This is a genomic window from Pseudoalteromonas luteoviolacea NCIMB 1942 (assembly GCF_001625595.1).
GTDB classification, from domain to species: domain Bacteria; phylum Pseudomonadota; class Gammaproteobacteria; order Enterobacterales; family Alteromonadaceae; genus Pseudoalteromonas; species Pseudoalteromonas luteoviolacea_A.
Genome location: NZ_AUXT01000112.1, coordinates 1 through 57671, shown reverse-complemented (window position 1 = coordinate 57671; position 57671 = coordinate 1). Strand labels below are relative to the sequence as shown.

Here is a 57671-nt window from a genome sequence, read left to right as displayed (position 1 = left end):
GACTGTTGCTCTTTGTAAACTTGTACCACGCTACGACGATTAATCATTACCGATATCGTCATACCATCAATTGGCAATTCAATTCTTATCATCACACTCACTACTTAGTGAAATTTTTGCCATTATCCTAAATTAAGGGTTTCGATTGAAGAGACAATGAGTGAATTATTACCAACTTGTACTACGCTTAGATTGTCTTACAAGCTTGAAGTCTTAAGACCACTTTGACACATAAGCATGATGTTAAAGTGGCATGTCGACAATTACGCATGTAAGCAGCCAAATTTCTCTTTTACTGTGCAATTAGCCCTAGGGACAGGAAACTATGAAAGATCGTAGCCGACGTATACTGGTCGTAGATGATTCACAAGCAATTTTAATCGTCATGCAGGCGATTTTATCTGAACTGGACATAGAGCATGTCACAGTTGCCAATAGCGCGGTAAAGGCATTGGAAAAAATACGTCAATCTCCCCACCAATTTGATGCTATTTTTACCGACCTCAACATGCCCGAAATGGACGGTATGGAATTTATTCGCCACCTAGGCGAGCTTCATTACCCTGGCGGGGTTGTCATTATTTCTGAAATGGAAAATCGAATTATAGATTTAGCTGCTAACTTAGCGAGACAGCATAACACGCATTTGATTGGCAACATTGCGAAACCTGTACAACTCATTGATGTAGAAAGAACTTTAAAAAAACTAGACAGTTTTGTCGGCGTCGAGGAGACCTACGAGCAGCCCATTACTGAAGACTGCTTACTTGAAGCGATCAGTCATCATGAAATCACCCCTTTTTATCAACCTAAGGTGCACAGAGGTACCAAGCAAATAAAAAGCATTGAAGTACTTGCACGTATAGTCTCAAAAGATGAAGGACAGGTGATGCTGCCAAAGCGCTTTATTGGCGTTGCAGAAGACTTAGACCTAGTCAATCTACTGACATTTCAGTTATTTGAAAAAGCGGCCAATGAGTTTCAGCAAATTAGAAACGAGCTAAATTACCCGTTTAAGTTGGCCTTTAATCTATCTCCCATTCAACTTAATGATACTAGCTGCCCAGATAAATTAGCGTTGATTTTAGAGCTCAACCGCCTAAAGCCTCAAGAAGTCATAGTCGAAATTACCGAAAACCAACCTATCATTTCTAACGTTCAACTAGAGACAATTAATCGCTTACGATTGCGGGGGTTTGATCTTGCACTCGATGACTTTGGTACAGGGTTTACTAATTTACAGCAACTTAAAACATTGCCATTCACTGAGATTAAAATTGACCGCTCTTTAATTACCTACATTGAGTCAGACCGCTTTTCACAGGTGTTGGTAGATAGCTTAATTGATATTGCCCAAAATGAGCAGTTGGATATCGTTGCCGAAGGGATAGAACGCATTGAAGAGCTTCAGTATTTGGAGCGCTACAAGTTTAGTCTCTTAATGCAGGGATATTTAATTAGCAGGCCAAAAGCGTTGAATGAATTCATTCGCTGGATCCACTCTTGGCAGAGAATGATCAACTCTAATCCATAAATTGGGCCCTGTTAGGGCCCAATTTATGCCTTTAGCCGTTAGTTTTTGTCGTTCGCTTTGCCTTCAACGACATCTTCATTTTCTGATTCGTTTTCAGTCACAATTAAGTGGCTGTGGTTATCGACACGCTGCTGCCACTTTTGCTTAGCGGCCGCCTGCATGTCGCTGGTTTGCTCACGCTCATCGACGATATCCATTCCCATTAACGATTCTAGTAAGTCTTCTAGCGTGACAATACCTTGAATATCACCATACTCATCAATCACCAATGCAATATGAATGCGTTTTTCAAGTAAGGTTTGAAACAGTGTCGGTGCAGCCAAAGTTTCGGGGACCGTATACAAGGGCTTCATCAACTTGCTAATTTTGTAGTCTTCGCCCAAGCGGTGATAAGCCAGCATGATGTCATTTTTATGCACAAAACCAACAATATCATCACTATTTTTGTCAAAAACTAATACGCGTGAGAATGACACAGAACCATGTTCCGCCAAATAGTCATGTACTGACATATCTTTGTGTACTTTAAATAGCACGGTACGAGGCGTCATTAAGTTCTCTAGTTTAGCATGTCTAAATTGCAGCAAACTGCGAATAGTGGCCGACTCTTCCTCTTTTAATGCACCCGCTTGCGATCCCATTTCTGCCATTGCTTCAATTTCTTGACGAATATAAATAGACTCGTCGCCCTTTTTGCCGATTAATTTTGTCAGTTGATCAGACATCCAAACAAATGGTTTTAGCAATCTAACTAACCAGACTAAGGCAAAACTGACACTCGGTGTTAAAGCGCGCCAATACGTCGCCCCCAAAGTCTTAGGAATAATCTCTGACAAAACTAATACCAATAGCGTCATCACAGCAGAAGCAAGGCCAACAGCTGCATCGCCAAACACCACTGCGGCTTGGGCACCAACTCCCGCGGCGCCAGCAGTATGCGCTACCGTATTTAATGTCAAAATCGCCGCAAGCGGTTTATCGATATTGTCTTTTAATTTTTGTACGCGCGACGCCAAAGTGGGATTTTGCTGTTTCATCATCCCAACATGGCTGGGGGTAATACTGAGCAGTACGGCCTCCATCACAGAACATATAAAAGAAATCGCAATAGCTAATAACATGTAGCTAATTAACAAAAACAAGGTCTACTCCTCACGTAATAACCGTTTACTTATATCTTAGCTGTACAGCACTTAATCGCACAGCACCTATTAATTTTGATTAATATGTTATATTAACGCATATTTTACCTACAATAGGCGCATACTATGAAATTAAAATCAGCGGTAACTTTACTATTTTCCGCAATAGCTACGCAACTCAGCGCAGCGCCGATCGACCCAGAGAACATCCAGTTTATAGGCCCAATTGGTCAAAATATCCAAACTAAGCCTCACCATACGGGCCACCAGTCGGCCATTGTGGGTAATCTAGTCAATAAGCTCAGCAAAGATGCAAAGTCGTTGGACGTCTTTGGACAGCGTATCGATTGGCAGCCGCTAAAAGACGTAAATGCACTAACTATGGGTGGTTTGCAGGCGCTTAAACTCAACTTTTCTACAGCTCGCTTTGTTCAAGGGACACTTAAGTTAACCGGCATAGAAAAGGGACATGTTTTCTTAAATGGCCAGCTTCTTGATGGAAAAGCAGAGTATACGCTTAATGCGGTCACAGGTGACCACCAATTACTTATCATTGCCGAGCAAGTGAGCGATTGGAAAAAAGTAGCAGTAGAGTTCAACGGTAAAGAAGCACACGACACACTAGTTTTCAGAGACAAAAAAACGAAAGCATTGTCTGCAAAACAACTCTTTGATGCACCAACAATTAGTGCGATTTCGGTTTCTCCTGATGCAAATTATTATGTTGCCACACAACAGCACTACCAAGACAATCAAGGTAACAAAGCGCTCAGAGATACCACCATACATAGTGAAGATGGTGATGTAATTTACCGCCTAACCGGTGTGAATGCAGGTGCGATTAGCTGGCGTGCAGATTCAAAAGAATTGGTATTCGTTCAAAATAAACAGCTCAAAACCCTGAACATCAAAAACCTACAAGAAACTGTCATCGCCGAAGGCCTAGCAGGTGCCAGTGGCTTTAAGTATTTCAGTGACGATAGCCTGATCTTTACTTGGACTAAACGCGCCCCTGAAGGTGATAAAATTGTCAAACACCTCAAAGGCCTAGAAGATCGTTGGTCGTATGCACGCAATAAAAGCCAAGTATACTTAATTGACGTCAGTACCGGACTTATTCAAGCTATTACAGAACACGCTCTAAGCCACAGCCTAGAAGACTTCAATAGCAAGACAGGACGTATTCTTACCACACGCCACCCTCAAAACTACAGCGCTCCACATCACGGTGTGACTGAGCTTGTTGAGTTTGATATCAAGAACAACAGCCATAAAGTCATCGGCCAATACGGTACTTTTGGTGATGCAAGATATGGTAATGATGGGATTTATATCTCAGCTGGTGCTGGATTTAATAGCGGTGCAGGTAGAGTTGTTGCGAAAGATGTGTTGGTAAACAATTACGATACGCAACTTTACTGGATGAACGATGATGGAGCTGAAGTTAAGCCCTTGAGTAAACAGTTCGATCCATCAATCGATTCTTTTAGCGTACTTAATAATGGTGACTTGGTACTTAAAGTCACAGATGAAGATCGCAAGAAGCTTTACTTCTATGACGAAAGTAAAGGTAAGTTTAAGTCTCTCAACACCAAGCTTGATGTGGTCGATAAATTCAGCGTCGCCGACAAACGTAGCCCTGTCGTTTTTGCAACTGGTACAACGGCTTCGACACCACAAAAGCTCATCCAATTAAGTGTAAAAAATAATCGCGCTAAAACACTTTGGGACTCACAGCCTATCGCATACAAAAATGCAGAAATAGCGAAGTTAGAAGAATTCAACTTTACTAGCTCTGCAGGTACTGAGATTAAGGGTCGTGTTTACATTCCACATGGCCTAGATAAATCTAAGCAACACCCAGCGCTAATTTACTATTATGGCGGTACTTCACCCGTTTCACGCGGCTTTACAGGGCGTTATCCATTTAACTTTTGGGCAACGAATGGCTATGTGGTTTATGTATTGCAACCATCTGGCGCAACGGGGTTTGGTCAAGAGTTTTCAGCCAAACACGTAAACGACTGGGGTAACCGTGCCGCTGACGACATCATTGAAGGCACCAAAGCCTTTTTAGATTCTTACCAGTTTGTTGATAAAAACCGCTTAGGTAACTTGGGCGCGTCATACGGTGGTTTTATGACGATGACGCTTGCTACTAAAACCGACATATTCAGTGCTTCAATCTCTCATGCAGGGATCTCAAACTTAACTTCATACTGGGGCCACGGATGGTGGGGATATCTATACTCATCCGAAGCATCTAAGAACAGCTACCCTTGGAACAACATGAAGCTTTACAGTGAACAAAGCCCTGTATTTAATGCCGACAAAGTCAAAACGCCGCTTTTACTGATCCATGGAGATGCTGACACCAACGTGCCAGTTGGGGAAAGTCATATTATGTACACCGCATTAAAGTTATTAAACCAAGACGTTGAAATGATCGAGTACAAAGGCGCAGATCACCAAATTTTTGCGCGTGACCGACGTTTCCAGTGGTGGAACACTATGCTGGCCTACTTTGACAAACACCTAAAAGAAGAGCCACAGTGGTGGCAACATATGTACGGTAAATAAAAACTTGTAGCAGCACTTTAGTGCTGCTATTTTTTTATGTACAAATAATAAATAGCTAAAACTATTTCATTATTTTTAATAAGTGGTTATTAAGCACACAGTTTACTGACAATTTTCATTAGAGTTTTTATATAAAAATAGATAACTTATGGTTCTCAGCCGAGAATTCTCGGTGCTAAGATATAGATTAATTATTGAGAAAGTTTCGAAACCATGAGCATAAACGTATTATTAGTCGAGGACGACGAGTTACTGGCTAAACGAGTCGAAAGCCATTTTGCACAAACGGAGTTTCAAATCACTGTAGATAATACCGGTGCTCGTACGCTTGAACAGGTACAGGAGCAAGCACAGACCGGTAATCCATTTATGATGGCCATCATAGACATTGTGTTGCCTGCAACTGACGGCTTGCAGCTTGCCAAAGAGCTCAATACATTGACCGACTTAGGCGTAATAATGCTTTCAAGTCGTGATTCACAAGCTGATAGAATCGCAGGTTTGGCACAAGGTGCGGATGACTACGTTTGTAAACCTGTTGACCTGTTAGAGCTTGAGCTACGCATGCGTGCTCTATATAAACGACTTGCCGGCTCTAAAGGTGAAGATGAATCGGAAGAGTTTATTGAATACGCTGACTTTAAACTACATCCCGATAATCGAACATTGATCAACCCCAATGGTGATGAAGCTCGTTTAACAGAAGCCGAGCACAAAGTGCTTATCTGTTTAATTGCCAATGCTGGTAAAGCCACTTCTCGCGCCAAGATTTCTGAGGATATTGGTCAACCCGATTGGAGCCCGAGTGACCGAACTGTTGATGTACTTATAGGCCGACTTCGCAAAAAGCTCGGTGATGAAAAAGACCAAAAGCGCATAGTAACTGTACGTGGTAAAGGCTACATGCTTTCAACCTAACGGATCAGCTGAGCGAGCAGGCGTTCAAATGCCCGATAGCTCAGCGCCTCTTTCAAATGCGCCAATGTAATGTCTTCTTGGCCCGCTAAATCCGCGATTGTTCTCGATACCTTAATTACGCGATGGTATGAGCGTGGAGACAAGTGCAGCTTTTCAGTCGCTTTAGCTAGATATGCCATCACTGCCCCCGACAATTGACAGTATTTATCAATTTCTTTACTAGAAAGCAACGCGTTGACTTTGCCTTGTCTTTGCAGCGCAAAAGCGCGAGCTTGTTCAACCCGAAGGCGTATCGCCTCACTCCCTTCCTCGACGAATGTAGATTGCAGCTCCACCGTACTAAGCCTAGGTAACTCAATTTGCAAATCTATACGATCAATGAAAGGGCCGGATACTTTACTCAAGTACTTTAGTACTTGCTCTGGAGTAGCGCGTTTATCGGTATGGCAGCCCGTAGGACTCGGGTTCAATGCGGCTATTAGCTGAAAGTTAGCCGGAAAATCAACCTGTTGTGCAGCACGTGAAATGCTGACCATACCGGTCTCCATAGGCTCACGTAAAGAGTCAAGTACCTTACGTTCATATTCCGGTAACTCATCTAAAAACAATACTCCATTATGGGCAAGCGATATCTCACCGGGTTTAGGGGTCGAAGAGCCTCCAACAAGGGCAACCGCCGAACAGGTATGATGCGGTGCTCTAAACGGCCTTTGCCTCCAACTCGTCGGGTTTATTTCTTTGCCTATGATTGAATACACAGACGCAGTTTCAAGCGCTTGCTGTAATTCCATTGCAGGCATAATTGTGGGCATTCGCTGTGCAAGCATCGATTTTCCTGTCCCAGGAGGACCTAAAAATAGTACGTTGTGCGCGCCTGCCGCCGCAATTTCTAATACTCGCTTTGCCGCTCCCTGTCCCTTTACTTCATTCATATCAATGCCAAAGTCGACCATTTTCTCAGGCTCACACGGGCTTTGTTCGTCCCAAGCAAGTGTATGCTGTCCGCTTAAATCAGCCCAAACGTCTCTTAAACTCATCACACTTTTGCGTAAGCTCTGGGATACCAACCTTGCCATGACCTCATTGGTCTTTGGGATAAAGCAATAATGCTGTGCATGTGTGGCTGACATAAGCGCAGGCACTAAAGCGGTAATTTCTCTGATCTCACCATTTAATGCGAGCTCGCCATAAAACTCGAAAGACTGAATATTCGGATTTTGAATTTGACCAGATGCAACTAGGATCCCTATCGCAATTGCCAAGTCATAGCGTCCACCTTGTTTTGGTAAATCCGCAGGCGCCAAATTAACTGTGATACGTTGTTCAGGAAAAGTAAAATGACTGTTAGTGAGCGCGCAGCGTACCCGCTCTTTTGACTCTTTTACAGATGTCTCAGGCAAGCCAACGATATTAAAAGCAGGTAACCCGTTACTGAGATGCACCTCAACTGTAACCAATGGTGCATCAATACCTACCTGAGCGCGTGTATAAGTTTTTGCTAGCGACATTCCTTGTCTCATCTTGTGAGTGATTATGAGCTTTGGGGCAGAAAAAGTAAGAACTTTCAGCGATATCATGTGCACAAAGCGCCTACTCATCTCACTGCGACTGTCCCTACTATCTCAACCTTCTTTTCTGTCTTTGAGATTAACGACCCAGTTGATTCAATCCCTATATTTAAAAACATGTAAAACAAGTTGCCACCGAATCGCGGCCAAACGTAGCAAGAGAATGGAAACCATAGCTGCCAACATCGTCAGCTCGAGAGATACTCCTAAGTGCACAAGCTGCGTATACACAATGCCGCCTAAAATACAGGTAATCGCATACAATTCACCTTTCAGTAGCATGGGGATTTCATCAGCCAATACATCTCTTATCACACCACCAAAACATCCAGTTAAAACGCCCATAATGATGACTGTGGTATCTGGCATACCTATGCTCATCGCTTTTTGCATTCCCATAACGGCAAAAAAAGCCAAACCAAATGCGTCTGCACTTAAAAGTAGTTGCATAGGTACAGATTTTTGCCGGTTTAGCCACCAAATACTTGCGGCAACCGCGGAAAAAATTGCGAAAAAATAGCTACTGTCATGCAGCCAGAATACAGGGGCATCCAAAATAACATCTCGTATGGTTCCACCTCCTATGCCTGTTACCGTAGCAAGTACCACAACTCCAAATCCGTCCATATGCTTGCGGTGGGCAAGCAATGTACCAGAAATAGCAAAGACCATTACGCCAAGTAGATCAAACCAGTGGTATAGTTCAGTCATAAAATAAACTCAACACAAATAAAAATTAGATGTTAGCTGACTTCTATAACTCCCTCCAAACTTAATTAATTGTTTTACAGGTAGCTATACTAGTTTGGCTACTTTGCAGGCAAGGGTTTACGTCCAATATTGCAGCAACCAATAAGTCACTACCATCACGCTTTAGAGACATACTTTTTTCATCTTGTCTTATTTATACTGCAAAGCAACACCAGCTATGTGGCTTCCATGCGTATCGCCCTTATCTCAGCAATCCATTGCCTCAACCGAATATAAAATGGGTTACCCATATACGGACAGTTTGGCCACCCTCCCGTTCCCATAAAATTCGCCCTAAAACTGGTCAACTAAATAAAAAATAGGGAAGAGCGATACTGTTAGCTACATAAAAAATATGAGTGGCTTGAAACTGGTTTATCACCTGTTACGACTCACCCATCCGCAAGAACATGTATTTGCTAACTGACGCCAAAAGTAGCAAGTTGTTGGGGAAGGATTCTTACCATTTAAAATCAATAAAAACCATAAAAATAATTAAATTAATAAGTTAGCTTAATTTTCACGCCAATAGGGAGCACCATGAATTAATTAATTTTGCACTTTTTTGAGGTTAGTATGACGCGCTAATCATTTAGGTATAATTAGCACGCTATAACAGTGAACGGATGCTTAACTTTCTTCTTTTCCTTTATGAAATAGCATCGAGGGTTCTGAGTAGTTGGGCACATCATCATAGCTAAAAACTGCATAGTACTTATTCAGGTTAGGATTGCCGAAGTTGTCCAAAGTATACTCATCTTTACCGCCATATAATTTAACCCCATCGAACGGTGAACGTGGAGGGTGAAAACGATTGCGAACGACAAAGCAACCAACAAAATCTTCATCGGTGGGATTTTGCCACGTGAGTTTAACAACCCCAGATTCGACCTGCGCAGCTAACTCCTGCGGTGGCTGCAAAGCGTGTTTACGACGATTGATATAGCCAATTTTCAATTCTGCTGGATGTTGGTCTTGGCAAGCTGTCCAATTAACCAAAGCACTAGTCGCTTGTGATTCTGACGTAGCACGAATAATAAAGTAAAACGGCGTATGCGCTTGGTGTAGACGCTCTAGCGCTTGCAAGCTGAAGCTATCGAAAATGAAATGATGCTCTCCCCGCTCTTTAAGCTGTTCATTGCTCACTTCATAACCTATGTACTCAATTTTTTGTCTTTGTTTTACAGCTTGAAAGTCAACATCCTGCAACTCAACTAATTCAATTGTAAAGCGCACATCTTTCGCACTGGCAATACTATTACAACTGCGCAGAGTAAGGCATGCATGCGTAAATACTGTTTTTTCAACAGGTAAATCCACATTCAGTTCGAACGCCATTTGACCATAAACTATCTCACCCGCGTCATCGAAACCAGATGCGAGCCTATCCGGTACGACTCGCTCTTTAAAGATGGTGTTGCACCTGGTAGGACTTAGCGTCAGTAACTGTTCGGATACTTGATAAACCAACTCTAAATTAGGTCGATAATGCAAACCACTGCCAAATGACCCATAGCCGATATCGAATTGCATGACCTGTGAATCATTACCAAGCGGTAACGTTTTTGGTCCCTGCAGGCGTAATAACAGCGAGTTTTTTGTGATTAATTCTGTTAGAAGTTCCCGCTCTACTCCGTTAAACGACCACTTCATCCAGATCCCTTGCGTCATTTTGTCTGACTCAAATGTCTGCCCTAACGTATGTAAAGGCTTCGCCTCACTCACCTCCTTAAAGTCATATATATCAGAGATGCTTTCCGCATCTAAAATCGCAACTGACCATTCACCATACTTCTCTATCTTGGCCGCTACGCGATTCATTGGGTACAAGAAGAATTCAGCACGCTCGATATGAGAGCCACTCGGCAAGATACTCAAATCAAACTGCACAACCCCCAAGCTAATACCACGTTTTTTATCAACGCCAATAAACATTGAGTTATAACCAAAGTGCTCTTTATTTTTACTCAAATAGTTTTCAGATAAGTAACCTACCAGCTCTTTTGATGGGAAAAGTGTGCGCGCACTTTGATGTCGTGCTAAATGCGTCTTCAATCTAAGCTCTGGACTAAATGGTGATTTAATTTTAGTTACTTTGTCCACCGCGCGAATATTGTAGAAGTAGCTCTGCCCACTGGTTAATTGGGAATCCCTAAAAGATAATGACTTTGTTATTGCAATCAGGCTTTCTTCACCACATGGGCTTTTATTGTTTTCACTGCGATACAGCTCAAAGTAAATATCATCCCTATCCGCATATTGCCACTCTAGTTCAACGCCATCGTGATCCACCGATTTAATCGTGAACTCAGATACTCTAGGCGGCGCAAGCGGTGAGTAGTTAATAGCTTCACTGAGCGCATGTAATACTGCAGGTATATTTTCAGCGACACTCTCAGACATATTCTTCATATAATCTGGAATATTGCGCGTCCCCACTTCAACCACGGTTGCAATAATACCTTTACGATAGTAATACTCTCGTCCACTGCCATGGATCAGTTGCGCTGGCGGTTTACCGCGATGGATCCCATATTGCCTGCCCGTGACTTTTTTAATTTCATAATTCATATTCGCACATAAAATATTTAAGTCTGTGCCCTCGATCTCAACTTCATGATTAAACTTATGGGCTGGAAAAAATACATTTCCTTGCGAGTGGTAATCTAGTGCAATACGAATATTTTCGTGAGCTTCTACAAAATCTCTAATCGCACAAGTTTCAGGCTCAGAAAATGCGTGTGGACCGCCATATGTATTAGAGCCCGGATTTTGATTACGCATAAATTTAGCGTCAAAATTACGGTTCAAGTCGACGCCAAACGTGCCGTCTCCGTTATTGCGACGGTTCTTGCGCCAAAAAGAAAAATGATTTCGCGAGTATTCAAACCCATCAGGATTTAAGCAAGGTACCATATACAGCGTATTTCTTGTTAAAGCCGTTTGTAACTTAGGATTAAAACGATAGTTATCAATTACATACTGAATAAACTTAAGCGCAAGTTCATTGCCAATCCACTCTCTCGCATGGATTGAACCCGTGTACAAGAGTGCAGGTTTGTCATCCGCGTAAGTGACATCTAGTGAAACCGTTACCAACATGATCGGTCGCCCTTCCCAAGTTTCTCCAATGCTTTGCAAACGAATTAAATGCGGATGTTCATTCATAGCGCATTGCAGCGCATCAATTGTATCTTGGTATGAAGCGTATTGAATTTTCATGCTGGTTAACTCTCAGTTTTGTCTTGGCGACAACTGTCAAGCTGTCGCCCAATTGGATTGACAGGTATTTAGGGGACTAACGGATATGCGCAATGTGCGCTTTGCCAGTGTTCGACTATTTTCTCAAGCTTTTTATCTTTAAGGTTTTTCACAGCACAGAGCTTTTGAGGATCTGTATTGAGTGCTTCTACAACACCATGGGCACCAAAAGTTGACATAATATCGTCGAGCATTTTTTCCCCAATACCGCGTACTCCACTCAAAATCATACGGATCTGCGCTTCATCAAATACAGGAGCTTGATAGCTATTTAAGTCGACACCTTGCTCATCTCCTGCTGGGATGAGTTGTAATGCTTTAGCAGGCATGGTCTTGGCATTGAGCACAAAATTGTCTTGTAAATTCCAAACTTCACTTGGCCACTCTTCACCAGATTTGAGCGCGGTATCAAGGATAGGGAAACTCTGCTCATCAAGCTGACTGAATAGCTCACCGGCATCTTGGCTTGGTGTATAACTTGAAAATCCAATGTGGCGCATTGTACGCAGCATACGAGAGTCAATTTTGCCAAGCTCTTCCCAATTATAAAGTGGAATATTGGGCTTTTTGAAATAGCCATCTGACAATAGCCACATAAGGTATTGACCTATCCAATCGCGGATATAAGGAAATGCAGCAAATGCAGTAGCACACTCAAGGATGCGTAATTTTCCATCTTTACCCAACGCAATATCACATGCCCAGTATTCAGCATTGGCCACTTTTGACGCTGCTGTCGCAAGCTGTAACACTGACTTAGGCACAGCCTGATAATCCATGCTACCACCTTGGCTGGTGTTCGTTAGCCACTCACCTTCGGGAGGGCGTCGCCAAAATGCACAGACCGGCTTATGACCAATGAGCATTACACGAATATCTGCCTCCATAGGCACAAAGTCTTGCACATAGACTGGGTAGTATTTTTTCTCTCCAAGTAAACTAGTGGCCTCTTCAAAACTATCCACTTTATGCACAAAATAACCGCCATAATTTGACGGGCCATATGAACGCTTAATGATTTTCGGATATTGCGCCTTGGCTAAATACTGCCGTGCTTTTTCTGGAATATAAAAAATTTCTGTGTGAGGAGCGGGCAATTTGTATTTGCGACAGAAGTGGGTCACGTTCTCTTTAGACTTATTTGAAAACTGACTATCTAAAGAAGGCAAAAAGCGTACATTGGGCAATGCACGTGCTATTTCTCTAAATGTTTCATATGCTGTCGCAGGGATGTTCCCTATCAGCACTTCTATTTTTTTTCTTTTCACCTCAGCAATAAAGCGCGCCTTATCATTACCCCAGTGATAAACCACAGTTTCAATTTTATCAGGCCAACCTTTAAAATTAGATTTATCAAAAAAACGCAGTACATAATCGAGATACAATAACCCTATTTTGGGTAGTTTGGTTTGAGTTGTCATAGACCTAAGCCACCTTGGCTGATTGAAATGAAGTTTTCTTTGCGACGGTTTTTTCGATCAAACTCACCATCGCTTGGATCTTTTTGTGATTGAACATGATCCCCAATTGTTCTTGCTCTGGCGTTACAAAAGCAGGAATTGTATTCACTTCTAGCACGACGTATTGCTCACGCTCGCGATCGTAGATCAGATCAACGCCCGCTATTTCTAGCCCTAACGTTTTCGTTGCACGCAATGCTAGCTCTACCACTTCGTCATTTGCTTCACGAACAAAAACGGTCCCACCGCTTGTCACATTGGTTTTCCAGTCATCCTTTGGCGCCTTTCTGCCATAGCATCCTACAAATTCGCCGTCGACCACATCTACACGAAAGTCAGTGTTGTCGTAATTGATAAAGCGTTCAACGTAAAAGTAGCGCAGATCCGTGCGACTCAAAAATGGCATAATCATATCTAACGCTTGCTCGCCTTCAATTTTTACAATGCCAACGCCACCCCAACCATCCGTTGGTTTGTAAACAAGCTTGCCTCCAAAATCTTGAAGTGCGGCTCTCAACCCTGCCATATCATTTTTGTGACACAAGCGATAATCGGGCGTGCAGATCCCATGACTATTGAGTAAATGGGCAGTACGAAACTTATCTTCCGCCAATGCAAATGCACGGTAGTTATTTAGAGTTGGAATGGTTTCATTCAAGGTTTCGTATAGGTACAACTGGTACTGGGTTTGCTGACCGGCGTTATAGCTCAAAAAAGCGTCTAGCCGCTCCATCGCTACCCCATTACATTCGATCCCACCGTCGCGGGCTCTGGCATCACGTAAGTTTAGGCCTGTACTGGCTAAGATCCCGCGCTCAGCAAGCGCGTGCACCATTTGTTGTTCAATTTCTTTTCCTCCGCCATTTTCGTACATCCAAATACCAACATGAGGCGCCTGCGATACGGCTGTCATAGAATTCTCCTTGGTTCTAAATTAGGTGCTTGATTTTTGAACTGCCACAACAGTTAAGAACATCTGTGTGACAGTATTTTGATCCTTTGAACGATCTCAAAACTGTTCATAAAAGCTTCACTGAACTGCAACCGAAAAACGCCACGATGTGGCCAAACCTTAGCAGGGAGAAGATTGGAATGAATCTGGACTATGCAGAATTAGCAGACTTAATACGCTGTAACTCGCACAGTAAGAACAAAGAAGGGGTGGATCAACATGGCGAACAAATGATCGCATTAATTGAGCCACTAGGATACTCACTCACACGATATCAGCGCGAGCATATTGGCGATCACCTTTTGTTTCGGTCAGCGCGCACAGGCGGCAAGCGGATCCTTCTACTGGGGCACTTAGATACGGTTTTCCCCAAAGGCACATTTACAGAATTTCATGAAGATGAATCTTATGTTTACGGGCCTGGTGTATGTGACATGAAGGGAGGAAATTGGGTTGTACTTAACGTGTTGAGAAATCTGAAAAAGCAGTTTGGTCAGTTGGCTAATGTCGATTGGTTGCTCGTTAGCGACGAGGAGATCGGCAGTGACGATAGTCAATCGTTAACTCAGAAAATTGCCAAACAATACGATGCCTGCTTTGTATTTGAGGCAGCCGGAAAAGACCATCAACTCGTCGTAGCCAGAAAAGGGATCGCCACTTACCACATTACAGTATCCGGTAAGCCTGCACACGCAGGTAATCACTACAGAGATGGCATTGATGCCAATTTTGCCATGGCCAATATGCTACTTGAAATAACATCATTGACCGACTTTAAAAGGGGCAGCACGGTAAACGTGGGTAAAGTACAAGGAGGTATAGGTGCCAATACGATTTCAGGTAAAGCAACCATGCAAGTTGAAGCGCGTTTTACCAATCAAGCAGAGCAACAGCGGTTGCTAGAAGGGATTGAAAATATCTGCATGGCAATAGAAATTACCGGGGTTAACGTGAATATTCAAGGGGGCTTGCAACGCACAGTTATGGCGCCCAGTGATGCACAACAAAACCTACTCAATACCATTAATCAGATCCTTGGCAAAGAGCAACCAATCGAACATCGTGGTGGTGTTTCTGATGCAAACACCGCAGCTTCAACAGGCACGCCTACGCTTGATGGGTTTGGTCCATATGGTGATGGTGATCACACGGCCAACGAACGTGCACTTAAATCGAGTTTTGAGTTACGCATTGAGCAAATGACTGACATCTTGTCGCAGCTTTGTTATCGCTCACAACAAGTTAAACAGCCCATCAGTCAAGCCTAATTGGCCAAAGGTCAACGCTGGCACTTTGTGCAAAATATGGTACTGCGTTGGCCTAAGCGTATTTCTTGAAGTTGAGTACCACATTGGACACAGGGCTCACCTTTACGCCCATAAACCATAAGCTCTTGAGCAAAATATCCCGGCTTACCGTCGCTTTGAGCAAAGTCTTTAAGTGTCGTACCACCTTGTAAAATTGCAGCCGCTAAAGTGTCCTTTATAATTGGAGTGAGCTTTTGGTAGCGTGCCAAAGAAATTTTACCCGCCTCGCGTTTTGGGTGAATACCCGCTTTGAACAAGGATTCATTTGCGTATATATTGCCGACACCGACCACGACATGGTTGTCCATAATAAATTGCTTAACCGCAACTTTTTTTCCTCGGCTATGGTCATAGAGATGCTTAGCATCAAACTCATCTGTCAAAGGTTCTGGGCCAAGTTTGGCAAAAACAGCATGCTGTTCATCGGGTGCTTGCCACAAGAAAGCCCCAAATCGGCGTGGGTCATTCAACCGCAATGCGAGTCCGTTATCGAAGATAATCTCTACGTGATCATGCTTTTTTAAAGGTTCTGACTTTTCAACCACGCGCAGATTTCCCGACATACCCAAATGTAGAATAGCGGATCCAACTTTGCTCTCTAATAAAAGATACTTCGCTCTTCGATGCACCGCATCAATCTTTTTACCAGATAAGAGTTGCACATCATCAGGCACAGGCCAACGTAAACTGCCATTATGTATACGTACTTCAGTAACCACTTTTTGCTTAATGTGGGGCTCAATCCCCTGTCGACTTACTTCGACTTCTGGTAATTCAGGCATAATTACACTTCTATCGGATTAAATAATTGCCGAGCTTGCTGCGGAGTTAATTGCAACCAGCGATGACTGCGCTTGGCAAATAAAACATATTCGCCATTTACTTGGTACAGCTGATAACTGAGCGGCAGCTCTTCCGCTGCTAACCAAAATGTCGCAACTGAAACTGCTTGCTCAGCATTCACCTGAGGAGGGCTTATCATCTTTAATTCACTATTTTGCCAAAGCCTAACAATTGAAACTAGCTCTTGCTCGGTATAGATCTTCCGGCTATCACTTGGCAACTCTGACTCTATACGCCACGATGTGCCAATACGCTCAATTTTAACGCCAGGATATGCTAGCGCCAGCACAAAACTTTGCTCTGGAAGCACCAGTACACTGCCCAGCTCCTCCTCTGGAGGATTCAGTTTGTGATGTAGTCCATTCAAGAAAAAGATCATAATGAGCATGGAAAATATCACCACATTATTCCATGCTTTTCTGCTCAACCCCATACAGGCTCCAATGATACTGACTTTTTTGCATTTTAGATCACCCTACTATACCTTACTCAGGGCACGACCACAGCTTCAAGCTACAAAAACCCTACGTTTTATAGCAGTATCCAAACTTATAAGACTATTTGTTAAGATCCAAAATACCGCTTTGTTACTGTATTAATGTGCTTAATTTTTGCTAAACTAGGCGGCAAAATTTTGAGGAGTCCGTCAATGGCAATGTATGTAGTGGGTCATAAAATCCCAGATTCAGATTCAATTTGTGGTGCAATTGCACTTTCTTATCTTAAAAACCAAATCGGCGAAGAGGCAATCCCAACCCGTCTAGGTAATATATCACCTGAAACACAATTTATTCTGGATCGTTTTGGCTTTGAAGCGCCAGAGCTAAAAATGAGCTATGCAGGCGAAGACGTATATATTGTTGACCATACTGAAAAAACTCAAGCACCAGATGACATTGATGAAGCTACTGTTGTTGGTGTTGTAGACCACCACAAATTGGGTGACTTAACGACTTCTACACCACTTGAGTGTTGGATCCGCCCAGTAGGCTGTAGTAATACTATTATCAAGATGATGTACGATTTCTACAGTGTTGAGATCCCTAAAGATATCGCTGGATTAATGCTAGGTGCGATTCTGTCTGATACTGTGATCTTCAAGTCTCCAACTTGTACGACAGCAGATATTAAATGCGTTGAAGTACTGGCTGAAATTGCTGGTATTAAAGACTACAAAGCATTTGGTATGGAAATGTTTAAAGTAAAATCTGCTGTTGAAGGTACACCAGCACGTGATCTCGTAATGCGTGACTTCAAAGACTTCAATATGAACGGCAACCTAGTTGGTATCGGTCAGTTGGAAGTTATCGACCTATCAGTATTCGATGAAATTAAAGCCGACCTTGAAGCTGACATTGCAAAGCTGAAAGAAGAAGGTGGCCGCCATTCAGTATTATTGCTTCTTACAGATATTATGAAAGAAGGTTCACAAATGCTGATCGCTTCTGACGATGAAGGCATCATCGAAAAAGCTTATGGTGAAGCTCCTGAGCAAAGCCGTGTATGGCTTGACGGTGTACTAAGTCGTAAAAAACAAGTAGTACCGCCGCTACAAGACGCATTCGCTTAAGCGTAAATTGAAAAGCTGGGAAGTATCCCGGCTTTATTGTTTATGTATATTCATCCTGGTATTTTCGCCGCATACACACGTATCATCGATACCAAGTCACATCAGCATCATCAAATCCAACTCACCTTACCAAATGGTAATTGTACCCTCTTGTACAAAGACGATTTGTTGACGGGGCCACACATTATCCCGAGTAATTTTTCACATAAACTCACCATGGATGAAGGCTGGATAATACTCATAGAGCCATTCTCTGATATCGGTCAACAACTTCAGAATAGTTACCAAGCATGCCACCCACAAGCTCTAGAAGAGGCTCCAAAATTAGAAAGAGATACTCCATTAGAAACGCTTATCTCGTCCCTGAAGCTGAATTACCCTGCGAACAATGCGAACCTAGACCCACGTATATCAGCGTTATTAGAGCTGCTTGATAATAACTTTAAGAATGGGATAAATATGGAAGCTTCTCACTGGCGAGCAAATAAGGTGGCCAGTCAACTGCACCTTTCGGAAAGTCGATTTCTTCACTTATTTCGAGCACAAATAGGGATAGCTTGGCGGCCTTATTTGATATGGAAGCGAATTATTTGCGCGGTTGAATATTTACAACAACAAAAAAGTATTACTGAGGCCGCTGTAAACGCAGGTTTTTCTGACTCAGCACATTTTAGTCGCAGTTTTAAAAGGCAATTTGGTATTAACCCAAAAAGCGCCTTGAAATTGATTTAAAGGGAAACTTGATGTGAATCTAAAAGAAACTAAGCAATAAAAAACCCAGCACTAAGCTGGGTTTTTTCAATCCGAAAAGCGAAATTATTTGATTTTCGCTTCTTTGAAGATCACGTGCTTACGTACTTTAGGATCGTACTTTTTGATCTCCATTTTTTCAGGCATGTTACGCTTGTTCTTGTCGGTAGTGTAGAAATAACCAGTACCAGCAGTTGAAACTAAACGGATCTTATCACGCATGATTTAAGCTCCTTATACTTTTTCGCCGCGAGCACGGATATCTACTAATACCGCGTCGATGCCTTTTTTATCGATAATACGCATACCTTTAGTAGTAGTGCGTAGAGTAACGAAACGCTTTTCGCTTTCAACCCAGAAACGGTGTGTTTGTAGGTTAGGTAGGAAACGACGCTTAGTTGCGTTGCGCGCGTGTGAACGGTTGTTACCAACAACCGGGCGCTTACCTGTAACTTGACAGACTTTAGACATGTCTATGTATCTCCAATAACTTCGCTCGAGCTTAATTTCCCCTTAGGCCTTACACTGGTGTGCCCCGGGTAAAATCAAAGGGCGCTCTTTATACAGCATCAGCAGGCAGAGATCAAGGATCTGATGATATCCTATTCAGCTCATGGGTAAATTTGATAGCGGCCAATTATAATGATCATCGGGCCATGTGGAAAGTAAAAACTGCATTTAAATTAAACTATTTTATAATTTTTAAGCACAATAAAGGCTTGCGGACCAAAAAGTGTCGATAAAAAGCTCAAAGCAAGCCCATTTTAGCGAATGAGGCACATCGATTACCCGCGACAATGATATGATCTAACACTTTGATATCTATAAGTGCTAGCGCTTTTTGTAACTTCTCAGTCAAAACTTTATCCGCATAACTCGGTTCACTCACACCGGATGGGTGATTATGAGCAAAAATAATCCCTGCGGCATTGTATTTTAATGCAGCTTTGATAACTTCCCTCGGATAAACGGATGCAGCATTGATTGTTCCGCTAAATAACACCTCATCTTTAATCAGTTGATTTTGGCTATCGAGATAAAGTGCCATAAAAACTTCGTGCTCTAGGCCCTTTAACTGAATGCTCAAATAGTCATAAACACGCTGTGGATTACCAAAGTATACTTCTCGATGGCAGCCTTCTTTTAAGTAGCGCTTACATAATTCTAGTACAGCTTGAAATTGCACATATTTTGCGTCACCTACCCCCTTTAATTGCACGAAATCATGTTGCGTGCTATTAAACAAGCGTTGTAATGAACCTCGTTGCGTAAGTAATGATTCAGCCAATTCAATGGCATTCATGCCACTTACACCCGTACGCAGAAAAATCGCTAATAACTCGGCATCACTGAGAGAGCTAGGCCCTAATGCCAGCAACTTTTCTCTTGGTCTAGATTGTTCTGGTAATGCACTCAATTGCATATTCACTCCTTGTTTTAAGCAAAAGCCAGCGGTGTTTTCTTATTTACCATGTATTGTGATAAAAAAACCGCTCATTAATACGAGTCACGGCGCAATTTATAGTTTGTGTCACAGTCAATATTTCAAAACTGACCTATGGCTATGATATCTTAGAGGCAGTTTGAGTCGTGAGAATTGTGAAGATGAACCTATCTGGCAAAAAAATAGTTGTAGGAATAAGTGGCGGTATTGCAGCCTATAAATGTGCTGAATTAGTGAGACGATTAAAAGATCAACAGTGTGAAGTCAAAGTGGTAATGACTGACTCTGCCAAACATTTTATCACTCCACTCACAATGCAAGCCGTATCTGGAGAACCTGTATCTGATTCTCTCCTCGACCCGAGCGCCGAAGCCGCTATGGGTCATATAGAATTTGCCAAATGGGCAGATTTAATACTTATTGCACCTGCGACGAGTAATATTATTGCTAAAATGGCAACAGGCATTGCAGATGACCTACTCACGACGTTGATACTAGCAACACCGGCTAAAGTCGCGATTGCACCAGCTATGAACCAACAAATGTTTGCCCACCCAGCCACACAGCGTAATCTCAAAACATTAGCCAGTGACGGAATGGCAATATGGGGACCTGGACAAGGCGAACAAGCTTGCGGTGATATCGGAAAAGGTCGAATGCTTGAGCCCAATGAGCTCGTTGAATTCTGCACATCTGCACTCAAACCATCGGTACAACCTTTATTAGGAAAAGTCGTTACCATCACGGCTGGCCCAACACGAGAAGCTTTGGACCCTGTTCGTTTTATCAGTAATCATAGCTCCGGGAAAATGGGTTATGGACTTGCAGAAGCTGCAAAAAAGCTAGGTGCAACCGTTAATTTAATTTCCGGCCCAGTAAAAATCAATGCACCAAACGGCATCAATCTCAGCCATGTAAACAGTGCCGTCGAGATGCGTGACGAAGCGCTCCGCCTTGCTACCGAATCTGACATTTTTATTGGTTGTGCTGCCGTCGCAGACTATCGCGCTGCCGATATTGCTGAACAGAAAATAAAGAAACAAGGCGATGAGATGACCTTAACACTGGTTAAAAACCCAGACATTATTGCAGAGGTTGCTTCACTCACTCGAAATCGCCCCTATACAGTTGGCTTTGCAGCAGAAACACAAAATGTTGAACAGTACGCCTTAGGTAAATTAAAAAACAAAAAACTCGATATGATTTGTGCTAATGATGTATCACAAGCGGGACTAGGCTTTAACTCAGATAACAATGCTTTAACGTTATTTTGGCATGATGAGCAAATTTCTTTGCCGACTTCTGGCAAAAAGGAGTTAGCACTCACTGTCGTCAAAGCAATTGCAAGTAAACTTGATTGAGTTGTTGTTAAAAGGCTGGAAAGAAGCTGAATAAAACATTAACATAGGTCCTTACTCAGTATGGACCTAATAAAAATACACCATACAGACCAGAATAACGATAATTATTAAAGGAAAGTTCATGCCAGCGACTAAACGCAGTAATCGCAAAGAGCAAATTCTACAATCTCTTGCGCAAATGCTTGAAACTAGCCCAGGTCAAAGAATCACCACCGCAAAGCTAGCCGCTGAAGTCGGTGTCTCTGAAGCAGCCCTATATCGCCACTTTCCGAGCAAGGCACGCATGTTTGAAGGGCTCATTGAATTTATTGAAGACACGCTACTTTCTCGTATTAACTTAATTTTAGAGAATGAAAAAGATACGCAAAGCCGTATTTATAACATTCTCGCTTTATTACTCACCTTCTCAGAAAAAAACCCAGGTATCACACGCATTCTTACGGGCGACGCCCTGCAAGGTGAGCAAGAACGTCTAAGAGAACGCGTTCAGAGCCTATTTGAAAAACTTGAGACACAGTTTAAGCAGGTGCTGAGAGAAAGAAAGCTCCGAGAGGGTAAAACCTTTAATAGTGACGAAGCTGCACTTGCTAACCTATTTTTAGCACATGTAGAAGGCAAGATGAACCAGTTTGTCCGTAGTGATTTCAAAACAAAACCAACTTCAACTTTCGCCAGCCAATGGCAAGAACTGCAAAGGATTTGGTTATAATAAAGCGGTACTATACCGTTTTTATCTGTTTTTCACTTCCACACAACGCAGCAAGATTTTGTTTATCTATTAAAAGTGTTACAAAGAAGAAACCTTAAAATACAAGAATAGATAAACCATGAAACTAGCCTACTCGCTCGTCGCAGCTGCTTTGTTTTCTGGCCAAGTAATGGCCAACAAAGCGCCATTAAAATTTGACGATGTTTTCGATTTTAAATATGCCTACTCGACACAACTTGCAGAAGACGGTAAATTTTTAGCCTTCAGTGCTAAACCTTATCGCGGAAATGCTCAAGGTCAAGTATATGATCTAATTAGTAATAAACTCATTGCCAGTGTCGAGCGTGGAACCAAAGCCTATATCAACAGAGCCTCAACTTGGGTTGCTTTTACTCAAGTTGCCTCTTTGTTGGAATTCGAAACCGCAACTAAAAAAGAACGTAAACAACTTAAAAAGAACTTAGTTTTGGTCAATACAAAAACCGGCCAACAACAAAGCTTTAACAATGTTAAAGACTATCAATTGAGTGATGATGGGCGCTGGCTAGCCTACCGCGAAGAGAGTACAAAAAAAGATACCAAAGATAAGACTAAGCAAGAAAAAGCCGCAATAAAAGCTGACAAGAAAGATAAGCCTTTGACGTTAGTCGTGCTGGATTTACAATCCCAACAGGCACAACGCTTTGACAATGTCGTCTCGTACGCGTTAAGCCCAGCAGAGTACGGCGTGTTATTTAGTCAACATGATTCAGCTACAGCCAACAATAAAGTTCAATATTTAAACTTGAATACGCAATCAGTCGATGTGCTGTTTAATGAGCCTGGTGTCACAGTGAGCGCTATTGCATGGCACCCGTACTCTAGTATCGTCGCGTTTAACTTTAGTAATTATATTAATGAAGATAAACGCCGTCGCAGTTACGAAGTCACCCTGTGGGATGCAAACACTACAAAACTCACAAAAGTGCCAAACCCCAGCGGTTGGTATAGTGCCAAGTCGGCAAAGTTAGAGTGGTCTGAGCAAGGTGAAAGGCTGTACTTTGAGAACCGTCCATTACTTGCAGACAAAGTAGAAGTACGTAAGTATAGCGATGAAACATCTTTACGTGATTTTGATACGATCCGCGAGCAATCAGGCCTTAAACTTTGGCACAACAATGATCCAGCAATAAAACCTCGTGAGCAACACACGTGGAAAAAGACCAACCGAGATCGTCAATACCAAGCCGTTTACCATATCGAATCTCAAAGAGTGGTTCAGCTAGCTGATGAAACCGTACGCGATGTCACGCTCAATACAGAAGCTGACTTTTTGCTGGGTCGCAATGAACAGCCTTATTTGAAAAAAGTAATGTATGACGGTTTCTATGCTGACTACTATGCCGTTAAGGTGAGTACAGGCGCAAAAGGCTATATTGTAAAAGACACACCAAATCGCCCAAGCCTATCACCAACGGGGCGACATGCAGCTTATTTTTTGCATGACCAATTATGGTTAAAAGATTTGCATCAACAACAAGAGCAAGTCATTAGTAAAGCAGTAAGAAGTGCTATTTTTACCGATGACAAGCACGATTACCCAGAGCCTAACCCAGGTTATGGTTTTGCTGGGTGGCAGCTAGATGGTAGCACGCTGTATGCCTACAGTAAGTTTGATATTTGGGCATTTGACACCAAAACCGGTGGGGCGAAAAGACTCACACAAGGTAAAGAAACTAACACACAATACCGCGTGATTAAGCTAGATAAAAAACAAGTTGGCTTTGCCAGTGACGAAACCTTGTTTTTATCAGCACATAACTTACAAAACAAGCAAACCCATATTGCCAAACTTAACCTCGCAACAGGAGAACTTGGCACTGCTTTAAAAGGTGAAGCACGTTTCGATTTAGTGAGAAAAGCCAAACATGCTGATAAGCTGATATTTACCAAGCAAACTTACCATCAATTTCCCGATTATTGGCAAACCAACAGCCAGTTTAATACCCCTAAAAAAATCACCCAACTCAACCCTCAAGTTGCAAATTTCGCTTGGGGACAAAAGCCTGAGCTTGTTCAATATAAAGGCTATAACGGCGAATCTTTGCAAGGTGTGCTCATAAAGCCAGCTGATTACAAGCCGGGCCAAAAACTGCCTGTGGTCATCTATTTTTACCGTTATATGAGTCAACGCATGTATGACTTCCCTAAAATGAAGTTGAACCACCGGCCTAACTTCCCAATGTTTACTTCTAATGGCTATGCCGTCTTCTTACCTGATATTCGCTTTGAAATTGGTAAACCAGGGCCTTCCTCAACACAAACACTTATTAATGCTGCACAAAAGCTGATCGACATGGGGGTTGCAGATAAAAACAAAATAGGCCTTCAAGGCCACTCCTGGGCAGGCTACCAAAGTGCATTTGCAGTAACACAAACAGATATGTTTAAAGCGGTTGTATCTGGCGCACCTGTATCAAACATGACGTCTGCATATAGTGGGATCAGACTGCGTACAGGTTTGGCTAGACAATTTCAGTATGAGTCTGGGCAGAGCCGTATTGGACAGCCGCTTACCGCTGCACCTGAGTTGTATATTGAAAACTCACCGGTATTTTTCGCAGATAAAGTAAATACACCAATCTTACTGATGTTTGGAGATAAGGATGGTGCTGTGCCTTGGCAAGAGGGTATTCAATACTACTTAGCACTGAGACGTCATGACAAAGACGCTGTTTTCTTACAGTATGAAGGTGAGCCGCACCACCTGAAGAAATTTCCTAATCAGGTAGACTTTTCGGTTCGAATGATGGAGTACTTCGACCACTACTTACGTGGCATGCCAGCTGCAGAATGGATCACGTCAGGTAAAGCACATCACCCTGAAGAGTAAATACTCATTGCTTAAAAAAGAAAACGCCGCTTATAAAAGCGGCTTTTTTATTAGTGTTGAGTTGGTTTTTTATTATTCGGCTTACGCTTGTTTTTACCTACTCTAGGCTTAGTATTCGCGTGATTAAACTGACTAAAACCAGTATGTTTGGTCAACGCCTTATTACTGCGCTTATTACTGCCTTTACTATGTCGCTCCCTACTATTTTCCTCTGGTACTAAGCATTCAGGCCCACGTCCAATTAAATGTGCTTTGCCCATCTCTTTAAGTGCCTCACGGATCATTGGCCACCCAGCAGGGTCGTGATAGCGCAAAATCGCTTTGTGTAAGCGACGCTGTCGCGCTCCTTTCGGTACAGGTACTTGCTCGTGGTTATTCTTAATATTACGCAGTGAATTCATCTCTGTATGGTAAATAGTCGTGGCATTGGCCATCGGTGACGGGTAAAAGTTTTGCACCTGATCTAATTTAAAGTCATGAACTTTTAGCCATAACGCCATATTGACCATATCTTCATCTGTGGTCCCTGGATGGGCAGATATGAAATAGGGGATTAAATACTGCTTTTTACCAGCTTCTTTAGAGTACTTATCAAATAGCTCTTTGAATTTGTCATAAGTTCCCATACCAGGCTTCATCATTTTTGATAACGGACCAGTCTCGGTATGCTCTGGCGCGATTTTTAAATACCCGCCAACATGGTGAGAAACCAACTCCTTCACATAGCGCGGATCTTCAATCGCTAAGTCATAACGTACACCTGACGCGATTAAGATTTTCTTAACTCCTTCGACATCACGCGCTTTACGATATAGTTCAATCGTGGGAGTATGATCTGTGTCCATATGCTTGCAAATGTCTGGATAAACACATGATAAACGTCGGCAGGTACTTTCTGCTTTTTTGCTTTTACAACGCAACTTGTACATGTTGGCGGTAGGTCCACCTAAATCAGAGATGACACCCGTAAAGCCCGGTACTTTGTCTCTAATTTGCTCAATTTCTTCTATGATTGACTCTTCTGAACGGCTTTGAATAATTCGCCCTTCGTGTTCGGTAATTGAACAGAAACTACAACCGCCAAAACAGCCTCGCATGATATTCACTGAGGTTTTGATCATGTCATACGCTGGAATTTTATCTTCCCCATAAACTGGATGTGGAATACGCTGATACGGCAGACCAAATACGTGATCCATCTCTTCGGTTTCAAGTGGGAATGCCGGAGGGTTAACCCATATCGAACGATCTCCATGGCGCTGAAATAATGCTCTTGCACAACCAGGGTTAGTTTCTTGATGTAATATGCGCGATGCGTGCGCGTACAAAGGCTTGTTGACGCTTACTTGCTCAAAGGCGGGGAGTTTAACATAAACTTTTTCCCACGGCTTTAAACGTGGAGGCTGGACCGTAATAGGCTTAGCTAGATCTGCTTTTAAATCAATACCCGCTTTAGCAAACTCAGATTTGCTGCACCCCATGTCATCTGCACCATAAGGGTTTGGAATTGGGTCAATTTTACCTACTTTATCAATCGCCGTTGAGTCACTACCACGCCACCCAGCCAAAGGAGATTTTCGAATAACCGCTGTGCCACGCACATCTTGAATAAACTCAACAGCTTCACCATTGGCAATACGATGTGCTACTTCGACCAAAGGTCGCTCTGCATTACCATAAATCAGAATGTCGGCTTTAGCATCAAAAATGACACTGCGGCGCACTTTTTCTTGCCAGTAGTCATAGTGGGCAATGCGGCGTAAACTGGCTTCAATACCGCCGATAATAACTGGTACATCCTTAAATGCCTCTCGACACCTTTGGCTATAAACCACAACTGCACGATCAGGGCGCTTACCGCCAATATTACCGGGAGTATATGCATCATCGTGACGCATCCGCTTTTCTGCCGTATAACGGTTTATCATTGAGTCCATATTGCCAGCAGTCACGCCAAAAAATAAATTGGGTTTGCCTAGCGACTCGAAAGCACTTTTGTCTGACCAGTCTGGTTGCGCAATAATACCCACTCGAAACCCTTGCGCTTCTAACACTCGTCCAATCACTGCCATGCCGAAACTAGGATGATCTACATAAGCATCTCCAGTGACAATGATGATATCGCAGCTATCCCAGCCAAGTGCATCCATTTCGGCACGACAAGTCGGCAAAAAAGGCGCGGGTCCGTAGCATTCGGCCCAATATTTAGGGTAAGAAAAAAGCGAACGCTCAGCTTGAAGCGGTGCAGCTTTAGAAGTGTTCATAGAGTGACGGCTCTGAGTGAAAAAGATCCAGATTATATCTCGAATGTAACGTCACTCACATAACTTTTTTCTTGGCCTCTTTTTCCAAACTTGCCTCTAACCCAATAACGAAATTTATATTCACATTCAAAGCCTAGTCAATAGATATCGTGAACAGTCTAAAACAGCGCTCTCAATCTAGCTGTGCACAACTTTGAGTACACATTTGTTTATGAACATATTAATGTAAATATCGAGGATACTTATCCTTGGTGTTTATCTGGTTGTTATAGCCCTAAAATCTAGTTATGGTAGAACAATGTCCGGATAAGATTTAGCAATAGTTCTTTTGGTCATAACTATATAAACTACAATTAAAAATATAGAAGGAATTTGGTATGAAAATAGTACCTATATCAATATTAGTAGCTCTAATGGCGGGTTGTAGCTCGACGTCTACAGATACACGGTCATCGGTCGATAGGAATTCGAACGCAAAAAGCGGACTAATTTGTGACAGAGAAGCAGTCACTGGCACCCGCTTTACAAAAAAGCGCTGCCGTACGAAGGAACAAATTGAGCGTGACGAAGATGAAGCTAAAGAAATGCTGCGTACACGAGGCACAAGTGTTGGGCAGCAAGATGGCTAACTGACCAATAATTCGGAGCTATATTTTCAGTATTATTTTAACTATAGCTCTTTCAAAATTTAACCCTCCTAAACCTTCAACTAGACATTCCTATGCCGTAGAAATCTACTTAAGGTATTCGCAAAAGTGTCATTTATGACAGCCCCAACCATTCAAACTAATCACATAACGCAAAAGTATATGTCTCTGCCTGCTCTTGATAGTGTTACGAAAAACAAAAAAACCCAGTATATAAACTGGGCTTTTTGACTATGACTCGAATTACATCGTAAATGTAAATCCAGCGAATAGGTAACGACCTAGTGCGTCATATTGACCAGGGTAAGTATTACCATTTGCGTCACCTGAAGGACCATTTGGTACTAGAGGCGGAGTTACATCAAATAAGTTCTTGATACCTGCTCTAAACGTAAGATGATCCGTCGCATTCCAAGTAGCAGCTAAATCAAAATAAGTTTTTCCATTTAAAGTAGTCGGTCCATTCACAACTGTATTATCCACTACAGTGTATTCGTCTACTTTTCCGTAATGGCGAACTGTAGCTGTGATGTTTGTATCCCAAGGTGTTGACCAAGTCGTTACTAGGTTAGCACGTACTTTTGGAGCTGGAACTTCACAAACAGCACGATCCCAGTAACCAGCACAGTCATCAGGTCTGTCACCTGGAATATTCTCGATTTCATACTTCTCTAAGTAAGTACCGATAAGAGCAAAACGCAAGTTACCCATATCGTTTAGAGAGTAGTTGTATGAAGTGTTGATATCAATACCCGAAGTCTTTACAGAACCAATGTTAGTATCTGTCGCTGTGATAGCTGATGTACCAATCCATAAGTCACCACGACCAGAGCCACGATTAATTAGGCCACATAGCTCGTCTACACCTTTCGCACATTTATCGTGAATGGTAGCAGCAGGAATACTCTGTATCGCTTTTTCTACTGTAATATCGAAGTAATCTAAAGTGATATCTAGCCCTTCAACAAATGAAGGCGAATATAATAAACCAAATGAAACAGTATCTGATTCTTCTGGCTCAAGAGCAGGGTTACCACCTTCAACTGTATTATACTGACCAGCTGGGTTGTCTAGGATAGCTGCACCATATTGACCTGCTGGAAGTCCAGTACGTTGACACTGTTCAAGTGTAAGTGTTTTACCAGGACCACACGGATCCTCATCCCAGTTGAATAAGTTCATGCCTGCTGGGCGGAATAGCTCACGTACGTTACCTGCACGTACCGCTCGCTGGTAACTTGCACGGAAACCAAAATCCTCACTAATTCTTGTATCAACCGCAAACTTGTAAGTATCCGTTTGTTTGTCAGTTGAGTAATCAGAGTAACGGTAACCTAACTCTAAAGTAACATAATCAACGTAAGACGTGTCTTCAATAACAGGAACATTTAATTCCATAAAGAATTCATCAACGTCATACTCACCAGTTACACCAGTAGTTGGGCCACCTTGACCTGCACCGTCACCACTTAGGAAGTTTTGGTCAGGACGTAATGAAATAAACTCACGGCGATGTTCAAGACCTAAAACAATACCAACACCTGTCGAAGCACCTGGTACTACAACACCGTAGTCAGTCAAATCACCTGAAACGAAACCACTGATTTGTTTATTCTTAGTTTCACCACGAGAATAAAGAGGTACAATTAGATAATCTAATTGGTCTTGAGTTATTTGATCTCTGTTAAAAATGTTCCAAGGTACACAGTTTGGATCGCTACCATCAACCACTGATTTACATACAATATTACCATCGTCATTTCTAACGGCATCTAATGAACGTGTAATACGCTGAATAGATAGGTCATTATCATATGTTTGAACATAAGCTACTTCACCAAAGTTCATGTAAGCATCATATGTCCAGTAGTCATTGATTTCACCACGTACACCAAATACAAAGCGAGTCGAAGTATGGCGTCTATCATCTTGACGAGGGCCACCTTCAACGTTACGTTTTACAGCCAACGCCGCATTGTCACCAGAGAATACATGGTCAGCACCAAAGCCTTGATCTGTACATAGCTTTTGAACTTGTTGATCAGAAAGTAGAGGGTTGTTACATGCTAGATCAATTGTTCGGAAGAATGAGCCTGATGGTGCTATCTGTGCAACTGTTCTGTTGTCCATATAACTCATTTCAGTATAAAAAGTATGGTTATCAGACAAGTCATAATGCCCTAGTAAACCAAACGTTTTTCTTTTATCTGGACGTTGGAAGTAGTTCAGCGGACCATAGTTGTACAAGGTACCATCATAGTCTTTGAAAGTGTGACCATCCATGATTAAGTTTGCATCACCAGCGATTATACGGCCTTCAGGAATAGTACCTGAACCACCACACTCACGCACGCCTTCATCATTGATATTCATAGCACAAGCACTGTAGTCACGGCTATCTTGAGTAATAGCCTCTATTTCACGGAATGTAGCGTAAGCTGTTACATTACCGCGACCATCAGCTGAGTTTGCACCGACAATAACGGTGAAGTCATCAGCTTGACCATCAGAAACGTTTGAATCAGGAAGAGCAAAACCGCTCTCATTTACAGCTCGCTGCATATCGCCATGGTCGTTATTGTGCTGATATAAGCTACCTTGGTATTCGAATTGGAAGCCTTCAAAGTCATCTTTTAAAATGAAGTTGACAACACCTGCTACCGCATCAGAACCATAGGTTGCAGATGAACCACCTGTTAGTACATCAACACGCTTAACTAAACCAGCAGGAATTTGGTTTAAGTCGGCACCGATACCACCAGCTGATGGAGAACCAGCTGGTAAACGACGACCGTTTAGTAGAACCAAAGTACGTTCAGGACCTAAGTTACGTAAATCAACCGTTGCTGTACCTGTCACACCGTTAGCTGTTCCTGATGTTTGACCTGCAAATACCGCTGGCATATCATTTAACATGTCTTCAACACGTGTGATACCCGCAACTTTAATATCTTCAGCAGTGACGGTTGTGACTGGACTAGCCCCTTCCATCGCGATACGTTTAATACGGCTTCCGGTTACTTCAATGCGTTCAACCTTGCCTTCAGCTCCGGCTTCTTCAGCGACTGCTAATTGTGAAAAACCTGTTGTTAAAATAGAACCCGCGATTAACGAGCTCTTGATCGATTGAGACAGTTTAGAGTATCTCATTGATATTTCCTTATTAAAAAATTACGTTTTTTTTATAGTACATGTGAAATATCTTCATCCCACGTTATAGAAGTTACTAATTTAGACTCGTACAGTCAACAGTATGTAAATGGGTACATTGCATATATTACTTAAAAAAGCCTGTAAACGTACAAAACAGTGCAAAATTACACTTTAAAAAAAATAAAGATTATTGCAAAAAATAAAAATATTTATATAAATCGACTTATTCAAGCGATTGCCATATAAATAAATTTATACTTTCACTGACGATTAAAAGAATAAATAGTTAAATTAAGTTGGATGGGAATATAATAAGAAGGTGCTGCGAACGCTAACACCTAAATTAATTTTTATTATTCGCTATGAGTTAAAAACTTTAAGAGCTCTTTTTCTGGCATCGGTTTAGCGAGTAAAAAACCCTGCACTTCATCACAGCCGAGATCTTTGAGTAATTGTGCTTGCTCTTGCGTTTCGACTCCTTCTGCTATTGTCTTCAGCCCTAAATGACGCCCTAGAGAAATGACCAGTTCAGCAATAGCGCCGCTGTCAGTGTCTGGTATTCCTTTCACAAAGGCTCTATCTATTTTCAAACGTGCTAAAGGCAATTGTTGAAGGTAACTCAGCGACGAAAAACCTGTGCCGAAATCATCAATCGCGACTTCAACACCAAAGGACTGTAGCTCGCCTAAGGTTTCAATTACCGTTGTTATTTCATCCATAACAACGCTTTCTGTCACCTCCAGCTCAATCTTGCTTGGGTCCACGTTATGACTAACAATGGTTTCTTTAACTTGTTCAGCGTAGTTACTTACTTTAAATTGCGGTACAGACACATTCACCGCAACACTCAGGTCTAAGTTACGCTCTGTCAATTTCTGTTGCAACTTGCAGGCTTGTTCTAAAACCCACTGCCCAATATCAACGATTAGCCCCGAGTCTTCAGCCAATGGCACAAAAATTCCAGGAGATATATAGTCGCCATTCCCAGACGGCCAACGCAGCAATGCCTCACATCCAATGACTTTGTTTGAAGACAGGCTAAATTGAGGTTGATACCACACCTCAAGTTTATTCAATTCAAAATCTTGCCTTAATTGCCGAATTAGCCCCAAACGCCAGGCCATTTTTTCTTCTAAATCTGGAGTATATCTATCAATGACTTTACGTGCTTGTTTCGCCTGATTTAACGCGATGTAAGCTAGTTTAAGCGTTTCTAAACCTAGGTAATGGAAATCGGCCTGATCACATACGCCAATATGGAAATGCATGGTTAACACGTGCTCCCCCACTTGATAGGGCACTGTAATCACATCAACAAAGCGCTGCTCATCAAAAGTATCTGCTGGTAAAAGCAAGCCAAATACATCAGCGCCTATTCGAGATAATAATTGGCAGTATGGGAACTCAAGACATAATCGCTCTTTCACCGCTAACAATAGTAAGTTACCAACTTCTTGACCCAAACCATTATTAATATCAGAGAACTGAGCAATATCGAGTAATACAAATACCAGAGAATCATTGTCCGGCTGGTAATATTTTGCAATAGAGTCTACGAAGTTTGCCCTATTTGGTAATCTGGTGAGTGTATCTTTATAAGCAACATCTCGTAATTCGTTAATCAGCTTTATATTGTCTACACCGACACTCACATTCGCTAAAAATATCTCTGCAAATTGTAATTGAGCAGCGCTAGGAGAGTGGTCCACTTCAATATAAATTGCCGCTCTGCGGCTTTTACCTTGTAATAAAAAAGTAATATCATGATCGGTGTGCTGATGAACTTCGCGGTCAAAGCAGTTTTGAACTTGCATTATCACACGGCCATTGTCCAACTGTTCAAGGCCATCACCAAAAAACTCAACATAGTTTTGCGTCCCACCAAAGATAATGACACGCGAGCTGTTTGTAATGCCTGCCACAATGCCGTTTTCTTGCGCACCTATAATCTTGGCAATCTGCTTAACAACCGCGTGGCTAAACGACACCATATCTGTATGGCCTAAGATTGCTTGTGATGCTTCTAAGATATTGGTTAGCGCCACACTTTGTTGCTCAAGCTCGCAAATTTGTTGATATGATCTGATGGCAGTCATCAGCGACGTCACAAGTTTGCCTCTGGTTAGCTCCGTTTTCATTTTGTAATCGTTTATGTCATATTCACGAATCACTTTTTCTTCAGGTGCATAACCCGGTTGACCAGTACGCAAAATAATACGTACTGCATGATTGCCGATATTCTCCCTAACTTGCTTAACTACATTAAGACCAGCATCGTCACTTTCCATAACAACATCAAGTAAGAGCACACATACATCTGGGTTATTTTGCAATGCCTCTACCGCTTCTTGACCAGAGTAAGCATGGTGGAATCGTAAAGTTCGACCCCAAAACTCCACACCAGATAAAGCCAGTTTGGTTACCGAATGGATCTCAGGGTCGTCATCCACAACCAATACATCCCAAAAGCTTGTAGCAGCTTCTTGAGCCTCATGAGACACATCTTGATCTGCAAACAAAAAATCTTCTTGCTCAGACGCCATTATCCACCTTATGCTAAATCACATCACTATCTGCAAGAGCAGCTTTCTCTATGGTTCATCTTATAAAATATGATAGATTTTTACTATCACGATCAGCATTCATTAACACCTAAGTAATATTATAGACGATGTTCAAATACTTGCGCTTGCTTCATATACAAATAAAACAACAAGGATGGGGTTTTGCAGTTACTTAAGACGGCCTTAAAGTTAGTGGCTTTTGCTATACTTTTCATGCTACTAACCATCAATACTCTGCCAACTACCTACCATATATCAATCACGGCACCGCTTGCCGAACACTCGCCACAGAATAGTGAATTCATGCTATCAACTAAACGCTGGGTACAGGCAATTCATGTTTTGCAACCTAGTAATATCAACTTGATGTCTCTTGAAAACAGCGAGAATGTTGGCGGTTTTGTAGCATTCGAACATGCTAGAGGAAAAGTTGACGCAACCCTAGTTTCACGACAAAAAAGAGAAGTTCAATTTCATCTGCGTTTTAACGAGGAACACCAAGCAAGGTTGCAAATTGCATTGCAACCAAAGATGAATCAAGTCAATATTAGTGTAAATGGCGAAGTACTCACTCCTATTATGGGGAGTTTAATCGCACTAATTACAAAACATTATTTGACACAAATACTGCAAACCGCAACAAACGAAATGATGTCTGAACTCAGGTTACAACAGGTAAAACCTAACAATGACCATTAAAAATGCGCAAGCAAGATCTAGTTTAGCCCTCTTGATTGAAGAAAAGTTAGGCTATGCCATGACAAAACAGGTAAAACCTATTTCGTCTGGAGGCCGATACTCTGCAAGCACACCACAGAATAGCTTTTTCGTACAAAGTGATCACGGAACATTGAAAAGAGCTTTGAAACGAGGTCAATTACAGCGCATACAACGACAACAAAATATTGAAAGCATAATGGGCATGTCTTTATCTCTATGTCCAGATGTTACCAGTCGAGGCAGACCAGATCCTGATTGGCTGGAACATTTCATAACGCTCGCAGAAGACATAGCAAACCAGACCATGCAAAAGTTGTGGGCAAAGATATTGGTTGGTGAGTCAATAGCACCAGGTACGTTTTCAATAAAATGCCTACAAACACTTAAGTTAATGACACAAAGAGAAGCCGAAGCATTGCAAAAGTGCGCCTCCCTATGTGGATACTTGGAAAAAGAAGACAGTTATCTGATTATTCTCGGATTCTACAAAAAGCCTTCCATATTAGATTTATTGCGCAAAGGAAGTACCGAAACCATAAACTTATCGCAAGCAGGCCTGAGCTTCCCACAGATCCTGACCCTCATGGATATAAACTTGATGTACAGACAAGAGATTGAATCTGCAAGTTTACAAAAAGGGCAATCGTTAACGCTCATCTACCAAAATAAACGTATTAACTTTGAAGCGAAAAGTAATGATCTTGTGCTTAGCTACTACAAATTAACCCAAACTGGCGATGAACTAAAGAAATTGATTAATACGCCTTTGAACAAAGCATATAAACAACTCCTCAGCAAAACCCTAGAAGAAGAATTTAGTTTGACCTGGGAGTAAGAAGTTAAGTGTCGACCTCAACTTATCACCTAATGATGAGGTCAACAACCATACGCTTAAATTAGAAGTGTACTTGTAATCCAGCAAATGGACCTGAAGCATCGATATCAGAATCAAAATCATCGATGTCATCAATTTCTAATACAAGTGAGCGATAGCCCGCTCTGATAGCAACATCAACCGCTAAGTTATCGATAAACTCCCAAGCTATGCCAACTTGATAATCTTGGATTTTACTGTCGTCAATTGCCAATAAACTTCCTTCAGCAAATACACTCAGGCCAGTTAAAGGCAACCCTACTTCCGCTCTTAAATAACCAAGTGGCACGAACCCAGAAAAATCAACAGTTTCAGTTACCTGAGTACCATTCACTTCACCGGTCACGGTAACATCTGCATCAAACTGCTTGGCATTAATACCAAAGTCAAACGAAATTAAGTCATTGTCAAATAGCTCATAATACAAGATATAGTCAATGTGAGTTAGGTCCGCAACCGTGTTTGCTGTAGTACCGACGGTGAAGTTGCTACCACCAAACTCAAATGTGTCAGACAACGTCGTATTACCAGTCAGTTCTAATTCAGTGTACTTTAACTTTACATTGGGTACTAAAGGAACTGGGTGTTCCAATGAAGCGTATAAACTTGTGTATGTTTCATCTTCAAAGTTAAACTCCTGCAGGTTGCCTTTTTCTGCAAAGCTACCTTCAGGTTCACTTTGCCAGCCTTCGGCTCCCAAATACAAACCTAACAAAGTATCAGCATGTGCTGCAGGAGTAAGGCAAGCCAAAGACAACGCTGCCGCTAAACAATACTTTTTCATTTTTTTATCCTTGCGCTAAAAGTTCACTGAGTTCTATAAGAGCGGCATTCGCTCTTGAGATATAATTAGCCATCACTAAAGAGTGATTAGCAACAAAACCAAATCCACTACCATTTAAAATCATCGGGCTCCATACAGTTTCCTGGGTTGCTTCAAGCTCGCGAATAATTTGCTGTAAACTAACTTTAGCATTCTTCTTTTCCAAAACATCAGAAAAGTCATGCTCTGCAGCTTTTAAAAAGTGTATAAGCGCCCAAGTTGCACCTCGAGACTCATAAAAAACATCGTCAATCTGCCACCATGAGGTTTTAACTACCGTTTGCTCCATACCTGACGTTGCTTGCAAAGCGGCCGAATCACCCGCCAGATCGGTATTTATTCTTTCCTGCCCAACACTGGCACTTAAGCGCTGACTCAAACTTCCAAGCCTCTTTTCCGCTTCTTTCAACCAACCTCTTAAATTGTCAGCTCGTGCATAAAACTGGCTTCCTATTTCAGCTTGACTCGCAATCTGGTCTTGATAATCTCTCAAATAATCAATACCAACTTGATATTCACCTTCAGCACTTGGCAAAATCCAAGCTGTTGAGCTAATATTAAATTTCGGCTGAGCCTTCTTCAAACTCGGATGTTCTGTCGACTGTGATTGTGAACGGCTGAAGTCCTTACGCATAGACAGTGCCAAATCACGAGACATTTCTAAAACACCAAATTCCCATGCAGGCATATTATCCATAATTACGCTAGGTGGTAATACATCATTTGATAAGTACCCACCTGGTTTATCTAATAACGTTTGCATCACTTCAATTAAAGTGTTGGTTGTCACATAACCCTTTACGAGTTTCGCATTTTGCGCTTGTGCTTGTGATTTAGCTCGTTCAACGACATCAAACTGTTTTGGCTCAAAACTCCAGTACACTGCAAGTATGTATCCTAAAAACAGTACTCCTGCCAGCGCAGCAAATATCCTGCCTTTATGTTCGTTCATCCTAGCTCCTAATGATGATGGTGTGACTCAGAAGAAAATGCATCTTTTAAAGAAACCACTTTTATTTTGTTTTCAACTTTCTCACCATCTGAAAAATATAGTGTGAGATTACGGGTTTCGCCTACTTTTAACTTCACTTTTGGCTCAAACGCCATCAAATGATAGCCACCTGGTTTAAACTCCACTTGGCCATTTGCTGGTACAACTAAGTTCTTTACCGGCTGCATTTTCATCATACCGTTACTATGTATATGTTCATGAATTTCAACACGACCTAACCCTTCAATTTTAGCTTTTACAATCGTAATCGGCTTTTTCGTTTTATTATCTAGAGTCAAGTAACCTGCTGTTGATTTCGCTGCAGGTAAAAACGCTCGGATCTTTGCGTTTGAAACCTGAAGGCTTGCTGAATTATGGCTTGCATGTTGATGTGTACTGTGCTGATGGCCATCATGTTGATGGTTGTGCGCAGTGCTATAACTAGAGAATGAAAGAAGCGAAATGAGTGCAACAGTTCTAAGCATGATAGGATTCCTATAATTCTGACTAAACCAGTATTGAATACGCTTAGTATACCGTTGTTACGAGCTGAATTCACAGCAAAATACGTACTTCCTCCGCTTCGTTTCATTGTCTAATTTTAACAAAGAGACCACTCGTCACTTATCAACCAAGCAAATAAAATCAGTAAGCAAAGTGGCAGTGCGATTATTACCGAGCCAAAAAGAAGTGCTAACACTAGCCCAATGAGCACCACTAACCCCACACCCAGCATCCCTATACTGAGCAGCGCAACAAAAGCAAAAAACACCAGGATCAAAGCTAAAAAACCACCTATCTCCATATCAACCCAACTCATTTCATAAACAAAGTCAGGCATGCTCAGAAGCGCAATTGGGGCCGATAGCCAAGAAATTGCCGATAAAGCCAGTAATAAAAATACTATAGCCACTGCTGCTTTCATAACACCTCCTATTTGTCTTCCGACATGCATAACCATGCAATCCCATAGCCGATGATGCATGGCCAAGTAAATTTCATGGCGAGTAAAATGACTAAAACACGTACCAACCATACAGGTAAGTCTAACCGCTTAGCGAGCAGAATACAGACACCAGCGATCTTTTTCTTCGATACATTTTTATCTTGAGACTGATATAATTCTGAGTTCATATTGCCTCCTAATTGGCTGTAGATTTTTGTGATGAGTTCGAAGAAATTTTCCTTTTTAGCGACTGCAACATTAATTCAACGTTTTCACTTTTGAGCAATTCATTAAATGCGTGTTGTGTTTTGCGTCGTTGAGTATCCGCACTGTACTCGTCCTTTGATTCTGCTTTTGTCAGCTTGCGCTCAAGCGTTTCGAATTGTGCGTAAAGACTCTGGACTGCAGGATTGTTGAGTATTTCTTTAATTTTGAGCCTTGCCGATAAAGCATCTTCTCTTATAGATTGATGCTCATCGCTACCTATTAGGCTTCTTATTTTGTTTTTCAGGGTTGTAATATCACTTTCAACGTTTTCAAGAGCGCGACAAACTTCATCCAAGTCTGTATGCGATCGCTCAATTGAGTGCGCACATTTGTGCTTTTCTTCTAGTGCAGCTCTAGCCAAATCGTCTCTTTCTTTTTCGACTGCGTACTGAGCTTTTTCATACCAATCTTGCATTTTGTCTGTATTGATATGAATTTGGCGTTGCAACATCTTCTTTTCGCAAATTAATTTTGCAGCTAACTCTCTGCTCGAAGTCAGAGCTTCTTGTAGCGCTCGATATGATGCTTGGGGAGTATTAATAGGACGCTCTGAGTTGTCCAAAAGTGCATTGAATTCTGATTTTATAAAATCTTCGATACGATTAATTAAAGCCATAACATGTTCCTTTAAGACATATAATGGCTTTACAGTTCCAATCATTGTGCCAAAATTAAAAACCCATACAATTCAGCACCTTACAATAAAAACAGCAAACATCTGATACATTAAGCAACGAATTTTTAGTGAAATTGGCTAAAAAGTAGGTTATTAATCAACCTTAATTTATTTATTCTCAGGTACAAAAGTCAGCGCTTTTTCCATTACGCTAATATCTGCATCTTTTTTATGTCCATTCTCAGACAAGTGACGTCTAAACCCTCTAGCACCAGGCTGATTTTGAAATATCCCTAACATATGTCGTGCGATATGCCAGAAATTTGCACCTCGGCTCATTTCCTTTTCGAAGTAATCGTACATGCTTCGTACTATTTCATGTCGAGTAAGATTAAATGGCGTAGCGCCAAATAGCTTTTCGTCTACTTGAGAGAGTAAAAACGGATTGCTGTATGCTTCACGCCCAATCATAACACCATCAATGTGTGTTAAATGGTGTTGACACTCTTCCAGCGTTTTTACCCCACCGTTAATACTAATATGAAGATGAGGGAAATCTTGTTTAAGTTTATAAACTCGCGGGTAATCAAGAGGTGGGATCTCACGGTTTTCTTTTGGACTCAAGCCTTGAAGCCACGCTTTTCGAGCATGAATAATGAAGTCGTCACACCCAATCTCATGTGAAGCCTCAATTAAATCCGTCAAAAACTCATATGAGTCCTGCTCATCAATGCCAATTCTGGTCTTTACTGTAACAGGTACAGTTACCTCGGTCTTCATTGCAGCAAGACAATCGGCAACTAATTTGGGTTCAGCCATAAGACAAGCACCAAAACGGCCATTCTGAACGCGATCTGACGGGCAACCTACGTTCAAATTAACTTCGTTATACCCGTATTCTTGAGCACGCTTGGCACATTCAGCCAACGCTTTAGGGTCTGAGCCTCCAAGCTGCAAAGCTACCGGCATTTCATGCTCTCCGAAAGCAAGGTAATCACCTTTACCGTAGATGATTGCACCGGTTGTAATCATTTCTGTGTACAGCACTGCGTGTTTGCTTAACTGACGGTGAAAAGTTCTACAATGTCGGTCCGTCCAATCCAACATAGGTGCAACGGAGAAACGACGAAATGCCGAATCGTTTGTACTCACAGGGTTAGCATTTGATTTGTCTAAGTTTTCTATACTCATTACTTCGCCATAAATTCGCTTTTTGCTACATTTTTCTTTGTAGAGTGCCTCAAGAGGACCCCTAATTGCGTCGGACAAATATTAAAAGGAGCTAACAGCATTGCGTTTTACACCATCATAAAACCATAGCTGAGAGACCCGCCATAAATGTCGTATACGAGCAAAATCTAATGGAAAGATTATACACAATGAAAGCTAAACGTTCAGTAAAAGAGTCAAAGTAAGAAAGTGAATATAGGTAATACCATTGTGAGTTAAAACAGGACCATTTTGCTAGTTTAAGATTCGGTAATAGTAGCAGAACAATCTGCTGTTAGTGAAAAGCCATTTGTATCAGTTTAAGCGTTTTTTGTACGCGTCAAAACAGTGTGTGCTCTTTATAAAAAGGCCGCACATCTAGGCTCTAATTATTTGATAAGTCTAAGCTTCATCACTTTTTCTTAAACTCATTACTTGACTCAATGGATATTTGGCAACAACAACCAAAGTAATCAAGTTACCAGTTACAGAAATAACTCTATAAAGTGGTGATAAGCCATTGAAATCTAAATACCCACGCGCAACCAATTGAATTAAATTAGCAGTCATTATGAGCACAATAATATACATGCAGTTCAGTGCAGCTCTAGAAAAAGTGCAATGACGAATGCTATGCAGCAAATATAGAATCACCGCTAGGGACGCAAAAGTTGCAATTTGCACACAATAAAACAGTTGTCTTAGTTTCATTTTTTCAAGTTCGAGAGACAATAAAATTTCAGTCAGGCCTGCACCAATAAAATGAAAGGTCAGTACACAAAGAGCGGTCAAAAAACATGAATGAAGTTCGTGGTCTTTAATTGTTTTAAGGCTATCTCTTCCACCGAAAAACAAATGGAACTTTAACTTCCAAAATTTTACGATCAGAAATGCAAATACAAACACTTCCAGCCCTATAATTCCCCAGTTAATTACTGCTAACAATTCATTCATGTTATTCCTTCAGCGCGATGTAATTTTAATTGCTTGATTTGGTTAATTACGCCAAAGTAAAGCCATCGCCATAGGAGGCTCCTGTCCTCCACCGTTACCCCCATACCCTCTTTCAAGCATCATAAGTTGACGACTAGTAAGAGTGCGAATGCTCTTTTTCCGACCTTCACTGTTTTGCATTTTTATACTCGAAGAAGAAGCAGTATTTTCAATTTGTGGTGTGTTGCCACCATCAGGTATTTGCATAAACTTATTTTTTTTCAATAACATATAACCTATCCTTATGAATTTTTTAATAGTCTACAGCAAAATTGTTGCATCAAAGTTAACTCATTTTACTGCTGAGTTCAATCCAGCATGTATTTGAAATAGACAGATTAATGATAAGTGATGAACTGAAAAGTAGAAAGGGGAATTATTGTGCTTTATCGTAATAATGAATAAATTTTGAGAGGCACAACACAGTTTTTCATTGCCAATAACTGAATCAAACCAAAAAATAAAACTGCAGCATGCAAATCTCGCAATTAAAAAAGCATCGCAATTAATCTATTTCGCGATGCTGTTCCATCAGCCCTCAGAGTTGAGACTCATTAGTACAGTTAGTTAATTTACAGCCTATAACCTTGTGGATTGTTTTTCTGCCAATTCCACGAATCAGTCATCATTTCGCCTATGCCTCTTATCGCTTTCCAACCAAGCTCTTGATGGGCTTTTTCAGGGTCCGCATAGCATGCTGCAATATCCCCTTCTCTGCGAGGTTTAATCTGATATGGTACAGCTTCTTGCGAGGCTTCTTCGAAGGCTTTTACCATTTCCAAGACTGAGTACCCATTCCCAGTACCGAGATTATAAATGTGCACCCCATTGTCTGCTGCAATTTTTAACATCGCTTTAAGGTGACCTAAGGCTAAATCTACAACGTGAATATAGTCACGCACACCGGTACCGTCCGGTGTGTCATAATCATTGCCGAACACACCTAAGCTGGTTAATTTACCCACAGCTACCTGAGTTATGTAAGGTAATAAGTTATTTGGAATGCCATTGGGATCTTCTCCAATTAATCCTGAAATATGTGCGCCCACAGGGTTAAAGTAGCGCAAGATAGCAATGGACCAGCGAGGATCTGACTGAGCTAAGTCCTTAAGAACTAGCTCCACCATCAATTTAGACGTGCCGTAAGGGTTTGTTGTTACACCCGTGGGAAAGTCTTCTCGAATAGGTAGGCTGGCTGGATCACCATACACAGTTGCCGATGAGCTAAAGACAATTTTAAATACATTAGCAGCACGCATGGCATCCAATAACGTTAAGGTACCTTGTACATTATTTTGATAGTACTCAATAGGTTTTAAAACAGACTCGCCAACTGCTTTCAATCCCGCAAAATGAATTACTTGCTCAATATTGTGCTTTTCAAAGACAAAGTCGACAAACTCTCTATCTAAGATATCTCCTTGGTAAAACGTTACCTGCTTTCCCGTTATCTCAGAAACTCTCTCAAGTGCAATTTCAGAAGAATTAGCCAAGTTATCAATTACTATGACTTCATCTCCCTGCATTAACAGCTCGACAACGGTGTGAGACCCAATATAGCCCGCGCCGCCAGTTACCAAAACAGCCATATTTTATTACCTATATCAATAATTTAAATTCGTTACCATTTAGCTGACCGCCCTTTAAGTTCAGTAAACTATCACTCACTACAAACAAAAGCCAGTGCTTCGTGATTATAACTTAACCGCGTGATATTTGTTGAGCAATAATCCTGAAGATCTTTCCACAAAACCACTTTTTTTGGCATGGCGAAGTTTCGTGTAAAAACTCGATTTCCAACAGCGTAGGCAATGGTATTGTCATCAAACCACGTATAATCCTTAACTTTAGCAGGCAAGGCAAAGTGTTTTTTTACCGATTTTAACTGTTCTGAGTACGTTGCAAACCAATGCATATTGTTTTCTGTATAGGTAAAACTGTAAACGTCAGCCGTACGGTTATATGCAAGACTTCTACCGATATCTTTTGCTATTAATTTAGGCAAATGACCAGTGATATCCGTAAACTGTAAGGTATGCGGCGTGCCTAGAATAAACATCATCACGTCTCTATTTTTCCCCCACACATGGTAACCAACGGGTTCAATATGCTCGAAAATACGTGATGGCGGCACACTTTTGTCATTTGGATAGAACCAGAGTTTCTGCTCCCCCGATGGCTCAACCACAATTGCAGAAACACCATTATCATGAGGGTAAATTGTGGGTGAGTATTCAGATACGGGAGTGTTCGTTATGTTCGAGTGCTTGTCATTTGCAAAGTTATAAAAGAAAAGATCGGTCTGTGTCCCAGATCCAGACTTCAACTCTTTGGTATAAAACAAACCTTGGTGAGTAAGCAATGGTTGATTGTGATAAGCATCTGAGCCCGTTACAGGCTTTACAAAGAACCCTTCTTTAGATTCCTTAGCCAACCAAATTTGGCTCTTTGGCATTGAAGCCTGCGTGCCCAACACGGTCATCAAACAGCTAATGCTTAGCACCTTGAGAACTTTTTTTATCATTGGTGAGTCCTTTTTTATTTTTGATCTTACCTAGGCAAAAGCATAAATCCAATGATTTGTACGTCCCTTTTAGTAATTTGAGTTGAAAAACGTAATCAAGGGCTTTTTCAAAGCGCTTGCGAATTTCTCCTCTTCCAGTAACATCGAAAGGCAATGGTTGTGTGACAACAGCGATTCACACGCCCCTCATGCACCCGGATATGTATTTAGAGAATGTATATAACTACCTAAAGTAGAGCCATTTTTGATAAATTTTGAGGTTTCGATGTCACAACAACACCCCATAATAGCGATTACAGGCAGTTCTGGCGCGGGCACAACCACCACAACAAATGCTATAAAACACATATTTCGAAGTCTTGATGCTAAAGCAGCATTTGTAGAAGGGGACAGCTTTCATCGCTATACTCGACCAGAAATGGATAAGCTAAAACGAGAAGCGCTGCAAGAAGGCAAACATCTTAGCTATTTTGGTCAGCAAGCCAATGATTTTGAGGCCTTAGAATCGTTGTTCTCTAGTTACGGACAAACTGGAAATGGGAGAATACGTAAGTACTTACATACATTTGATGACGCGGTTCCTTACAATCAATTACCAGGAACCTTTACGCCGTATCAGGATCTAGAGCAAAATACAGATATGCTTTTCTATGAGGGGTTACATGGAGGTGTTGTGTCAGAGGAACATAATGTTGCCAAACATGTCGATCTGCTTATTGGCATGGTACCTATTATTAATTTGGAGTGGATCCAAAAGTTAATTCGCGACACCCATGAAAGAGGCCACTCAAGAGAAGCGGTTATGACATCTATCGTCAGGAGTATGGACGATTATATCAATCATATTACCCCACAGTTTTCTCGCACACATATCAATTTTCAGCGAGTGCCAACTGTTGATACATCAAATCCATTTAGCGCCAAAGACATTCCATCATTGGATGAAAGCTTTGTAGTAATTCGCTTTAGAGGCATCGACGATGTGGACTTTCCTTATTATTTGCAAATGATTGAAGGGAGTTTCATGTCTAGGGTTAACACCCTTGTGGTACCCGGAGGAAAAATGGGCCTCGCAATGGAATTAGTGTTAACACCGCTGATTAAAGATCTACTCATTAAAAAACGCGCTTATGAAAACTTGGCCCCCACAGATTTACTAATATAATTTGCGTATTCATTACAGAGGTCAGTACACTAGCGACTAAATTAGAAATATAAGAAGACGCTATGATTAGGGTGCTTGTAGGTTCAAAAAACCCAGTAAAAATAAACGCTGCTAAAACCATATTCGAACGCTACTTCCCCACCAGCGAAATTCAATGTGAAGGTCTACATGCACCAAGTGGTGTTGCAGATCAACCTCTTGGCGAAGCTGATACACTTGCAGGGGCCAAAAACCGGGTATCATATCTAAAAGCTAACCACTTTGCCGACTACTATTGTGCTATGGAAGGCGGCGCAGCTAAATTCGATTATGGTGCAGCCACATTCGCATTTGTAGTGATTGCCAATCACGAGCAGTCGATTGTCGGGCGCAGCTGCAACTTACCACTGCCCAATAAAATCTATGATGCGCTTGAACAAGGTGAAGAGTTAGGTAATGTCATGGACCGTGTTTTTAACACTACCAATATCAAACAAAAAGGTGGGGCAATTGGGTTATTAACAAATAATTTAGCAACGCGAGAGAGCTCATATACACAAGCGCTCACACTTGCAATGGCCCCCTTTATACATCAAGAATTATACAAATCATGAAATACACACATATTTTATTTGATGCAGATGAAACATTGTTTCATTTCGATGCATATTTGGGACTTAAAACTCTCTTTGCTGAGTATGATGTTGAATTCAGCCACACGGACTTCAATGAATACCAGAAAGTAAACGCGCCCTTATGGCTTCTGTATCAAGAAGGGAAAATTGACGCACATACCTTACAGGTTACACGTTTTACAGCATGGGGAGATAAACTCTCAATATCACCCGAAACCCTAAATATCGGCTTTTTAAATTCAATGGCACAGATCTGCACACCACTTCCAGGCGCAGAGTCTCTGTTAAAAGCATTAAACCCAAACACCTCTATGAGTATCATTACAAATGGTTTTAGCGCTCTGCAACAGAAGCGATTGAACAAGACAGGTTTCAGTCATTTCTTTGATCAAGTAGTGATCTCCGAGCTGGTAGGCGTAGCTAAACCAGACCCTCAAGTATTTGAACATACTTTTGATCTACTGGGTAATCCAAATAAAAATCAGGTATTAATGGTGGGAGACACGCCAAAAAGCGATATTCTGGGTGCTAATAGATTTGGTATAGATAGTTGCTGGTTGCAACACGAAGGACAAGTGTGTCCGGAAGATATAAAACCGACTTATCAGGTTAATTCACTGAATGCACTACAGACTCTTCTACTTAGCTAGAGTCTGTAGTATTAATTGTTTAAAGGCTACGTTGACGCAGCACTTCAAACAGACACACACCGGTTGCCACAGATACATTTAAACTAGATACCGTGCCAACCATAGGGATTTTTACTAATAAGTCACAATGCTCTCGGGTTAATCTGCGCATTCCTTCTCCTTCAGCACCCATAACTATAGCAACAGGCCCTTTCAAATCAGACGTAAAGATTTCATTGTCTGTTTCACCAGCAGTACCTACAACCCATACTCCTGCGTCTTTAATTTCACGCAATGTTCTCGCTAAGTTCGTTACTTGAATAAGAGGCACCGTTTCTGCGGCGCCACATGCAACTTTACGTGCTGTACCATTAAGCTTGGCTGATTTATCTTTTGGAACGATCACAGCATGTACGCCTGCTGCATCGGCACTGCGTAAGCATGCACCTAAATTATGAGGGTCAGTTACGCCATCTAACACCAAGAAAAATGGCATACTATTTGCGTCAATAATGGCCTTTAAGTCATTTTCATTCAGAGCTTTTGGCGCCTTAACATTGGCAATAATTCCTTGATGCTGTTCACCTTTAGCCTTATTGTCTAGCGCTTTTCTCTGCATAAACTGCACAGAGATACCAAACTTGCGTGCTTCATTAACCACGGCACTTAAACGCTTATCATCTCGCCCTTTAAGCGCGTAGATTTCTAAAAATCGTTCTGGCTCTTTTGCCAAAATAGCTTCGATAGAATGAAAACCAAAAATTAATTCATTACTCAAAATTTATGCTCCAGCACTGTTCTTTTGTCGCTTACGGGCGTTTTTCCCAGATCGTTTCGCTTTCGTAGACTTCTTTCCTACACTCTTTTTCGTCGCCTTTTTCGCACCTGAGACGCTCGCTTTTTTACTCTTTTTCACCACACCTTTTGGCGTGGTCTTTTTACGTTTTTTCGCTTTTTTACTATCTTTTTCTGCTATTTCTTCCGATTTAGCTGGCTTCTCGTGCGGTATCTTTCCAGCCTTTAACTGAGCACGCACACTGCTATTTGCGGCTTTTTCCGGCTTCTGTTTTTTACGCCTACGCGCATAACGATCTGCCTCTGCTTCGTCCGCTAAAGCAAGGTTAATACGCCTTTCATCTAAACTCACCGACGCCACCACAACACTGAGCTTATCACCTAAGCGGTAAACCGTTTTGCTGTGCTCACCCACTAAGCAATGTTTTGCACCATCAAAATGGAAGTACTCATGACCTAAATTACTGACGTGGATGAGACCATCAATCTGTAATTCATCTAGGCGTACAAATAGCCCAAAATTGGTTACCGACGAAATCACCCCAGAGAATTCGTTACCGACATGATCTTGCATAAACTCGCATTTAAGCCAATCTGCCACTTCGCGAGTTGCATCATCGGCGCGACGTTCTGTCATAGAGCATTGCTCACCCAACTGATCGGCTTCATCATCAGAATAGACGTAAGCACCAGAGACTTGCAGCCCTTGCTGCGCTAAAATGCCCTTAATTGCACGATGCACAACCAGATCTGGGTAACGTCTAATTGGCGAGGTAAAGTGAGCATACGCTTTTAACGCCAATCCATAGTGGCCAATATTATCGGGTTGATAGACGGCCTGTTTCATTGAGCGTAATAGCATGGTTTGGATCAGTTCGGTTTCTGGACGCTCACCCAGTGCATTTAATGCTTCGGTAAGTTCCAGCGGTGTCGGCTCATGACCTATTATGCTCTCAATTCCTAAGTCTTGTAAAAACTGTCTGAAGTGGCTCAATTTTTCAGGGTCTGGTTCATCATGAACGCGATATAAGCTGCTTGCTTCATGTTTTTCCAACAATCTTGCCGCAGACACATTGGCCAATATCATGCATTCTTCAATCAGCTTATGCGCATCATTACGCACCACTGGGACGATAGACTCTATTTTGCGATAGGCGTTAAATACAAAACGCGTTTCCAATGTTTCAAACTCAATGGCACCACGTACTTGACGCGCTGATTTCAGCGCCATGTACATATTGTGCAATTCGGTCAGGTGCGGTACCACCTCAGCATATTCACTTCGAAGCTTCTCGTCACCTTGCAAAATATGATGCACTTTGGTGTATGTCATCCGTGCATGCGAGTTCATAACCGCTTCGTAAAAGCGATAACCGGATAAACGTCCTGCCTCTGACACCGTCATCTCTGCCACCATACAGAGTCTATCTACCTTTGGATTCAATGAGCACAGCCCATTTGAAAGTACCTTTGGTAACATAGGCACCACTTGCTCAGGAAAATATACTGAGTTACCACGCTCAATCGCCTCTTTATCGAGTGGGCTATTCTTCTCCACATAGTGAGATACATCCGCAATCGCAACCCACAGACGCCAACCACCAGCACGTTTGCGCTCACAGTAAACCGCATCATCAAAGTCACGGGCATCTTCACCATCAATCGTCAGCAGAGGTAGGTGGCGTAGATCAATACGCCCCTCTTTATCACGTTCACACACTTGTTCGCCGTGTTTACTGACTTGCTCTTCCACAGCTTGTGGCCAGATATGAGGAATATCATGGTTTCTCAGTGCTACCTCGATTTCCATGCCTGGTGCCATATGATCGCCAATCACATCCGTCACTTTACCCACTGCATTCATTTGTTTACTTGGACGCTGGGTAATTTGTACTTGGACCATTTGATTATGACGAGCACCTTTTTCACCGCCCGGCAAAATAACGATATCTTGCGTGATACGCGGATCTTCAGGCACCACAACCGCCATGCCGTGCTCTACAAAGTAGCGCCCAATAATCGGAGCCCGTTCGCCCTCTAAAACCCTGACAATACGTGCTTCTACTTTACCACCTGAGCCGCGGCTAGCTGCTTTGGCAAAAACTAGATCGCCATGAAGCACTTTGTCCATTTGATGGCGCGTGATGAACCAATCTTTTTTCTCACCTTCCACTTCCAAAAAGCCAAAGCCATCCCGGTGTCCAATCACTTTGCCTTTGACAAGACCGTCATCACAGGGAATGACGTAACACTTAAACTTATTAAAATGCAGCTGACCATCACGCTCCATCGCTCGTAACCGCCTTTTAAAGGCAATCTGTCTTTCTTCATCAAACACATTAAGTGCCTGACATAGCTGACTAAAGCTGGTCTTTTTGGTGCTGGCTTTGATATGTTCAAGTATGTATTCACGGCTAGGTACCGGATTATCGTATTTTTCTTGTTCTCTTGAGAGATAGGGATCCTGCTTTGGCATGCATTATCTGTGTAAAGGAGTTATAGCTTTATTCTAACGCAAAACAGCATAATGACCTAACCCCATAAAGCGCCATTTTTAAGATTAAAAGTTTATAAAAGGCACCGGATAACTGCACATTTTGTCACCCAATGCCCAAGGGAGATCCTTTCCAAGCCCACTTAAAACTTGCCGACCAAGTTCAAGAACCAGCCTTTAGAGTCGTAATCTAAATCAGTCAAATCATCCGAGAAGCTCGTGAAGTTGTAACCTACTCCTAACTTCATATGCGTCCCTACGTGACGGTGAACAGCCAAAAGCGCGCCAGAACGGTTATCTTGCGCAAGATCCACAGACAAGTTTCGCCATTCTAAAGTTGCATCCCAATTGTGTATCATATGGTAATCCACACGCAGCACGCTGAGCATCGCTGCTGAGTCCACCCAGCTTCCAGTGTCCCGTCCCATCCTGATCTCGCCTACTCGCTGCGCCAGCTTACTACCCAGCTTCCAGCGCTCAGTGAGCCGATAGTCCACATCAAGCATCCACACCTTGCTGCGTTGTTGTGGTGTATTATCCAAGCCTACTCCGCTGAGCTGAGAAACAGGCGCTAAATCCTCTAGGTAAGTAAAACTCGCAATACCTGACCACGGGCTCGCGGCAATGGGTCGATATGCGACGCCAAACTGCGCTTCGGTAAAATCACTGTTTAACGCCCCTCGCGGCTGACTATCTGCTATTGAACTGTCACTTTGAGCCCAATCTAGCCTCAGTTGCGCACGCCAGTCTGTATTGATCTTGGCTTGGATATTTTGTCTAGTAAGCCAAGCCGTTCGGGTTTCAATACTATTTTCATCTTCTCGATACTCTAAAGCACCGCGCCATTGCCAAGTCTCATTCTGAAATCCAATAGAAAAGGTGGTGGCATCTCGCTCAATGATGTCTTCTCCCTGCTCTAATTTTCCTTGCTCTAACCCAAGACCAGCCTGCCAACCGGCTAAAAAACGATGCTCTACACCATAGGCATGCGTCAGCCCTGTTTTTCTGGCGTCTTGCTGCCAGATCTGTTCGGCATAGACACTAGTTGCCGAGTTGAATCGATGCCTCGAACCTGTCACCCAATTCTTTTGTTTGCCATTGGAGAATAAATCCCCTCCATCTGGATCAACTCGATAATCTAGATACAGGTTGCTGTCGTCTTGATAGTGCCAAGTAGCGCCAAGCTTTCCTGCCTCACCCAAGTTCCCATCAGATAACTCAGAATTAAGTTCAACCTTATCAGCAACTTGAAATTCAGCACCTAAACCCACTCGATTATTGGCTACACGCGCTTGAACGCGCTCCACAGTGCCTTGTATATAGGCATACGGCTGCCAATATTCAGATCCGCTAAAATCAATTTGCATAACGGCGTCCGTGCGTCCGCCTTCTTCCGTCTGAATAGGTTTCGCAATCTCAGTAGATCTTATTGGGAGCTTCCTGTTTTCATGACGAACACCCATACTCACCTTCCAGTCGCGGTTTAACTGATAGATATAGCCAACTTCAGCTGCCTGTCGGCGCTGCTGAGTTTTAGCATCTTGTACATCGACCTTCAAATTTAGTGCATGACTTTCATTGATTTGCCACTCCCAAAAAGTGCCAAATGTCTGGGTATCTACAGGGCTTACCTGGCCTGTAGAATTAAACCCCATAGCAGCTTGTTGCCAATAGAACTGTCCCCATCCCTGTTCATTGAAGCCAATATCAGAAAACTCAAATGCACTTTCTATACGCTTCGCATTGGCCTTTACCCCGTGATCAGCGGATTGTAGTGACTCAAAGTTGATCCCGCCATTAAAAGAGCTTTGAACATCACTGATGCCTTCGGTTTGTGCTAATTCCACTTTTACGTAAGCGCTGTCGCTCGCACGATATGTCGCATCGAGTGCTACTAACGTATCATCGAATGTTGCCTGCTCTTGATGGCTGAGGGTAGCCCCCAGTTGGAACTTATCATTGAGCCAGTGGCTCAATCTTGCACCATAGGTCAGGTTATCTAACTTATCAATACCTGGAGTGTACTCATATTGAGCAACCAAATAGACGGGGTTACTGTCTAAACTAGCTGTGCGTACAAGTAAATCATCTTGCTCAAACGATGACAGCGGTCGATTTAATAAAACTCGCCCTTGCAACGCGTCGATGTCGTAATCTTGTCCCGGTGATAAACGTCTTCTGACTAACACCAACCCTGTCACTTTATCTCGAACTTCAATTGCGACCTGCTCAGATCCCTGAACAATATCTTGATGTTGTAAATAATAGAGTGAACCGCCCGTCGAACGATGCGACTCATAAGCCGCTAGCGTGTTTGCTTGCGCAGCGAAAACTTGAGCCTGCGTTTGACCATCACCGTCTAAATTCAGTGCCTCACTGATATATTTAGCTTGCAGACCATATAAACCACGCTCCACTCGAGCCAGCTCTGTATCGCTTATTCTAGTATGAAAGTTACCCCATAAAATATGCGATTGGGCCTTTTCTACTTTTAAATATACCTTCCCGTTACTCGGCGCATCATCTGTCACAGCAGAGTCATCGCCATACTCTGTAGGGTGTTGCTCTTCTTCTAAGCGACGGAACAAACTTTTGGGATCTTTCTCATGAAGCCCAGAGAGGAGTTTATTGAGCGGTTGTTCTTGCGTATCAATACGTGCGGTTACTTGATACTCATCTTGCCATTTCCCAGTCACGTAACCACTTAAGCGGCCTTCAGCAAACAAGTTACCATCGCGGTTATGTTCACTACTTAAAAGTGATACGGGACCATTGTGACTGTTTTGACCTAGTGTCAAATCCGCCATTGCAACGTAAAACCAATCGCTTTGCGGCAGTGCTAGGTCACGATGAATTAAGTGACCCTGCCCTTGGTTATCTAACAAAGCAACTTCCGCTCGATGAAATCCGCTTGCAACGATTTGCTGGTGGACAAACTTACGCTCACGATTTACGGCAACAACCCGACCTAAAAAATAAACACGATGATGTAAAGGCACTTGTTGACCATACAAGGTCAATGTTCCACCCTGTAGCTTGATGTTTTGTTTGGCCAGCATAGACTGCCCAAACCCCGCCATCAAATAGCCTTCTAGCTTGCCTTTTTCAATAGCAAATCGCGGTCTGAAATCTGCTTGCACAAGGCTAGTTTCATCAAACCGACCTTGCTTGTCATAGACTCTAAAACGATATTTCAGGCTCATACCGAGCAAGTTACTCGGCAGGCGCCAGCGTCCAGATAACTCTTCATCTAAGGCCACTTTTGCCAACACCTTTTTGCTATTTGGCGCTAAAATTTGAACTTCCGCATAATCAAAAAAGCTGTGATAGTTACTATAGCCCTTAAGGTTTAACATCAAGGTGTTACCGGACTTGGTCAACGCGTGTTGAATGTTGAGCTTGGGTAACGCGTTGAGTGGGTCATACTTTAACTGCAAGTTAAAATCAGCGAGGTTTATATCAGCACAACGCTGACTATCTGCATTGTTTACGCTGTCTTTTGGGCTAAATGCTTTACCGTCTAGCGTAATACTCAACGGTCCTCTATTAGCAATGTTGCCGTTACATACATTGTCACGTACAGGAGGCGCAATAACATGTGCTTCTGAGATCGTTCTCATTTCAGTATATACAGCAATAACTTCAACACGACGGTTTCTCGCCATACCATCAAGTGTCGCATTGCTAGCGATAGGCTCTAAGTCAGAACGCCCCTCGGTAGTTGTTACCGAGTTGTTCAGTCCTAGTTGTTCACGAAAATATGCCGCAACGATTTTTGCTCGATGTTCTGATAACCCTTGGTTTGTCTTATAAATCTTGCGAGCATTCGCACTTAAACGCTGTGAATCGGCATGGCCAATAAAGTGCAGCCTAATATCTTGCTTACCACGTAATAAACTAACAATGCGATCCATCTCTAATTTTGTAGTACCAGTAAGATAATGTTTACCCGAGACAAAACGAATTGCTGAGTCTTCGATAAACTCGGCAGATTTCTGGTCTTTTACTACACGGCTAACATCGACTTGTTTAGCCTGTGGTTCACTCAGGCCACTAAATACAAAATGCTTTTGTACAAGTACTTTTTCGGTATTGACCTGCGCGTTAAAGACACTCATTCTCTCCTCAGGTAGAGGTGGCGTCATCGCATAGCTTGCAAGCGGCGTAGCACTAGCTAGGCCGCACAGAATCGTCAGAGGAGATAAAGCGAAGCGGTTAATCACTGCTCACTCCTGCCTGCTTTTTAGCAGGAAGTGCTGGTATATAAAATGGGATCATTTCCGTTTCTAAAGTAATTGGCAATGCGTACTGAGCAGCTTGCTCTTGTAGCCAAGTAATTAAAGTTTCAAGTTTTTGTTCGGCTGCTGTCGACTGTTCTTGCTCTGAGAGCTGGTAGGCAACACGTAATATTGTTGGAGTTTGGTCAAGCGCCTGCATTAATTGCAGCATTTGCTGCTGATACTCTACTTGAATATCTGAGTTGCTAAATAACTGCTTGGTTACTTCAATTCGCGCCACCCTGTGAATACTTGCAGCAAAATCAAGTTGTTGTGATTTACCGCGAGTTAAACGTACTACTCTTGGGTTTTCAGTGATAACACGATAACCAGAAGGTAAACTGCGCTCATCCAATTTCACGATAAAATTACTGCCACGCACAGAGTGTGGGATATCGGCACAAGCTAAATGATAACGGCCATATTGATCTGTGGTGATCCAAAGACCTTGAGCAGTTGCCAAACGTACAGCAGGTAAACCTTGTTCATCAGAATCTTGTATCCCATTACGGTTGCTGTCATCAAATACCTGACCTGTGAGGTCACTACAATCGAAGATAGGATCTGGTACTACCTGTACCGCGGCCGTACCGATATTAGAAATTCGATTGCCGGACCCTGATTGATATAATCCACCAACAAACTCCACCCATGCCTGATTAATATATTTGCCTTCGCTCACGCCACTACCCACCACCGCGAGTAACTCAATACTAACCACTTGTTGCGGATGCAAAGATTTACCACGCCAACTCAACTGTCGGCCGTTTAACACAGGTTCTTGAGGCAACCCATCTACCTTGGCACTACCCGCAACATATTTAAGGCCTGCTGGCAATTGGTCAACAAAAGCCAATGGCGCCAGTGATTGCTCTGATTGATTAGTCAATTTAATACGATACGGAACTAACTCACCAACCACTACATCTTGTTTAAGTGCTTGTTTGCTGACGCTAACAAGGTCATCTCCAAAGGCATCTAGTGGAATATGGTTGTTAACGACATTGCCCGACGGCAGCTTTGGCTCAATATAAAAACGCTGATAGTACTGAGTCGTGTGCATGTCTTGCAGTGCTTGATCAGAATGTTCGGCGCACTGATCAGCATCATGTATTGGTGCATCGAGTGTTGGAACCGTTTCTTCTGCGTATATTGTTATTGGCAGATCCCGAGCACCTACTCGCAGTGTGTTATTACATACAGGTAGTAACTCCGAGCCCTGCGGCTTATAACCGTTAGGAGCAGTAACATGCAATTCGTAAACCCCTGCTGGTGCTTGTGCAAACAATAAAAACTGATAGTAGCCATCATCGCTGGTGGTCTGTTCAACATTCGCCTCTCCACCAACAAGATGGAATTCAGGTTCGAAGCCTTGCGGGCCAGTGATTTTTATTTTCGCGCCAATTATAGGCAGGCGAAGCTTTGAATCGTAAATAACACCTGAAGGGTCAACTGGCAGTGATTGATTTTGTACGTTTTCGCCAGCGCTAACTCGCAAGTTTAAAATCGTGCCTTTTTCCGTACTTGCATCAGGGTCATCAGAAACAGGTAACCCGTAAATTACACCACCTTTAGGATGTCTAAACCTAATTTCATAGGTGCCTACGGGCAGCCCTTGAAAAATGTACTCACCATTTTCATCCGACTGGACGGCTGCAAGCGGTTCAGCATCTAATGGATTACCTTCACCTGTCATTGGATCTGGAAGTAGCTCAACAAGCCAACCACGTTGACCGTTGTTATCGTCTTTCTCTCGGTTGTGATTTTTATCTAACCAGACCAACCCTGAAATGCTGGCAGGATCCATTAACTGTTCACCGAAATTATACGAATGTGCTTTGGTGACATGACGCTCAATGTGGATCTGAGAGATTTGATCTTCACCAAGTACACCGCCAATACTGCCCACGCTGTCTAGCCCGTCTTGAGTGTTTTCTGGTTGAAACTCCGTAATGGTAAAACCGCTTTCTGCTGATAAAGGCAAGTCGACAAATTCATAGCGACCATAAGCATCTGTCAAGATTTCTCGTTTCACAGGCTGATTGTCTAAATCTGCGCCCTCAATCAAAAGCTTGACTGAGCTTAAGCCTATTTCATAGGTGTCTTGCGTGCCGTTATCATTTAAGTCCACATAAACTCTACCGGCTAAATCACTGCCGCGTTCTGCAAAATTGTAACCTGCAGCATGTTGAGCGAGTGCTATTTCAATGCCTGTAAACAGATCTTCACCAATGGTTCCGCCGCCATCACCGAGCTGCTCTTTACCGTCTAACCAAGCTGAAGGCTGAATTTGCTGAATTTGGTAAGTGCCAGGATAAAGAGCACCAAACTCAAAAACCCCGAGCTCATTGGTTAACACTGTGCGTTCTATAATTTCACCGTCAAGAGTGACACCTGATAACGATACCTCTGCGGCGCTCACACGCAATGTCTCATCATTTTCCAAGATGCCGTCTTCGTCGGCATCAACCCAAACAGTTCCTCGCAAGGATGCTTTTGGTAATTCGGCAAAGTCGAAATTGCCATACTGTTTGAGCTCTCTCACAACCCCAATAGCAATTGCGTCAGAACCTTTAGAGTTTGCCAGAACAACCCCACTATTTGACTCTCGCCCATCGAGATATGTGTCCGGCTGTTGCCTTTGAGATACCACATAACCATCAGAATTAGACGGAGGCAACTGAGTAAATAGATATACACCCAATTCATTAGTTAAGGCACTGTGCTCCACCAAGTTGCCACGATGGTCTCGACCGGTCAGTATTATTTCATTGTCAGCTATCGCGTTCTCCGCGACACCTGAGTAAATACCAGAGTCATTAGGGTCAACGAATACACGACCACCAACGGCAATGCCAAACCCTTCGGTAAAGTTCTGTGCGACTAGTTCATCACCTTGCGCTAAAACTAAACCTGAAATCTCATCAGACTGGTTTGATCCTGTTATCAAAGTGCCACTTTGATACTCATATCCGTCAACATAAAACTCTGGTTGTATTTGAGTCAGTGTGTAGCCCTGTTCATCACTTTCAGGGAGCTGTGTAAATTCAAAAAGACCCGCACTATTTGTTGTTATGTTTAATTCTATTTTCTGACCAATAGAATTGCGTCCTGTTAGAGAAATCACACTGCTATTGATAGGCTCATCATGATCAGATAACAAACCATCTTCATTGGTATCTACAAACACAGCACCGCTTATGCTACCTTGATATAACTCGGCAAAGTGATACCCCATCACTTGCTCGTTAGTACCCAACCTCACTGTAAACATATCATTGCTATTGGGGATAACTGTACCGTTTAAAGACTCTTCTCCGTCCTTAAAACCAGCTGGTTGTTGCTGAGTAATTAGATAGCCAGAATCGTTACTTGCAACCAAGTTTGTAAAAGTAAATATCCCCTGATCGTTCGTCAGTGTCTCTACTTGAAGATCATCGCCGTACTTAGTCATACCCGACAGAGTAACGGTGACTCCGGATAGCCCGGTTTCGTCGACAGACCAAATACCATTGGTATTACTATCGGCATAAACAAGCCCCTGGATTTCGCTCCCTGCATGTAACTGCTCAGTAAAAATTGCTTCTTCCGTTTGAAGCATATCCTTAGTTAAGATGAGTTGTATCTCACTTTGAGAGCCAAATTGATCAGGCGTTGCACCTAAATAGTCCTGCCCTTCAAGGTAGTCGGTCGTGCCTTGTGTGATTTTATAGCCTGCTTGATTTGAGGCACGCAGATCTGTGAAATTAAATGCGCCTTTTGCATCTGTTACCATACTGAGCTCAACGACTTCTCCATAGAGATCCAGGCCGCTTAGTTGGATCGCAATGCCTTCTAACGCAAAGTCATTACCGTTAGGGTCGCCATCTTGGTTAATATCAACAAACACTCGACCCGATACTGATTTATCACCTGTGTTAAGTTGTTCAGTAAAGGTAAGCTTTGCCGTGGCTTCTTCATTCAACATCACTTGGATCTCGCTTTGAGAGCCAAATTGATCCGCCGTTGCACCAACGTAATCTTGACCTTCAAGGTAGTTTGTCGTGCCTTGTGTGATCTTATAACCTGCTTGATTTGAGGCACGC

Annotated in this window: 45 protein-coding genes (1 of these 45 running past the window's edge); 15 read left to right on the top strand and 30 right to left on the bottom strand. The window is 42.3% G+C overall.

Annotation, left to right across the window (positions count from 1 at the left end):
* Positions 1 to 92, bottom strand: partial view of a site-2 protease family protein gene (locus N482_RS05925; protein ID WP_063376179.1) — the beginning only. The gene continues 922 nt to the left of window position 1, outside the view; the window shows 92 of its 1014 coding nt (coding positions 1–92); its start codon is at positions 90 to 92; the stop codon falls past the left edge of the window.
* 233 nt (positions 93 to 325) lie between these two features.
* On the opposite strand from N482_RS05925, the gene N482_RS05920 reads away from it, so the two are divergent.
* The gene (locus N482_RS05920) at positions 326 to 1534 is read left to right on the top strand and encodes an EAL domain-containing protein (RefSeq protein WP_063376178.1); all 1209 of its coding nucleotides are present in this window, start codon (positions 326 to 328) and stop codon (positions 1532 to 1534) included.
* 38 nt (positions 1535 to 1572) lie between these two features.
* On the opposite strand, the gene N482_RS05915 is transcribed toward N482_RS05920, so the two are convergent.
* Positions 1573 to 2676, bottom strand: coding sequence for a hemolysin family protein (locus N482_RS05915; RefSeq protein WP_063376177.1), 1104 nt, complete (start codon positions 2674 to 2676; stop codon positions 1573 to 1575).
* A gap of 126 nt (positions 2677 to 2802) precedes the next feature.
* Between N482_RS05915 and N482_RS05910 the strand changes: the two genes are divergently transcribed.
* Complete coding sequence (locus N482_RS05910) at positions 2803 to 5256, top strand: alpha/beta hydrolase family protein (protein ID WP_063376176.1); 2454 nt, start codon at positions 2803 to 2805, stop codon at positions 5254 to 5256.
* A gap of 213 nt (positions 5257 to 5469) precedes the next feature.
* Positions 5470 to 6174 (top strand): response regulator transcription factor, encoded by a 705-nt coding sequence (locus N482_RS05905; protein ID WP_063374312.1) that lies wholly within the window; start codon positions 5470 to 5472, stop codon positions 6172 to 6174.
* Here the strand turns inward: N482_RS05905 and N482_RS05900 are convergent.
* From N482_RS05900 to N482_RS05880, 5 genes are all read right to left on the bottom strand, one after another.
* Positions 6171 to 7682, bottom strand: coding sequence for a YifB family Mg chelatase-like AAA ATPase (locus N482_RS05900; RefSeq protein ID WP_063376253.1), 1512 nt, complete (start codon positions 7680 to 7682; stop codon positions 6171 to 6173). The genes N482_RS05905 and N482_RS05900 overlap by 4 nt on opposite strands.
* A 156-nt stretch (positions 7683 to 7838) precedes the next feature.
* The gene (locus N482_RS05895) at positions 7839 to 8453 is read right to left on the bottom strand and encodes a trimeric intracellular cation channel family protein (RefSeq protein ID WP_063376175.1); all 615 of its coding nucleotides are present in this window, start codon (positions 8451 to 8453) and stop codon (positions 7839 to 7841) included.
* Positions 8454 to 9122: 669 nt separating this feature from the next.
* The gene (locus N482_RS05890; protein WP_063376174.1) at positions 9123 to 11714 is read right to left on the bottom strand and encodes a M14 family zinc carboxypeptidase; all 2592 of its coding nucleotides are present in this window, start codon (positions 11712 to 11714) and stop codon (positions 9123 to 9125) included.
* 68 nt (positions 11715 to 11782) lie between these two features.
* Positions 11783 to 13174: an ATP-grasp domain-containing protein gene (locus N482_RS05885; protein WP_063376173.1), complete on the bottom strand. Its 1392-nt coding sequence runs from the start codon at positions 13172 to 13174 to the stop codon at positions 11783 to 11785.
* Positions 13175 to 13178: 4 nt separating this feature from the next.
* Positions 13179 to 14126, bottom strand: coding sequence for an ATP-grasp domain-containing protein (locus tag N482_RS05880; RefSeq protein ID WP_063376172.1), 948 nt, complete (start codon positions 14124 to 14126; stop codon positions 13179 to 13181).
* 179 nt (positions 14127 to 14305) lie between these two features.
* On the opposite strand from N482_RS05880, the gene N482_RS05875 reads away from it, so the two are divergent.
* Positions 14306 to 15433 carry a M20 family metallopeptidase gene (locus N482_RS05875; protein ID WP_063376171.1) on the top strand — a complete coding sequence of 376 codons (1128 nt, stop codon included), beginning with the start codon at positions 14306 to 14308 and terminating at the stop codon, positions 15431 to 15433.
* 11 nt (positions 15434 to 15444) lie between these two features.
* Here N482_RS05875 and mutM read toward each other — a convergent pair whose 3' ends face one another.
* Complete coding sequence (mutM, locus tag N482_RS05870; protein ID WP_063376170.1) at positions 15445 to 16254, bottom strand: bifunctional DNA-formamidopyrimidine glycosylase/DNA-(apurinic or apyrimidinic site) lyase; 810 nt, start codon at positions 16252 to 16254, stop codon at positions 15445 to 15447.
* A gap of 2 nt (positions 16255 to 16256) precedes the next feature.
* Positions 16257 to 16748 carry a hypothetical protein gene (locus N482_RS05865; RefSeq protein ID WP_063376169.1) on the bottom strand — a complete coding sequence of 164 codons (492 nt, stop codon included), beginning with the start codon at positions 16746 to 16748 and terminating at the stop codon, positions 16257 to 16259.
* A gap of 216 nt (positions 16749 to 16964) precedes the next feature.
* Here N482_RS05865 and N482_RS05860 point away from each other — a divergent pair, with 216 nt between their 5' ends.
* Both N482_RS05860 and N482_RS05855 read left to right on the top strand, forming a co-directional pair.
* Complete coding sequence (locus N482_RS05860) at positions 16965 to 17885, top strand: manganese-dependent inorganic pyrophosphatase (protein WP_063376168.1); 921 nt, start codon at positions 16965 to 16967, stop codon at positions 17883 to 17885.
* A gap of 42 nt (positions 17886 to 17927) precedes the next feature.
* A complete protein-coding gene (locus tag N482_RS05855; protein ID WP_063376167.1) occupies positions 17928 to 18617 on the top strand; it encodes a helix-turn-helix transcriptional regulator in 690 nt (229 codons plus the stop codon).
* A gap of 84 nt (positions 18618 to 18701) precedes the next feature.
* On the opposite strand, the gene rpmG is transcribed toward N482_RS05855, so the two are convergent.
* The 3 genes from rpmG to radC form a co-directional block, all read right to left on the bottom strand.
* Entirely contained in the window at positions 18702 to 18857 is a 156-nt protein-coding gene (gene rpmG / locus N482_RS05850) for a 50S ribosomal protein L33 (RefSeq protein WP_005493124.1), read from the bottom strand.
* A 12-nt stretch (positions 18858 to 18869) separates the two neighbouring features.
* On the bottom strand, positions 18870 to 19106 hold the full coding sequence (gene rpmB / locus N482_RS05845) for a 50S ribosomal protein L28 (protein ID WP_023397288.1): 237 nt from the start codon (positions 19104 to 19106) through the stop codon (positions 18870 to 18872).
* 277 nt (positions 19107 to 19383) lie between these two features.
* Positions 19384 to 20058: a RadC family protein gene (gene radC, locus N482_RS05840; protein WP_063376166.1), complete on the bottom strand. Its 675-nt coding sequence runs from the start codon at positions 20056 to 20058 to the stop codon at positions 19384 to 19386.
* A gap of 182 nt (positions 20059 to 20240) precedes the next feature.
* On the opposite strand from radC, the gene coaBC reads away from it, so the two are divergent.
* From coaBC to N482_RS05825, 3 genes are all read left to right on the top strand, one after another.
* Positions 20241 to 21440: a bifunctional phosphopantothenoylcysteine decarboxylase/phosphopantothenate--cysteine ligase CoaBC gene (gene coaBC / locus N482_RS05835; RefSeq protein WP_063376165.1), complete on the top strand. Its 1200-nt coding sequence runs from the start codon at positions 20241 to 20243 to the stop codon at positions 21438 to 21440.
* Positions 21441 to 21561: 121 nt separating this feature from the next.
* On the top strand, positions 21562 to 22149 hold the full coding sequence (gene slmA / locus N482_RS05830) for a nucleoid occlusion factor SlmA (protein ID WP_063376164.1): 588 nt from the start codon (positions 21562 to 21564) through the stop codon (positions 22147 to 22149).
* Positions 22150 to 22267: 118 nt separating this feature from the next.
* Positions 22268 to 25021 (top strand): prolyl oligopeptidase family serine peptidase, encoded by a 2754-nt coding sequence (locus N482_RS05825; RefSeq protein ID WP_063376163.1) that lies wholly within the window; start codon positions 22268 to 22270, stop codon positions 25019 to 25021.
* 50 nt (positions 25022 to 25071) lie between these two features.
* Here the strand turns inward: N482_RS05825 and N482_RS05820 are convergent, their stop codons facing one another.
* Positions 25072 to 27285, bottom strand: coding sequence for a YgiQ family radical SAM protein (locus N482_RS05820; protein ID WP_063376162.1), 2214 nt, complete (start codon positions 27283 to 27285; stop codon positions 25072 to 25074).
* Between the two features lie 377 nt (positions 27286 to 27662).
* Here N482_RS05820 and N482_RS05815 point away from each other — a divergent pair, with 377 nt between their 5' ends.
* Complete coding sequence (locus tag N482_RS05815) at positions 27663 to 27914, top strand: hypothetical protein (RefSeq protein ID WP_063376161.1); 252 nt, start codon at positions 27663 to 27665, stop codon at positions 27912 to 27914.
* A 261-nt stretch (positions 27915 to 28175) separates the two neighbouring features.
* Here N482_RS05815 and N482_RS05810 read toward each other — a convergent pair whose 3' ends face one another.
* Positions 28176 to 31082, bottom strand: a complete 2907-nt coding sequence (locus N482_RS05810) for a TonB-dependent receptor domain-containing protein (protein WP_063376160.1) — start codon at positions 31080 to 31082, stop codon at positions 28176 to 28178.
* A 356-nt stretch (positions 31083 to 31438) separates the two neighbouring features.
* On the bottom strand, positions 31439 to 33628 hold the full coding sequence (locus tag N482_RS05805; RefSeq protein WP_063376159.1) for an EAL domain-containing protein: 2190 nt from the start codon (positions 33626 to 33628) through the stop codon (positions 31439 to 31441).
* A 183-nt stretch (positions 33629 to 33811) separates the two neighbouring features.
* On the opposite strand from N482_RS05805, the gene N482_RS05800 reads away from it, so the two are divergent.
* Positions 33812 to 34348, top strand: coding sequence for a hypothetical protein (locus N482_RS05800; protein WP_063376158.1), 537 nt, complete (start codon positions 33812 to 33814; stop codon positions 34346 to 34348).
* Positions 34338 to 35204, top strand: coding sequence for a TIGR03899 family protein (locus tag N482_RS05795; RefSeq protein WP_063376157.1), 867 nt, complete (start codon positions 34338 to 34340; stop codon positions 35202 to 35204). The genes N482_RS05800 and N482_RS05795 overlap by 11 nt, the downstream gene beginning before the upstream one ends.
* Before the next feature lie 61 nt (positions 35205 to 35265).
* Here N482_RS05795 and N482_RS05790 read toward each other — a convergent pair whose 3' ends face one another.
* From N482_RS05790 to N482_RS05740, 11 genes are all read right to left on the bottom strand, one after another.
* A complete protein-coding gene (locus tag N482_RS05790; protein WP_063376156.1) occupies positions 35266 to 36027 on the bottom strand; it encodes a TIGR04219 family outer membrane beta-barrel protein in 762 nt (253 codons plus the stop codon).
* A gap of 4 nt (positions 36028 to 36031) precedes the next feature.
* On the bottom strand, positions 36032 to 37018 hold the full coding sequence (locus tag N482_RS05785; protein ID WP_063376155.1) for a DUF2333 family protein: 987 nt from the start codon (positions 37016 to 37018) through the stop codon (positions 36032 to 36034).
* Between the two features lie 8 nt (positions 37019 to 37026).
* Positions 37027 to 37542, bottom strand: a complete 516-nt coding sequence (locus N482_RS05780; RefSeq protein WP_063376154.1) for a copper chaperone PCu(A)C — start codon at positions 37540 to 37542, stop codon at positions 37027 to 37029.
* A gap of 116 nt (positions 37543 to 37658) precedes the next feature.
* Positions 37659 to 37982, bottom strand: a complete 324-nt coding sequence (locus N482_RS05775) for a hypothetical protein (RefSeq protein WP_063376153.1) — start codon at positions 37980 to 37982, stop codon at positions 37659 to 37661.
* Between the two features lie 8 nt (positions 37983 to 37990).
* Entirely contained in the window at positions 37991 to 38191 is a 201-nt protein-coding gene (locus N482_RS05770) for a PspC domain-containing protein (protein ID WP_063376152.1), read from the bottom strand.
* An 8-nt stretch (positions 38192 to 38199) separates the two neighbouring features.
* Complete coding sequence (locus N482_RS05765) at positions 38200 to 38886, bottom strand: PspA/IM30 family protein (protein WP_063376151.1); 687 nt, start codon at positions 38884 to 38886, stop codon at positions 38200 to 38202.
* A 168-nt stretch (positions 38887 to 39054) separates the two neighbouring features.
* The gene (dusA, locus tag N482_RS05760) at positions 39055 to 40077 is read right to left on the bottom strand and encodes a tRNA dihydrouridine(20/20a) synthase DusA (protein ID WP_063376150.1); all 1023 of its coding nucleotides are present in this window, start codon (positions 40075 to 40077) and stop codon (positions 39055 to 39057) included.
* A 420-nt stretch (positions 40078 to 40497) separates the two neighbouring features.
* On the bottom strand, positions 40498 to 41049 hold the full coding sequence (locus N482_RS05755; protein WP_063376149.1) for a hypothetical protein: 552 nt from the start codon (positions 41047 to 41049) through the stop codon (positions 40498 to 40500).
* A gap of 42 nt (positions 41050 to 41091) precedes the next feature.
* Positions 41092 to 41319 carry a hypothetical protein gene (locus tag N482_RS05750; RefSeq protein ID WP_063376148.1) on the bottom strand — a complete coding sequence of 76 codons (228 nt, stop codon included), beginning with the start codon at positions 41317 to 41319 and terminating at the stop codon, positions 41092 to 41094.
* A 341-nt stretch (positions 41320 to 41660) separates the two neighbouring features.
* Complete coding sequence (gene galE / locus N482_RS05745; RefSeq protein ID WP_063376147.1) at positions 41661 to 42677, bottom strand: UDP-glucose 4-epimerase GalE; 1017 nt, start codon at positions 42675 to 42677, stop codon at positions 41661 to 41663.
* Between the two features lie 71 nt (positions 42678 to 42748).
* Entirely contained in the window at positions 42749 to 43612 is an 864-nt protein-coding gene (locus tag N482_RS05740) for a hypothetical protein (RefSeq protein WP_231100802.1), read from the bottom strand.
* 265 nt (positions 43613 to 43877) lie between these two features.
* Here N482_RS05740 and N482_RS05735 point away from each other — a divergent pair, with 265 nt between their 5' ends.
* From N482_RS05735 to yjjG, 3 genes are all read left to right on the top strand, one after another.
* A complete protein-coding gene (locus N482_RS05735) occupies positions 43878 to 44777 on the top strand; it encodes a phosphoribulokinase (RefSeq protein ID WP_063376146.1) in 900 nt (299 codons plus the stop codon).
* Between the two features lie 62 nt (positions 44778 to 44839).
* Entirely contained in the window at positions 44840 to 45370 is a 531-nt protein-coding gene (gene yjjX, locus N482_RS05730) for an inosine/xanthosine triphosphatase (protein WP_063376145.1), read from the top strand.
* Positions 45367 to 46041, top strand: coding sequence for a pyrimidine 5'-nucleotidase (yjjG, locus tag N482_RS05725; RefSeq protein ID WP_063376144.1), 675 nt, complete (start codon positions 45367 to 45369; stop codon positions 46039 to 46041). Before yjjX ends, yjjG begins: the two co-directional genes overlap by 4 nt.
* Before the next feature lie 19 nt (positions 46042 to 46060).
* On the opposite strand, the gene rlmB is transcribed toward yjjG, so the two are convergent.
* The 4 genes from rlmB to N482_RS05705 all read right to left on the bottom strand — a co-directional run.
* A complete protein-coding gene (gene rlmB, locus N482_RS05720) occupies positions 46061 to 46798 on the bottom strand; it encodes a 23S rRNA (guanosine(2251)-2'-O)-methyltransferase RlmB (protein ID WP_063376143.1) in 738 nt (245 codons plus the stop codon).
* A 3-nt stretch (positions 46799 to 46801) separates the two neighbouring features.
* Positions 46802 to 49291, bottom strand: coding sequence for a ribonuclease R (gene rnr / locus N482_RS05715; RefSeq protein ID WP_063376142.1), 2490 nt, complete (start codon positions 49289 to 49291; stop codon positions 46802 to 46804).
* Positions 49292 to 49452: 161 nt separating this feature from the next.
* Positions 49453 to 53532, bottom strand: coding sequence for an OmpA family protein (locus N482_RS05710; protein ID WP_063376141.1), 4080 nt, complete (start codon positions 53530 to 53532; stop codon positions 49453 to 49455).
* A partial coding sequence (locus N482_RS05705; RefSeq protein ID WP_196765319.1) for an SdrD B-like domain-containing protein occupies positions 53525 to 57671 on the bottom strand: 4147 nt, incomplete at its 5' end. The genes N482_RS05705 and N482_RS05710, both read right to left, overlap by 8 nt.

Coding starts and splice junctions, on each gene's coding strand:
- N482_RS05920 (WP_063376178.1), top strand. CDS start 326: ATGAAAGATCGTAGCCGACGTATACTGGTCGTAGATGATTCACAAGCA.
- N482_RS05910 (WP_063376176.1), top strand. CDS start 2,803: ATGAAATTAAAATCAGCGGTAACTTTACTATTTTCCGCAATAGCTACG.
- N482_RS05905 (WP_063374312.1), top strand. CDS start 5,470: ATGAGCATAAACGTATTATTAGTCGAGGACGACGAGTTACTGGCTAAA.
- N482_RS05900 (WP_063376253.1), bottom strand. CDS start 7,682: ATGTCGCTAGCAAAAACTTATACACGCGCTCAGGTAGGTATTGATGCA.
- N482_RS05895 (WP_063376175.1), bottom strand. CDS start 8,453: ATGACTGAACTATACCACTGGTTTGATCTACTTGGCGTAATGGTCTTT.
- N482_RS05890 (WP_063376174.1), bottom strand. CDS start 11,714: ATGAAAATTCAATACGCTTCATACCAAGATACAATTGATGCGCTGCAA.
- N482_RS05885 (WP_063376173.1), bottom strand. CDS start 13,174: ATGACAACTCAAACCAAACTACCCAAAATAGGGTTATTGTATCTCGAT.
- N482_RS05880 (WP_063376172.1), bottom strand. CDS start 14,126: ATGACAGCCGTATCGCAGGCGCCTCATGTTGGTATTTGGATGTACGAA.
- N482_RS05875 (WP_063376171.1), top strand. CDS start 14,306: ATGAATCTGGACTATGCAGAATTAGCAGACTTAATACGCTGTAACTCG.
- mutM (WP_063376170.1), bottom strand. CDS start 16,254: ATGCCTGAATTACCAGAAGTCGAAGTAAGTCGACAGGGGATTGAGCCC.
- N482_RS05865 (WP_063376169.1), bottom strand. CDS start 16,748: ATGGGGTTGAGCAGAAAAGCATGGAATAATGTGGTGATATTTTCCATG.
- N482_RS05860 (WP_063376168.1), top strand. CDS start 16,965: ATGGCAATGTATGTAGTGGGTCATAAAATCCCAGATTCAGATTCAATT.
- N482_RS05855 (WP_063376167.1), top strand. CDS start 17,928: ATGTATATTCATCCTGGTATTTTCGCCGCATACACACGTATCATCGAT.
- rpmG (WP_005493124.1), bottom strand. CDS start 18,857: ATGCGTGATAAGATCCGTTTAGTTTCAACTGCTGGTACTGGTTATTTC.
- rpmB (WP_023397288.1), bottom strand. CDS start 19,106: ATGTCTAAAGTCTGTCAAGTTACAGGTAAGCGCCCGGTTGTTGGTAAC.
- radC (WP_063376166.1), bottom strand. CDS start 20,058: ATGCAATTGAGTGCATTACCAGAACAATCTAGACCAAGAGAAAAGTTG.
- coaBC (WP_063376165.1), top strand. CDS start 20,241: ATGAACCTATCTGGCAAAAAAATAGTTGTAGGAATAAGTGGCGGTATT.
- slmA (WP_063376164.1), top strand. CDS start 21,562: ATGCCAGCGACTAAACGCAGTAATCGCAAAGAGCAAATTCTACAATCT.
- N482_RS05825 (WP_063376163.1), top strand. CDS start 22,268: ATGAAACTAGCCTACTCGCTCGTCGCAGCTGCTTTGTTTTCTGGCCAA.
- N482_RS05820 (WP_063376162.1), bottom strand. CDS start 27,285: ATGAACACTTCTAAAGCTGCACCGCTTCAAGCTGAGCGTTCGCTTTTT.
- N482_RS05815 (WP_063376161.1), top strand. CDS start 27,663: ATGAAAATAGTACCTATATCAATATTAGTAGCTCTAATGGCGGGTTGT.
- N482_RS05810 (WP_063376160.1), bottom strand. CDS start 31,082: ATGAGATACTCTAAACTGTCTCAATCGATCAAGAGCTCGTTAATCGCG.
- N482_RS05805 (WP_063376159.1), bottom strand. CDS start 33,628: ATGGCGTCTGAGCAAGAAGATTTTTTGTTTGCAGATCAAGATGTGTCT.
- N482_RS05795 (WP_063376157.1), top strand. CDS start 34,338: ATGACCATTAAAAATGCGCAAGCAAGATCTAGTTTAGCCCTCTTGATT.
- N482_RS05790 (WP_063376156.1), bottom strand. CDS start 36,027: ATGAAAAAGTATTGTTTAGCGGCAGCGTTGTCTTTGGCTTGCCTTACT.
- N482_RS05785 (WP_063376155.1), bottom strand. CDS start 37,018: ATGAACGAACATAAAGGCAGGATATTTGCTGCGCTGGCAGGAGTACTG.
- N482_RS05780 (WP_063376154.1), bottom strand. CDS start 37,542: ATGCTTAGAACTGTTGCACTCATTTCGCTTCTTTCATTCTCTAGTTAT.
- N482_RS05775 (WP_063376153.1), bottom strand. CDS start 37,982: ATGAAAGCAGCAGTGGCTATAGTATTTTTATTACTGGCTTTATCGGCA.
- N482_RS05770 (WP_063376152.1), bottom strand. CDS start 38,191: ATGAACTCAGAATTATATCAGTCTCAAGATAAAAATGTATCGAAGAAA.
- N482_RS05765 (WP_063376151.1), bottom strand. CDS start 38,886: ATGGCTTTAATTAATCGTATCGAAGATTTTATAAAATCAGAATTCAAT.
- dusA (WP_063376150.1), bottom strand. CDS start 40,077: ATGAGTATAGAAAACTTAGACAAATCAAATGCTAACCCTGTGAGTACA.
- N482_RS05755 (WP_063376149.1), bottom strand. CDS start 41,049: ATGAATGAATTGTTAGCAGTAATTAACTGGGGAATTATAGGGCTGGAA.
- N482_RS05750 (WP_063376148.1), bottom strand. CDS start 41,319: ATGTTATTGAAAAAAAATAAGTTTATGCAAATACCTGATGGTGGCAAC.
- galE (WP_063376147.1), bottom strand. CDS start 42,677: ATGGCTGTTTTGGTAACTGGCGGCGCGGGCTATATTGGGTCTCACACC.
- N482_RS05740 (WP_231100802.1), bottom strand. CDS start 43,612: ATGATAAAAAAAGTTCTCAAGGTGCTAAGCATTAGCTGTTTGATGACC.
- N482_RS05735 (WP_063376146.1), top strand. CDS start 43,878: ATGTCACAACAACACCCCATAATAGCGATTACAGGCAGTTCTGGCGCG.
- yjjX (WP_063376145.1), top strand. CDS start 44,840: ATGATTAGGGTGCTTGTAGGTTCAAAAAACCCAGTAAAAATAAACGCT.
- yjjG (WP_063376144.1), top strand. CDS start 45,367: ATGAAATACACACATATTTTATTTGATGCAGATGAAACATTGTTTCAT.
- rnr (WP_063376142.1), bottom strand. CDS start 49,291: ATGCCAAAGCAGGATCCCTATCTCTCAAGAGAACAAGAAAAATACGAT.